Below are 43,331 nucleotides of genomic sequence, written 5' to 3'. Positions count from 1 at the left end.
AACATATTCGGTCTAACTCTTCTCATTAATTATGATGCAACGTTATCAAAATAACCTTCTAATGCTTCAATTTGCAGCGGAGCTGCTTCGATAGCATTGAAGGCACGGCGAAATTCACTTGCTTGTTCGTGTTCCTTTAGATACCACCCGACATGCTTACGTGCAATTCGAGGGCCCAAATACTCTCCATAAAAATCATGTAGAGCGTCCACATGGCCAAGCAGTATGTCTTTCACTTCCTCATGCGGAAGATCAGGCATAGTGGTACCGTTTTCCAAAAAGTGTTGGATTTCCTGAAAAATCCATGGGCGACCCTGGGCGGGACGACCAATCATTAAAGCATCAGCGCCAGTGTACTCCAGCACAAACTTAGCTTTTTGAGGGCTATCAATATCACCGTTAGCGATGACGGGTATTGAGACAGCTTGTTTTGCTGCTTTAATGTGTTCATATTCGGCCTCGCCTTTGTACATACAAGCTCGAGTTCTCCCATGGAGCGCCAGTGCTTGAATGCCGCAGCCTTCGGCTAATTGTGCTATTTGGACACAGTTACGATTCTCTGTATCCCAGCCAGTACGGGTTTTTAGTGTTACAGGTACATCTACTGCATTGACCACCGCGGTTAGAATCTCTTTAATGAGCTCTGGACGCTGTAGCAAAGCAGAACCGGCTAGCTTTTTGTTTACTTTCTTAGCTGGACAACCCATGTTGATATCGATGATTTGCGCACCGTTTTCAACATTAAATTGTGCAGCTTCTGCCATAAGCTGTGGATCTGCTCCCGCAATTTGTACAGAACGAATGCCCGACTCGCCTTCGTGTACCATGCGTTGCATTGATTTCGACGTTTTCCATAGTTTTGGGTTTGAGGACATCATTTCGCTGACCGCCATTCCCGCACCATAGCGAAGACATAACTCTCGAAAGGGTCTATCCGTAACTCCAGCCATAGGAGCGACGATTAGATTGTTCTTAAGTTGATGATTTCCAATTTTCAAAACGTCTTCACAGTATTACAGCAGTAAGGGCGCGCATTTTACGCATTTTTTTGCTGTGTGAAAAGACTAATATTTGAGCATTTACAATTTGTTTGTGTAAATTGCATTAAATTCAGCCAATTAGTCTCGAAAAGTCTTATTTAATCGTGCTTTGCGCCTGAAATTCGGCACCATTCGCTCTGCTCTTTGATAGGGTCTAGCTGAAATTGGTCGCGATAATAGTTAGCTACGTCTTCTGCTTGGGTGTCCAGCACGCCAGACATCGCTAGAACACCTTCTGGTTTTACTAAGTCTTTAATGATTGAAGAGAGCTCACGAAGTGGCCCTGCCAGTATGTTGGCGACGACCACATCTGCCAATAAATCTTCCGGTTGATCCTGTGGAAGAAACACTTCTAGCTGGTCAGCAACGCCATTGCGCTGGGCATTATCTTTTGAAGCAAGCAGGGCTTGAGGATCGATATCGATACCAATCACTTTTTTCGCACCTAACTTAATCGCTGCAATGGCTAAAATGCCAGAACCGCAGCCAAAGTCGATGACGGTTTTGCCTGACAGAGCTAACCCTTCTAACCACTCTAAACACAACGCCGTTGTCGGGTGTGTACCGGTTCCAAACGCTAGGCCTGGGTCAAGCATCACATTCACCGCATCAGGCTCAGGAACGTCACGCCAGCTTGGACAAATCCATAGTCGCTCACCAAATTTCATTGGGTGGAAGTTATCCATCCATTCGCGCACCCAATCTTTATCCTCGAGCTGCTCCACTTTGTAAGCAAAATCAGTTTCTAATAAATCGCTTTGCTTCATTTGCTTGAGAATAAATGACGTGTCCGCTTCTGCATCGTACAGAGCAAGAACGTCCGTATCACCCCATAATCGGGTTTCACCAGGCAAAGGCTCAAATACAGGTGTGTCGTGAGCATCTAAGAAGGTGACAGACAGTGCACCTGTTTCTTCCATCAGCATGTCACCAATTTGTTCCGCATTGGCATTGGTGGCGTTGAGTTTGATTTGAATCCAAGGCATGGGTATGTGCTCTACAAGGGTTATAAATAGATTGGCGCTGAGTTTAGCAGATATCCGACGACTTTATAGGCAAAAACAAAAATGCTCACCGAAGTGAGCATTTAGAGTCAATGTTGTGCTTTTAGAGCTGAATCTTATTGGAGACCAAGTTTCTTCTCAAGGTAGTGGATGTTCGCACCACCGTGTTGGAAGTTTTCGTCATTCATGATCGATTCTTGCAGAGTCACGTTCACTTTAATGCCTTCAATGATCATCTCACTCAGAGCATTTTTCATGCGTGCAATCGCCACATCACGGTTCTCACCAAAGGTAATAAGCTTACCGATCATAGAGTCGTAATGAGGAGGCACTGTATAACCTGTGTAGATGTGTGATTCCCAACGTACACCCATACCACCAGGAGCATGGAAACGTGTCACTTTACCTGGTGAAGGAAGGAAACGCTCTGGATCTTCCGCATTGATACGACACTCAATGGCATGGCCACTTAGTTTGATATCATCTTGAGTGAAAGACAACGGTTGACCTGCAGCAACACGAAGCTGCTCTTTGATCAGATCGACGCCTGTTACCATTTCTGTCACAGGGTGCTCTACCTGAATACGGGTGTTCATTTCAATGAAGTAGAACTCACCGTTTTCATATAGGAACTCAAACGTACCCGCGCCGCGGTAGCCGATCTCAAGACAAGCTCGAGTACAGCGCTCACCAATGTACTTACGCATTTCTTCCGTAATACCTGGTGCTGGAGCCTCTTCCACCACTTTTTGGTGACGACGCTGCATAGAACAGTCACGCTCACCAAGGTGAATTGCACCACCTTGACCATCCGCAATGACTTGTACTTCAACGTGACGTGGGTTTTCTAGGAATTTCTCCATGTAAACGACGTCGTTGTTGAAACAGGCTTTTGCTTCTGCGCGGGTCATGGCGATCGCTTCAACTAGATCCGCTTCGCTGCGTACAACACGCATACCACGACCACCGCCGCCGCCAGAGGCTTTGATGATTACTGGGAAACCAATGCGTTTCGCGTGTGCTTTGTTTTTCGCTTCGTCATCATCCAGTGGGCCGTCAGAGCCGGGAACACAAGGAACGCCTGCTTTTTTCATTGAGGTAATTGCAGAGACTTTGTCACCCATGATGCGGATGGTTTCCGCTTTAGGGCCGACAAAGATGAACCCACTGCGCTCAACTTGTTCAGCAAAGTCGGCATTCTCTGATAAGAAACCGTAACCTGGGTGAATGGCAACGGCGCCAGTCACTTCAGCGGCTGAGATGATACGAGGAATATTTAGGTAGCTATCGATACCGCGAGCAGGACCGATACATACTGTTTCGTCTGCAAGAAGCACGTGCTTAAGATCGCGGTCAGCTGTTGAGTGAACAGCGACAGTCTTAATGCCTAGCTCTTTACATGCGCGAAGAATACGAAGTGCAATTTCACCTCGGTTCGCGATGACTAATTTATCTAACATGAGAGACTGCCTCTATTATTCGATAACAACGAGTGGTTGGTCGAACTCAACAGGGTTACCGTCTTCAACTAGGATAGCGGTAACAACGCCTGCTTTATCAGCTTCGATCTGGTTCATCATCTTCATGGCTTCAACGATACAGATCGTGTCACCTGCATTGACTTGCTGACCCACTTTAACGAATGGTTTTGCATCTGGGCTTGGTGCACCGTAGAACGTACCCACCATTGGAGAAAGAACTTGGTGACCAGAAACAACTTCCGGAGCCGCTTCTACTGATGCCGCTGGAGCAGCAGGCGCCGCTGGAGCTGGAGCAGCAGGTGCCGAAACCGGAGCTGCTGCGTATTGAACTGGTGCCGCAGCCGGTGCAGCGCCATAGCGACTGATTCGTACTGATTCTTCACCTTCAGCGATCTCTAGTTCAGCAATGCCAGATTCTTCAACTAATTCAATTAGCTTTTTGATTTTGCGGATATCCATTTTTCTTTCTCTTTATCTTGTGAATAAGACAGCTCAATGAAAGCTGTAGAGTGTTTGTTTACCGTATAAGTAATCTTGTTACTTTGATTGCGTAGTCATTATTTAGATTGCAAGTGCTTAATGGCAGCCATCAAAGCGAATTCATAACCTTGCGCGCCTAAACCACAGATCACACCTTCAGCCTTATCTGACAGATATGAGTGGTGACGGAAAGGTTCTCGTGCATGTATGTTAGATAAATGCACTTCAATAAATGGGATGTTCACACCGAGTAAGGCATCACGAAGAGCAACGCTGGTGTGTGTAAAAGCTGCGGGATTTATGATAATAAAATCCACTTTACCAAAGGCATCATGAATGGTTTCAAGCAGCTCATATTCTCGATTCGACTGTAGATGTTGTAACTCAACCTGAGCGTTTGAGGCTTGTTGGGTTAACGTGTCAATGATCTGAGCTAGTGTTTGAGAGCCGTAATGAGCGGGTTCTCGTAACCCCAAAAGGTTAATGTTTGGGCCATTTAGGACTAGAATGCGTGATTTTGCAGTCATTGTGTTGCCATCTTCCATTATCGTGTGACGAATCTTAATATTCCCACATTATCAAAGAATCCGTATGCGATTTATGTCAAAAAATCACGGTTCTTTGAAATTAGACCAAGATTATAGCTAATTCAGCGCAAATCGCAGCAATTTACTGGTCTAATCACCTAGTTGTAACGACGGAATCTGTAACCAAGTTAACAAAATTACCCATTTCGACCCGTATGGGGATGTTAAATTATGAGGTTATTCCCATAAAAAAACCGCCACATAGGTGACGGTTTGATTGCGAGTGTGTTTTAAACGTATTGCTTTTTGCTCTTATATAGCTCGACTTTATGCAATACGAAGACTAAATGATACCCTAAGCAAGTTCAGCTTTTTCGGCAATAAGCTTATCAACCACACTTGGGTCAGCCAAAGTGGAAGTGTCACCTAGGTTACTGGTATCACCGGTGGCAATTTTACGAAGTATACGACGCATGATTTTGCCTGAGCGTGTTTTTGGTAATGAATCTGTCCAGTGTAGAACGTCTGGTGTCGCGATTGGGCCTATCTCTTTACGTACCCAATCTTTGACTTCTTTATGCAGTTCAGCGCTTGGGAACTCACCATCGTTGAGCGTGATGTACGCGTAGATAGCTTGCCCTTTGATGTCATGAGGAATGCCAACAATAGCAGCTTCAGCGATTTTGCTGTGAGCAACCAGTGCTGATTCAACTTCTGCTGTACCCATTCGGTGACCCGACACGTTGAGTACATCATCGACACGACCTGTGATCCAGTAGTAACCATCTTCGTCACGACGAGCACCATCACTGGTGAAGTACATGCCTTTAAAGGTTGAGAAGTACGTTTGCTCGAATCGTTCATGATCGCCATATACGGTACGCATTTGACCAGGCCAAGAATCGAGAATGACAAGGTTACCTTCTGCGGCCGTCTCTTCGATGATGTTACCCATATTATCAACCAGAGCAGGCTGAACACCAAAGAATGGGCGTGTTGCTGAACCTGGTTTTAGGTCTGTTGCGCCTGGTAGTGGCGCAATCAAGATACCACCGGTTTCTGTTTGCCACCAAGTATCAACGATTGGTGATTGCTCGTTACCAATGGTTTTGTAGTACCACTCCCATGCTTCTGGGTTGATGGGTTCACCGACTGACCCCATCACACGAAGGCTAGATCGTGACGTACCATCTACTGCTTCGGTTCCTTTCGCCATAAGAGCACGAATCGCAGTTGGTGCTGTATAGAGAATATTAACTTGATGCTTGTCGACCACTTCGCTCATGCGGCTCGTGTTTGGATAATTCGGCACGCCTTCAAAGAGAATGGTTTTTGCACCGTTCGCTAGCGGACCGTAGATAAGGTAGGTATGACCCGTAATCCAACCCACGTCGGCTGTACACCAGAAAGTTTCCCCTTCTTGGTAATCGAATACGTATTTGAATGTCATCGTTGCGTAGACAAGGTAACCACCCGTTGTGTGCAGTACGCCTTTTGGTTTACCCGTTGAGCCCGATGTGTACAGGATGAATAGGGGATCTTCGGCTTTCATCTCTTCTGGTGGGCAATCAGCAGAAACTTTTGAGGTTGCTTCGTGCCACCAAACGTCGCGGTGATCGTGCCAATCAATGTCGCCACCCGTGCGTTTAAAGACAACGACTTTTTCAATGTTTTTAACGTCTGGATTTGTCAGCGCTTCATCCACATTCTTTTTCAGCGGTACTGCGCGGCCACCACGTACCCCTTCATCGGCGGTAATCACGACTTTAGCGTCAGAGTCAATGATTCGACCAGAAAGGGCTTCTGGAGAGAAACCACCGAATACCACAGTGTGAACAGCGCCAATACGAGTACAAGCCAGCATCGCAACGGCAGCTTCAGGTACCATTGGCATGTATAAACAAACCACATCACCTTTGCGCACGCCTTGCTCTTTTAGTGCGTTGGAGAATAGACACACTTCTTTGTGCAGTTCATTAAACGTTAGTGTCTTATCATCGGCAGGATCATCACCTTCCCATATGATTGCGACTTCGTCACCACGGTCTGCCAGGTGGCGATCGATACAGTTTGCCGATACGTTCAGTGTGCCGTCTTCAAACCAGCGAATATCGACATGGCCAGTATCAAATGAGGTGCTTTTGACTTGAGTGAATGGCTTAATCCAGTCAACGATTTTACCATGTTCAGCCCAAAAGCCTTCAGGGTTAGAGACCGACTGTTGGTACATGGCTAAGTAAGTGTCATTATCCGCATGCGTATTTGCTTTGATGTTTTCTTTTACCGGATAAATATGGGCTTCACTCATTGCTTCTCTCCTTGCGCCTTTAAAGTTGTTAGCAGAACAAATTTCCGTTTTGTTATCGATAGGTTGAGTTTGATTGGAAAGTTTGTATGACTCTCACTTTCCGCCACCTTATGTTTTTCTACAATTAGACTTTAGGATGAGAGGCAGCTTTTTGCTTAGCTTAGAAGTACTTAAGTTGACAAATTGAGACGTCAGTCGAGAGTTTATCGGTGTGAGTAAGGGGTAGAGAGTGAAGGCAGATCACCTTTTGTTAGCCGAACAAAAACCAGTGCGGCAGAAATCGCATCTTGAAGGGCGTCATGCTTACCTTGCAATGGAAGATCGAGATGCTTACAAATCGCGCTGAGGCTAAGATCGAAATAGGCATTGGGTAGATGTCGCTCAAGTTGATCATGATAGATTTGGCTGACTTCTATGAGCGGGTTAGGAAGGGGAAAACCAAGGTGTTTTTGGCAGGCGAGATCCAATATCTTTTTATCATAGCGAATGTGGTAGCCAACCAGTGGGCGATTGCCTATGAATTCTAATAATTGAATCAAAGCCTGTTTTTCAGTAATGCCGTCTACCAGGTCCTGGTGTCGGATTTTGTGTATGGTGACAGACCCTGAATCCAGCGATTGTGGGGCTCGCAAGTGTACTTCGAAAGGCTTGCTGGTGATGATGCGATTGTCGATGATTTTTGTTGCGGCGATGGTCACAAGCTCAGCACGTTTAGGGTCCAAGCTCGTAGTCTCACAATCAAGGGAGACGAACTCCCCTTTTTGAGGCGTGCAAAAGAGAGATTGATAGGGAGAGCCCTTCAGTCGGTAGTGCCAATATTGCCTCATTAGCCAATTCATCATATGCCTCTTTTTAACTTTTTAACTTTTTAACTTTTTAACTGTTCTTCGTTAGCGCTAGTCTCTAATTTGGTAGTGGTAGCTTAGGAACTGTTTGAATTTTTTCACGACATGTAGGCTGTGGCGAAGTAGATCTCGCTCGGTTCGTTCAAGTTGCTTAAGCTCAATTCGGTTAGAGCTATGATGTAAGGATAGTTGCTGTGAGAGGCGAAGCTTGAAAAATAGCTTCAGGGCTTCGCTTAAGTTATCCGCGGTTTCAGGCTCCAGAATTTTTTGAGTTTGTAGTGCTTCGATCCGATCGAAGGTGTTCTTTTCTGCGATACCATATTCCAGAGAAAGGGCTCGGATGCCGTGAACGATAGGGAAAATCCCGCCTTGTTTAATCTCAAGCCCTTCTTTATTTTTTTTCACGTTACCAAATAGCGTCAGTGGAATGGAGAACTGAAGTGCTGGACGAGTAAATTCTTGCAGCACGAGCATCTTATTCTTCATCAGGCTTTGCATATGCTCACTGACATTCCCAAGGAGATCGTGATTGCCTGCCACTGCGTGAGCATCCGCTAAGATGGCCAGATCCATCACATGTTCAGGTTTCGCACCTTGAATCCAGCGACTGATCGTCTCTTTCCATTGCTGCTGCGTTTTTACCCACTTAGGGTTGTTAACCATGACGCCGCCAGGGCAGAGGGGATAACCAAGTTGCTGTAATGTATGGGTGAGTTGGTCCATCGCGCTCTGACAATTGTGCCACTCCAGTCCATCTTTGATGATGAGTGCATTGTCTTGATCGGTTTTTAGAATTTGCTCTCCCCGCCCTTCGGATCCGAGTACAATAAGACAGCAGTGATCATGGAGCGCGGGTGGTACTACGAGCCTAAAGGCTTTCTCAATGATTTGTTCGTTGACGGCTGATATAAGCTCCATGATGAATCGGGTTCGAATGCCATTTTTAAGCAGGCTTTCCACTAACTGTCTTTGCTTGTTTGACGCGAGCGCGAGTTCTTCCACACTGGTTGCTCTTGCGATACTGAGCGTCAGTACATGAGAATGAGTCGAAAAAGCACTGAGAATTTGGGTCATATCGAGCATGCCCACGGCTTCTTTACCATCACAGACCATCAGACGCTTCATTTTATTTCGGGTCATGGTGATCATGGCGTTGAATAGGAAGTCACCATCATCGATGTGCAAAACAGGGAAGGTTGCGATGGTGCCCACATCGGCGTCAACGGGGTGCTTGTCGAGCATAACCGCATGCAACATATTGGTTCGAGTCACGATACCGTAGGGGTGACTCGTCGGATAATCGTTGAGGCGAGGATCGTCTTCGTTAAGCTTCACTAAAGCGGCATCAACACCATTCTCTTTGAGTAACTGTGTCACTTCATTTAAGGGCTGATTGGGCTTTAGGAACATGGGTGGGTGATAGATCGATTTATCGACTTTAGTCAGGATAAATTCTGCAAGATTTTGCTGCTGCTCAGCGGCGTCAATGAGCGCTTGTCTACGCTTGAGGTTGTTATCGAAATAGGCGGCGAACTGTCCATTGGCTTCATAAAGTTCGAGAAAGACGGCTTTTGGAAGCAGGTAAGAAAGCGTATCTTCTAACGCTACATATTGATGACGCGCAGTGCCTTCAAAGAGGGCTCTGACATCAAACATGTCGTCATTGGCGTAGTGCGCGTAGATCTCTGAGTTATCTTCTTCACGCTCTTCAACTGCCCCTTTGATGAGTATATTGAGATGGTTACAAGGTTGGTTGGCTTGCAGAACGATTTCTTTGCCACGGTAGTAGGCGACATCGAGCGAGGAGCGCAATTGATGTTGCTGCGCTGGCGTCAGGCGGTCAAAAGGTGGAGACTGCATATTAAATTTATCGGGCATGACCTTTCCTATAGCGTAAATATCCTCATAGTCAGTGTGACAAATTTCACCATTACCTCCAGACGACTTTGGTCTAATGTAAATGGATAAAAAGGATGCAAAAAGCATGGCTAAAGCGGAAAACCTGTAAAACGTATTCTTCCCTTTTTTATCTGGCTATCAAGGCCCATAATAGGCGCGCTTGCACTTTTGCCATGTTTTAGGAGCACACGATGCTAACGCCATCTCCCTATGGTTGGATATCTCAGTATTTCCTCGGTTTTTTCTTTGCCTACGGTGTTTATTTACCGTTTTGGGCGCTTTGGTTTGAAGAACAAGGTATCTCAGCCACCGATATTGGTGTGTTGGTGGGTATTGGTTTTGCCACGCGTTGTGTTGCAAACCTAGTGATCACACCTCGAATTCATAAAGCAGAGCATTTGCTGCCTGCTCTTCGCTGGCTAAGTTTAGCGGCGCTGTTGTTTATTGCTTTTCACTTCTTCACCGGTGGAAGTTTCTGGTTAATGGCGCTCGCGACGGTATTGTTCAACCTTTGTTGTGGCCCGATTGTTCCGCTGTCAGATGCGTTAGCGAACTACTACTCACGCTTAAAAATGCTTGATTACGGCCGAACACGCCTTTGGGGTTCGATTGCCTTTATTGGTGGCTCGACCGTTGTAGGCTACCTTGTGTCGTTGTATGGCAGTGACATGATTCTGTATACGGCCTTGGCTGGGGTGCTGTTCTCGCTTGTTATTTCAATGAGAAGCATCAGTACGATGCCAGTGACCCAAAGTACTCAGTCAGTTGAGCGCCCCAAGGTTTCAGAGCTATTGCGGGAATGGCCGGTCATCAAATTTCTTACGCTTATTGCGCTTATCCAAGGCAGTCACGCCGCCTACTACAGCTTTAGCGCGATTCACTGGCGTGGTGCGGGATATTCTGCCGATATTATTGGTTACTTGTGGAGCTTGGGCGTGGTTGCCGAGGTCATGGTATTTGCGTTCAGTAAGCGCTTCTTTTCTGGGTGGACACTGCGTGCTCTCTTTCTAACGGCTTCTGTCGGTGTCATGGTGCGCTGGGGAATGACGGCCTCCACAACTGAACTGTACGCACTCGTTATGATTCAATTGCTTCATGGTGTGACGTTTGCAGTCGCTCATATCGCTGCTATTCAGTACATACAACAAGAGGAAGAGCACAAGATGGTGGCACTGCAGGCGTTGTACAATGCCATTCCATTGGGTGCCGTGATTGCGCTTGTGACCACATTGAGTGGTTGGGGTTACGATAACTGGGGAGCAAATGTCTTCTGGGCAATGGCGTTGATGGGGCTCTTGTCTCTCTTCGTTAAAGTTGACCCACAAGGCTCGTCGACGATTGATATGAATAAAGCTGAGGCGAAAGCACAGAATTAGCTTCAAGTGATTGAGCTTAATGGTTATCCCTAGTTAAATGAAACCTCTCCAATTGGAGAGGTTTTTTGTTGGGATAGAAAATATTAGAAAGGAACTCTAATGCAAGGATGGATAGTCATACCGGTGTCGCTCGCGTATCTCGGCATTTTGTTTTTGATTGCATGGTATGGCGATCGTCAAACCAATTGGCTTGCGAAGTGGCGGCCTTGGATCTACAGCTTATCGATTGCGGTGTATTGTACCTCGTGGACTTTCTATGGAACGGTCGGGCAGGCGAGCAGTAACCCTTGGTCATTCCTTCCGATTTATGTCGCCCCTATATTAGTCTTTACCCTTGGTTGGCGCGTGCTTGCTCGACTCGTACTTACCGCTAAGCGTGAACACATCACCTCGATTGCCGACTTTATTGCGGCTCGTTACGGCAAATCACAAGGTCTTGCTGTGGCGGTCACTCTCATCGCCGTCGCCGGAATATTGCCCTACATTGCTCTCCAATTACGTGGGATTACCATGGGGCTGGACATTGTCGCCCCCAATCTCGCGAGTGATTTAGGCTACCAAGATCGTTATGTCTCTTGGTTTGTCGTAGGCGCGTTAGCCATGTTTACCATGCTGTTTGGTACTCGGCATATTGATAATACCGAGCACCACCGCGGCATGATGATGGCGATCGCATTTGAGTCTGTGATTAAGCTGGTGGCTTTCTTGACCGTTGGCTTTTTCATTATTTACTTGGCGTGGAATCAAGAGCAAGTCGATCTCATTTCTGTGGCGAAGCAAACTTATCAGTCGCCCAATATTCCCACTTTACTGATTCATACCTTGCTGACCATGGTCGCGATTGTCTGTCTGCCTCGGCAGTTCCATACGATGGTGGTGGAGAATGAACGTGCCCAAGACCTTCATACTGCTCGTTGGTTGTTCCCACTTTATTTGATACTGATGGGGATTTTTGTCTTACCTATCGCGTGGGTAGGGCAAAGCTTATTGTCAGGTAGCCCAGCAGACACGTTTGTTATCAGTGTTCCTATGTCGGTTGGGGCGAATAATCTCGCGTTACTGGCCTTCTTAGGTGGCACGTCTGCGGCAAGTGGTATGGTCATTGTCTCGACCATTGCTCTGGCGATTATGGTATCTAATGACCTTGTGATGCCGTTGTTACTTAGACGGATGCGAATTACTGACCGTAACTATCGTCACTTTTCCGGTTTGTTGCTGATCATCCGTCGAGCATTGATTCTACTGCTTCTCATCGGGGCGTGGGGTTTCTATCAGGCGCTTGATACGATTCATTCTCTATCTGCGATTGGCTTTCTTTCATTTGCTGCGATCACCCAGTTCGCTCCTGCCTTAATCGGTGGAATGTACTGGCGCAAAGGAAACCGAAAGGGGGTCTACGTTGGTTTGGCCGTCGGCTTCAGCATTTGGCTTATCACGCTTATGAGCCAAACTGGGATACTGGCGGGTGATGCGAGTAATAACGCCCTCATCTGGATCATTACCCCGCCTGATCTTCTTGCTGACTGGGGAATAAAAAGCTCGGATTGGGGGATGCTGTTGAGTGTCGTCACTAACACTGTGTGTTACATCTTGATCTCTATGGTGACCCGAGCAAGCCTAAGTGAGCGCTTACAGTCAGCATCGTTTATTGGCACGCCAATGCCAGAGAGTGAGAACCAGAGCCTGTATCAAAGCCGTGTCACCGTCGCTGAGCTTGAGATGCTGGCCTCTCGATTCGTGGGTCGAACGCGAGTTCGCAGTGCGTTCAATCAATACTGGGCCCAACAGCATGAAACGTTATTGCCCAATCAACAAGCCCCTTCATCATTGATTCGCCATACCGAGCGCGTTCTTGCGGGTGTGTTCGGTGCGTCATCTGCTAAGTTAGTGCTTACTTCTGCATTGCAGGGTAAGAACATGCAGCTTGAAGAAGTCGCAACGATTGTCGATGAGGCCTCTGAGCTCTATGACTTCAGCCGCGGGTTATTGCAAGGTGCCATTGAGCATATCGGCCAAGGCATTGCTGTCGTCGACAGGCAATTGAGGCTGGTGGCATGGAATCAACGTTACTTAGAACTTTTTGAATTCCCCGCTGGGCTGATTCAGGTCGGGCGACCGATTGCTGACGTCATTCGTCATAATGCCGAAAATGGCCTTTGTGGTCCTGGTGATCCTGAGGGTCATGTTCGCCGAAGAGTTCAGCACTTAGAGCAAGGTACGCGGCACACTTCATCGAGAATCCGCCCTGATGGGCGAGTGATTGAGGTGCAGGGTAACCCGATGCCAAGCGGCGGGTTTGTGATGAGCTTTACCGATATTACCGTATTTAGAGACGCTGAGCAGGCGCTCAAAGAGGCCAATGAAACGCTGGAAGTGAGAGTGTTAAAGCGAACGCAAGAACTGGAACGTTTGAATAAACAATTGGTGAGTGCAACGCAGCGCTCTGAGCATGAGTCTCAATCGAAGTCTCGCTTCTTAGCTGCGGTGAGTCATGATCTGATGCAACCTCTCAATGCCGCTCGGCTGTTTGCTTCCTCGCTTTCTGAAGTCGCAAAAGACAATGAAGTCAAAGGGCTGTCAACGCATATCGAAAGTGCTCTTGAAGCAGCAGAAGATTTGATCGGAGATTTGCTGGACATATCTCGCTTAGAGTCCGGTAAGTTAGAGGTCAACATTCATAGCTTTGCTGTGAATGATGTTCTGTCCAATCTAGATGCGGAATTTAGCGCGCTCGCTAAGCAGCAAAACTTGTCGTTTAAGATGGTTCCGTCGTCATTGATTGTACAGTCTGACCCGAAACTGCTTCGGAGAGTGGTGCAAAACTTCTTAACCAATGCATTTCGTTACAGCCCCAATGGCAAGATTTGCCTAGGTGTTCGCCGTGTTGGAGGCCAGGTACGTATCGATGTTTGGGATAACGGTATTGGTATTGACGAAGACAAGCAGCAAGAGATCTTCGATGAATTTACTCGAGGAAGTCAGATTCGTTCTGATCAAGGGCTTGGGCTTGGGTTGGCAATATCTAAAGGGATAGCCCATGTTTTAGGCCATCAAATTTCATTGCGCTCGTGGCCTCAGCAGGGCAGTGTTTTCTCGATTACATTGAGCCGAGCTCAGAGTGATCAGATCGTACCTATCATCCAAGCGTCAACGCCGGTTTCAGATTTGTCGCACTTGAAGGTTCTTTGTGTAGATAATGAGCCTGAGATATTGGTCGGCATGGAAAATCTTCTCGCTCGATGGGGGTGTGAAATTAAAACCGCAGAAGATTTGGTCCAAAGCATGCGATCGCTTGAAGGTGGCTGGGTGCCCGATGTCATCTTTTCTGACTACAGGCTCGATAACGGCCGAACCGGTTTAGAAGTCTTGCAGCAATGTCGATTGCGCTTAGGTAATACTTTTGAAGGTGTGATCATCAGTGCAGACAGAACAGAAGAGATGCTTGAGGGGATTGAATCGAATGGATTTAGCTTTATTCCGAAACCAGTTAAGCCTTTGAAACTTCGTGCAATCCTCAATCGAGTGCTCTAGCTAGCATTAAAACTCTAATAGGATTAAGGCCTCGATGTGAGGCCTTAATCCATCGTGACTGGATTGGTTAGTTGGCAATCCCACCTAAGGTCAATGCCTTAGGATCAAGAAGTCGGGTAAGCTCTTCGCGAGGAAGCTCCGTTTCTCGTTCTGCCACATCAAGAATGGGTAAACCTTCTTTGTAGGCTTTCTTGGCAATGTCCGCTGCTTTTAAATAGCCAATCACTGGGTTGAGGGCGGTCACTAAAATGGGGTTCTTGGAGAGAGCAAGATCTAAGTTGTCTTGTCGCACGGTGAAGCTCGCAATGGCTTTGTCGGCTAGAGCCGTAGAACTGTTTGCGAGTAACTCTATGCTCTCCAAAATGTTATGAGCGATAACAGGAAGCATCACATTGAGCTGAAAGTTGCCCGACTGACCCGCAATGGTGATCGTTGTATCGTTACCGATGACTTGTGCCGCCGCCATTGCCGCCGCTTCTGGTATCACCGGGTTAACCTTGCCCGGCATGATGGAAGAGCCAGGTTGTAAGGCTTGCAGTTCTATCTCACCCAGTCCTGCTAACGGGCCTGAGTTCATCCAACGTAGATCGTTTGAGATCTTCATGATCGCGGTCGCAGCCGTTTTCAATTGTCCTGATAGAGAAACGATCGCGTCTTGGCTACTTAGGTTGAAGAAGAAATTGTCACTCGCGGTAAAGGATTGCTTGGTCGATTGAGATAGGTTGTCGGCAAACTTCTTAGCAAAGCGGGGATCGGCGTTGATCCCTGTTCCAACTGCGGTGCCACCCTGAGCCAATGCGCTAACCGAGATTAGGCTATTCTCGATGGCTGCTTTGGCGTGTTCTATTTGATGTTTCCAGCCGCCGAGCTCTTGCGCAAAGGTCACAGGCATAGCATCCATCAAATGCGTTCGACCTGTTTTGACGACATTAGCGAGTTCTGCTTGTTTGTTCTCGATGACCTTCGTGAGATGCGCAAGGGCGGGCAGTAGATGAGACTGTGCTGCTATTGTCACACTGACTTGAATCGCTGTCGGGACGACATCATTACTGCTTTGTCCCATGTTGACGTGATCATTTGGGCTGACATCTCCGCCTAAGATCCGTGAAGCAATAGTCGCAATGACCTCGTTAGCGTTCATATTCGAGCTGGTGCCCGATCCCGTTTGAAAAACATCAATTGGAAACTGATCGGTATGTTTCCCATCAATGATCTCTTGGCTTGCTTCATTAATAACGCTCGCGATATCGCCTTCGAGTAGCCCTAGCTGAGCGTTGCTGTCTGCAGCAGCTTGTTTTATGTAAGCCAGTGCTTGGATAAATCGATAGGGCATTTTGTGTGCACTAAAGGTGAAGTTATCCACTGCGCGCTGTGTTTGTGCCTGGTAAAGCGCATCTTGTGGGACGTTCACTTCCCCCATGCTGTCTTTTTCAATTCTGTAGGTCTGGGTCATGTTCTATCCTTCTGTCCTTTACCCAAAAGGGGCTTGGACGTGTTGTAGTTTTTGTTGCAAGGCTGAGAAGCGTGGCCTGCCGCCCACTTGCTGATAGTAGTGTCGTTTTAGATTAAAGAGCGGCGAATATATTGAATTTAGGCAAACCTGACGAAAGGTTAGGCTCCGATGTGGTGACTCAATCGCATCGATTAAGTGGAAAAAGATCTGACGAAGATAGAGCTCACACAGCAACAGGTTCTCATTATTCGCATTCGCCTCATGATGGGACGCTAGAGATATTCCCCAATGGATATAGTCTTGAATAATGTCAGGTTCAAAACCAGAAGGAGCTTTTTGCTCTAAAAAGCGATCCTGTGCTTTGTAAAACTGTGAGTAGAGTAGTTGTTGCTCTTGCATGAGATTTCGTCCATTTAATTGCTAATGATAATTATTATCAATTAAAAATATAAAAACAACTCTTTTAAAACAGAAATGGGAGGGAAGAAAAGATGGTTAAATTTGTAGAGAGCGCGAAAGAAAAAAGCTGCAATCAATGATTACAGCTTTCTAGGCGTTAGGTTGTCTATTCTGCTTTATCAAGCAACGTCTCGTAGGTGACGAATACGGTTTGCGTATCACCATAATATAAGGTGTCTTCTGATTGAATAGCGACTCTAAGCCAGCTTTCATCAGAATTAGGTGCTGGTAGATGAATGCTCCAGTTAAGCTCACTGTCATCAAGAGGCTGCATACTGACGGGTGTCCCTGTCTCTTCTATATTATCAACGAGTGAAAGTTTGATGCCTTGCAGTGGGAGCTTTGAAGTCAAACTAAGATGAAGTTGAGTATCTGTAATGCTCTCTGAACGAAATTGAACCTTAAACTCACCATTCTGCATGTCGCATAATCCACTGGTGTAACGGCAGTTAGATTTGCTCAGCAGCTTATAGGCTTCGCCTTTTTTCGCAGCGTGTGGCTTTTCACTTAATGCCATATCAGTGCCAACGTAAGCAAGAATTGAGAGAACAGGCGTGATGAGCATAGCAACGACGAGGTGCTTGTTTTTGAACATAGAGGCTTCCTTGCAGCTAAAGACGCTTAAATTGGTTAACTATTTGTAATTATAAATAAAGTACAGGATTGAGCAGATTAAAAAAGCCCCCGAAGGGGCTTTTGTGGTTTAGGTTAGATTTTAGTGATCAACCGCATCACCTGCACCAGCTGGTACGCGTACGTGTTCAACTAAGTCTTTCACTTCTTGTGGCGTTTCAGCTGTTACACGAGATACAGCGAAGGCTACAATGAAGTTACATAGTGCACCAATTGCACCAAATGCATTAGGTTCAATACCAAAGAACCAGTTGCTTCCCCAGCTTTCTAAGTATTTCCAATCAGCAACGAATAGGATGCCTTTGTGCTGGAACACGTAGAACAGAGTGATACTGATACCCGTGATCATACCTGCGATAGCACCTTCTTTGTTGATGGTTTTGCTGAAGATACCCATCATCAGTGCCGGGAAGATTGAGGAAGCGGCTAGACCAAAGGCTAGTGCTACCGTACCGGCGGCAAATCCAGGCGGATTCAGTCCCAAATACCCCGCGACGGCAATGGCGACTGCCATCGATATCCGGCTGGCGAGCAGCTCTTTCTTCTCGGAAATATTCGGGTTAATGACCCCTTTGATTAAGTCATGCGATATGGACGAGGAGATAGCCAACAATAGGCCCGCTGCCGTCGATAGTGCCGCTGCTAGACCACCTGCCGCAACCAAAGCGATGACCCAGTTTGGCAGTTTTGCAATTTCAGGGTTAGCAAGAACCATGATGTCACGGTCTACTTTTAGCTCGTTTGTTTCTGCGCTAGACGTGTAGTTGATGTTGCCATCACCATTTATGTCATCAAAGCCTAACAGACCTGTTTTTTCCCAGTTCTTAAACCAGTCAGGACGTTCGTCGTAAGCCAGGTATTCACCCGCGCTTGGATTCACGGTTTCCATTAGGTTTAGACGCGCCATTGCTGATACCGCTGGAGCTGTCGTGTATAGGATAGCAATGAAGAATAACGCCCAACCTGCTGATGTACGCGCATCACGTACCTTAGGTACTGTGAAGAAACGAATGATTACGTGAGGTAGACCTGCAGTACCGATCATCAGTGACATTGTGTAAACAAACATGTTCAAGGTATCGCCACGAACTTGAGTTGTGTATTCGGTAAACCCGAGTTCGGTGACCACCTGATCGAGCCGGTCGAGTAGATAGACATCGGTTCCGACCATGGTACTCCCGAGACCAATCTGAGGCAGAGGGTGACCCGTTAGTTGCAGAGAGATAAAGATTGCAGGAATAGTGTAAGCTAAAATGAGGACGCAATATTGAGCAATCTGCGTATACGTAATACCTTTCATGCCACCCATTACGGCGTACATAAATACGATACACATACCGATAAGAAGACCAGTGTCATAATCCACTTCTAGGAAACGACCGAAGGCAACACCTACCCCTTTCATTTGACCGATTACGTAAGTGACGGAAGCAATGATAAGACATACTACGGCTACGATACGAGCGGTGTTCGAGTAGAAACGCTCACCAACGAATTCCGGTACCGTGAACTTACCAAACTTACGTAGATAAGGTGCGAGTAGTAGGGCAAGGAGTACATAACCACCCGTCCAACCCATTAAGAATACGGAGCCGCCGTAACCCATGAAGGCAATTAAGCCAGCCATTGATATGAATGATGCAGCCGACATCCAGTCAGCAGCGGTCGCCATACCGTTTGCAATTGGGTTTACACCGCCACCAGCGACATAAAACTCTTTCGTTGAACCAGCACGTGCCCAAATGGCAATACCAATATAGAGCACAAATGTGGCACCTACTACGAGATAGGTGATAGTTTTCAAGTCCATCTGAGGTGTTCCTTATTCGTCTACGTTAAATTCGCGATCAAGCTGTCTCATTTTCCACGCGTAGTAGAAAATAATCCCTAGAAATGCATAAATTGACCCTTGTTGAGCAAACCAGAATCCAAGCTTGTAACCACCTATTTGGAATTGGTTTAGAACATCAACAAAAAGAATGCCGCAGCCGAACGAAACAACAAACCATACGATCATCAGTTTGATCATGATTTTGACGTTTTTGTCCCAATACGCTTTGGCGTCATCTTTATTTTCAAATGCCATCGTCGTCTCCTTACGATGTATTGTTGTTAATGAAATGTTTCACTTTGTACAATAGCAAGGCGAAGGCAAGGATTCTTTTCAACTTTAGTCGTGACCAATAAAGTAAAAAACGCCTAAAAATAAGGGTTTGAGAATAGAAGTGTGATGTTAATGTGATGTTAATTTAGCCAAAGGTCTAATACGGATATGGTTTTGAGTTCATATCTGGTGTAATAAAAAGAACAGTGAGGTTGTAAGTCGCGAAAAAATCAGTCAACTGAGGTAAGTTGCTGATAACTATTTAACAATTGAACGCTGTTTTTTGTTATATTATAACATTCGAAAAAGCATTTTTTAGGAGGATGAATTGGACGTAAATACCATCAATAGCTTGTTTCTCACTGGGGCGACATTAATTGCGATCAGTGTGCTTATCAGTCGAGCATCTTCAAAACTTGGTGTGCCCATTCTCCTGGTCTTTTTGTTCGTTGGAATGATGGCGGGTGAAGATGGCCCTGGTGGTATCAAATTTGATGACTACTCGCTCACTTACCTAGTGAGCAACCTTGCGCTAGCGATCATTCTCCTCGATGGTGGTATGCGAACTAAGGTATCGAGCTTTAAGGTGGCTTTTTGGCCATCACTCTCTTTGGCGACAATCGGTGTTGCGTGTACGGCAACGATCACCGGCCTAATGGCGTCGTGGCTTTTCGACTTAACGCTGTTGCAAGGGATTCTCGTTGGCGCAATTGTTGGTTCAACCGATGCGGCTGCCGTATTCTCACTGCTGAAAGGAAAAAGCCTCAATGAGCGTGTTGGTGCAACCCTAGAGATTGAGTCTGGCACCAATGATCCTATGGCCGTTTTTCTGACGGTTACTCTGATTGCTATCCTATCAAGCCCTGAAATGGACATGGGAATGGGATTCCTAGCAACGAGTTTTGCCATGCAATTTGGAATAGGAGCCTTGGTTGGTTTTGCTGGTGGCTGGTTATTGTGGTCGCTCGTCAATCGTATTCTGCTGCCTGAAGGTATGTACTCGATCTTGGTGCTAAGTGGCGGTATCGCGCTCTTTGCTCTATCGACGATTTTGGGCGGGAGCGGAATTTTAACAATCTATCTTGTTGGATTGCTCATTGGCAATAAGCCAACCTGTTCTCGTCATTCCATTCTTAGCGTCCTTGATGGTATGACGTGGCTCAGCCAGATTGTGATGTTCTTGGTTTTGGGTTTGTTGGTCACACCGTCTACGTTAATTGACATTATGCTCCCTGCTTTAGCATTGGCTTTCGGCATGATTTTGATTGCGCGCCCAATATCCGTTTGGTTAGGCCTAGCACCCTTTAGAAGCTTTAATACCAAAGAACGCTGGTTTGTTTCCTGGGTTGGGTTGCGAGGCGCTGTGCCAATCATTCTCGCGGTGTTCCCTATGATGGCAGGGCTACCAAACGCTCAGCTTTATTTCAATATCGCGTTCTTCGTGGTCATGGTCTCTTTGATTGTTCAAGGTGGAACCTTAATGAAAGCGGCTTCTATGGCGAACGTTTCCCTGCCACCTAAGCCAAGCCCAATTTATCGAAGTGGCATTGAAATCTTCCCAACCAGTGAGTGGGAAATGTTTGTCTACAAACTGAAAGCCGAAAAATGGTGTATCGGAGAGCCCCTTAAGCGCCTCAGCATGCCTGAGGGAACGAGAATCACGGCCTTGTTTAGAAACAACACACTGTATCACCCATCAGGCAGTACCGTTCTTGAAGCGAACGATACCTTATGTGTGCTTGGGCAAGATAAGGACCTTGATGCGCTGAGTCAGCTTTTCAGTGAAGCGCCAGTTGAACAAGAAGACACGGCTCGTTTCTATGGAGACTTCTTTCTGGATGCGACCACATCAATCGAAAGCGTGGTGGCGTTTTATGGCATTACCGTTTCTTTAGAAGATCAGAGCATGACGCTCAAACAAATAGCGCAAGAGCAGATTGGGCAATATCCAGTGCTTGGTGATAGCTTTGATTGGGAAGGATTGCATTGGGTGGTGGCTGAAGTGCAGGATCACGAAGTGATTAAAATTGGTCTCTGCTTACCTGAAGAAGCTGCCTAAACAGCTTCACTCTGGTCAGTCTGGTTTCTAGTTGTGTTGATCTTGCAGCAGAATAACCGCTTGAGTTCGGTTCTTAACGCCTAATTTTCGGAAGATAGCCGTCATATGTGCTTTGATGGTGGCTTCTGACACATTCAATTCATACGCAATTTGCTTATTCAATAAACCGTCAGACAGCATGCCTAACACCTTATATTGTTGCGGTGTTAGCGCTGCAATTTTCTCAGCTAAATCACTGCACGCCGCGTTATTGGTGATCAGCCCTTCTGGGAAGAATGGGTCACCGTTCAGAACTTGGTTAAGCGCACTGATCAGTTCACGCATATCACTCGATTTTGGAATGAACCCAAAGGCACCGTGACTTTTCACCTGGCTGACAACCGATGCTTCTTCACTGGCTGAGACCACGACGATCGGTAAATCTGGGTACTCTGCACGAAGGTGAATTAAGCCCGACATGCCATTAGCGCCTGGCATTTTGAGATCAAGCAGTAAGAGGTCTGGTTCTTCTTCCTTTTTCAATAGGCTAAGAAGTGCGTCTAGAGAGTCCGCTTCCAGTAGGTTTGCGCCACTAACGGCCATGTGAACGGATTGAAATAGTGCATTACGGAATAACGGGTGGTCATCGGCAATGATTATCGAATAGGTTGGTTCCATACAGTTATGCACTTATTAGGAAAAAGTTAATTTTAGTATTACCACTTGGGGCGTGCGTGACAACCAATACACGCTTATTGCCTGATTTTTCTTCCTAAAATGTGAAAGAGTTGGGTAATCATCACCCAACTCTTTTGTTGATTACAGGTTATTCATTTAGCGCGAGCAGTGCATTGATATGCTCTAAAAATGGTTCGGCTTGCATGAATCCGGTTAATCTTGCTGCATCAACTTTTCCGCCGTCTGCTTCCCAAAACTCAATGGTTGGCAAACCAAGTACTTTGAGGTGCTTTAAGAGTTCAATGTCTTCCGGTCTATTTCTTGTGACGTCCGCTTGCAGCAAAGTGAAGTTTTGCAACTGCGCTTCTACGTCAGGGTGGTGGAAGGTGTATTTTTCAAACTCTTTACACGCGACGCACCAGTCAGCATAGAAGTCGAGCATGACGGGTTTGTTATTTTGCTTAGCTATAGCGAGTTGCGCCTCAAGCTCAGCGACATTGTTGATTTGAATAAACTCAACGGTCTTTTGCTGAGATTCATGACTCGGATTAAAGTAGTAATTGAGTGCAGGTTGCGCGGAAGCAAATAAACCAAGAACCGCGACGATGCCTACCGCGCTTTGTTTCCAACCGCCAAATGGAAGTCGATTCTTGAGGTGATACAGCCAGCCGAAGGCAACCAAGCCAAGTAGTGACCATAGAATCGTCGTCCAGAGCGATGGCAATATGCGTTCTAACAGGAAGATTGGCGCAGCAAGGAGCACAAAACCAAACAGTGTTTTCACTACGTCCATCCACGCGCCTGCTTTTGGCAGAAGCTTATTACCAAAGACCGCCGCGAGCATTAATGGAATTCCCATCCCCATCGCTAACGCATACAACGCAATCCCGCCAGTGAGCAGATCGCCACTTTGCGCGACGTAGAGTAGGGCGCCAGACAATGGTGCGGTGGTACAAGGTGAACACACCAAGCCGGAGATTGCGCCCATCGCAAATACGCCAACACTGCTGCCACCCTTTTGTTGGTTGCTGAGGTTATTGAGCCAAGTTTGTAGGCTATTTGGCAGTTGCAGGCTGTATAAGCCAAACATCGAAGCGGCGAGAGCGATAAACAGTGCACTGAGCCCAATCAACACATAAGGGTGCTGCATTGCGGCTTGAAATTGCATACCAGCTGATGCGACGACTAAGCCGAGTAATGTATAAGTGAGTGCCATTCCCTGCACATAGACAAACGACAGGCCTAATGCGCGAGTTTGGCTCAATTTACCACTGCCTAAAACGATGCTGGTTAAGATCGGGTACATAGGCAAGACACAAGGCGTAAAGGCAAGGCCCACACCGAGTGCTAGAAACAGTAAAGGCGTCCACCAGTTTTCAGCGATCGTATTCGCGAGGTCACTGTCTTGAGAGGTTTGCAGATTCGCTTGAGATGGGTTTGCCTCTGTGCTCAATGGTTCAATGCTTAATGGTTCACTGCTTGCCAGTGTTTTTGGAGTAGATTCCACCTTGTTTTCGCTTGAGAATTCAAAGGGGGCAATGTCGATAACACGAGTCTCTGGCGGGTAGCAGAACCCTGCTTTTGCACACCCCTGGTATTGGACAATTACGCGTGCTTTATCTTGGTAGTCGCTCAGCGATAGATTGATCAGCAAGGGTTCTGTGTAGATGTTTACCTTGCCAAAAAACTCATCCTCGTAAGGCTTGCCTTGGCGCATTTCAATGTCGCCCAAGGTGAGGTTTTCACCACTGATGGTGATTCGATCTTGATAGAGGTAATACTCGTCTTTCACTTGCCAGTCGAGAAAGAGGCGATCGCCTTGTTGGTAAAAATTGAACGGGAACGCTTGGTCGACAGGTACGAAGGTATTGTTATCTGCCTGGGAGAATAATGAATCCGAACTGTTTGAAAAGAGTGCGTGAGCAGGCAGAGCACTGAACGCAAAAACGAGAGCGAAAACAAGAGAAAATAAGCGCATACGAACCGTCTATTTATTTTAGGATGAGTTATCTTAACTCAATCAGACAGGTTTGAGGGCGAATAAGTTTCATCTGAAATAAAAAGGGCCTGAATAATCAGACCCATACCGTAAAGATTCGTTAGCGAACGGTCATGATTAGATAAATAGGCTACCGAAGGTAAAGCCCAGTGCTACCGCTGTGGTAATCGTTGCAACACCCGGAATGAAGAATGGGTGGTTGAACACGTAATTACCAATGCGAGTTGAACCAGTATCATCCATTTCAACTGCAGCAAGCAGTGTCGGGTAGGTTGGCAGTACGAATAGGGCACTTACTGCAGCAAAAGACGCAACTGCGGTAAGTGGCGCGACACCGATAGCCAATGCAGCAGGCATAAGCGCTACCGTCGTTGCACCCTGAGAGTAAAGCAGCATAGACGCAAAGAATAGAACCAGTGCCAGCATCCATGGGTAATCAGACAGCAAAGCACCTGCGACATCTTTAATACCATCAACGTGAGCATTAACGAACGTAGAGCCTAACCACGCCACACCGAGTACACACACACAGGCTGTCATACCTGAACGGAATGTCGCCGCGGCCGGGATCTTAGAGGCATCAATCTTAGTAAACAGAACGATAGCGGCAGCGGCGGCTAACATGAAGGTCATGATCGCTTCGTTTCGACCTAGCGTTGGGTTTTCAATTAGCCCAACAGAGCCTGAAATAGCCGCGGCGTAACACACGACAAAGCCAATTGCAGCAAGGAAGATAAAGGTCGCACGTTTTGCGGTTGGCAGGATTTCTCTCTGCTGGCTACTCGATTGCTTGATAAGTCCTTTCTCTAAACGTTCTTGATAGACAGGATCGTCTTTTAGCTCACAGCCCATGAAGTTAGCCACGAATGCACCGACCATACACGCTAGGAATGTGGTTGGAATACAGATAGCTAACAGGGTGAGGTAATCAACACCAAACGGTGCCAACATAGCGGCAAAGGCGACTACGGCCGCTGATATTGGCGATGCGGTAATGGCAATTTGAGAAGCTACAACAGCAATCGATAGCGGGCGAGAAGGGCGAACACCTTGACCTTTCGCCACCTCTGCAATCACTGGCAGGGTAGAGAAAGCGGTGTGACCGGTACCCGCCATTAATGTCATGAAGAAAGTCACGATCGGAGCGTAAAAGGTAATGCGCTCAGGGTGCTTTCGTAGAAAGTTTTCCGCAATCTGCACCAGCCAGTCCATACCACCGGCGACCTGCATTGCTGCAATAGCCGTGATGACAGACATGATGATGAGGATGACATCGACGGGAATAAACGACTGGCTCGTTGGTACACCAAGAATGAGAGACAGCGCGATAACACCCGCACCGCCAGCAAACCCAATGCCAATGCCACCAATTCTGGCTCCGATGAAAATAAAGAATAGAACCACAAATAGTTCAACTGCGATCATGTGATCACCTCTTTTTTATTGTTAAATTAAATAAGATAAATGGTTAATATGAGTTACTCAGACGTATTTGTAATTTTGATTTATTGTCAATGAGTCTAAAAAAGGGCCCCATTTGGGACCCTAAAATCAGAGGTTACTCGTAACGCTTGCCTTTATACTGAGGTCTCATTAGGTTTTCAACTGAGAAAATGTCATCGAGCTCCTCTTCTGTCAGTAAGCCACGCTCAAGTACGACTTCTCTTACGCTGCGACCGGTCTCGGCACAAATCTTACCGACAATGTCCCCTTCGTGATGGCCAATGTACGGATTAAGGTAGGTGACGATACCAATCGAGTTAAACACGTAACCTTCACACACTTCTTTGTTCACGGTGATGCCGTCAATACATTTGTCGCGTAGATTCACGCAGGCATTGGTTAAAATGTCGAGTGACTCAAACATACTTTGAGCGATAACCGGTTCCATCACGTTCAGTTGCAGCTGTCCGCCTTCCGCCGCAAACGAGATAGTGTTGTCGTTACCCAATACTTTAAAGCACACTTGGTTGACGACTTCCGGTACCACTGGGTTTACTTTTGCAGGCATGATTGATGAGCCAGCTTGCAGTTCTGGAAGGTTAAGCTCGTTAAGACCAGTACGTGGGCCAGAAGAGAGTAAACGAAGGTCGTTACAAATCTTGGATAGCTTAACGGCCAAGCGCTTAAGAGCACCGTGCGCCATCACATAGGCACCACAATCCGAAGTCGCTTCAATTAAATCTTCCGCTTGTACACAGTCGTGACCAGTCACTTCTGCAAGGTGTTTGACCGCCGCTTCTTGGTATCCATCCACCGCGTTTAGACCGGTACCGATAGCCGTCGCGCCAAGGTTTACTTCTAGCAGTAATTTAGAGGTGAATTGCAGTGCTCGAATTTCTTCATTGAGTGTGACTGACCAAGCATGGAATTCTTGTCCAACCGTCATTGGCACCGCATCTTGAAGTTGAGTACGACCCATTTTCAGTGTGTTTTCAAACTCTTTGCTCTTAAGGTCAAAGGCACCTTTAAGATATTCAATCGCATCGATCAGCTTACGCACACTGTTGAAAACGGAGATACGAAAGCCTGTTGGGTACGCACAGTTGGTGGATTGGCTCTTGTTTACATGATCATTGGGGTTGATGAATTCGTATTGACCTTTCTCTTTCCCCATTAATTCTAAAGCAACGTTCGCGATTACTTCGTTGGTATTCATATTAACCGAGGTGCCCGCACCACCTTGGAATACATCTGATGGGAATTGATCCATGCACTTGCCGGTTTCAAGAATAAGGTCACAGGCTTGAATGATATGGTTCGCTACATCTTTTGGTAGCACGCCGAGTTCTCTATTTGCGAGCGCCGCTGCTTTTTTAGTCATCACCATGCCACGTACAAATTCAGGTACGTCAGAGATGGTTGAATTCGAGATGTTGAAGTTCTCTATTGCGCGCAAAGTGTGGATGCCGTAGTAAGCATCGGCCGGGACATGACGTTGACCTAAAAGATCTTCTTCGATTCGAGTGGCTGGATTGGCTGTAGCGATAGCATTAGATGGGGTAGCCATAACGGGATCCTTAGAGAATTATTATTGGAAAATTAATAAAATATTCCCCAACTCTGCGTAATAGAATCCCTTCTTCAGAATTGTGGGCTAGGAAATCTTTCCTAACATCTGTTGCACATGATACTGAACTTGATACATAAAAATAGTAACTGGATCACTATTCTTAAACTATTCAACGAATAAAAATAGGGTTATTCATAACCTTGATTTATTAGTCATTAATGTGGTGGTTGGCTTTTCAATGATTGGTAGGAATCGTTAGAGATACAGTTTTTTACACGATTCATTTGAGCTCCTGATGTGTTTACGCGTACACTGGATTCAACAAAGGAGTGCGTGTGTTTCCTATCTTACTATTACTGTTTATTTTTGTACCGATCATAGAGATTGGTCTGTTCATCCAAGTGGGTGACTATCTTGGACTTTGGCCAACGATCAGCTTGGTTCTAGTGACGGCTTTTGTCGGTGCCTCACTGGTTCGTAGCCAAGGCCTACAGACATTAAAGTCGGTGCAAGGGCGTTTAAATCAAGGCGAGCTGCCCGCGCAACAAATCTTCGAAGGCGTGATGTTGGCTGTGTCTGGAGTTCTACTGTTAACACCGGGCTTTATGACCGATGCGTTTGGTATGCTGGTTTTATTGCCAGCCCCTCGAGCGGCTATCGCGAAATATCTAATGGGTAAAATGGTGGTCAAATCGGCAGGAGGTGCTGGTTTTGGTGCGCATCAATTTGGTCAAAGCCCATTTGAGCAAGACCCTTTTCATCGTGGCCCATTCAACTCTGACTCAAGTGGCAGTACATTTGAAGGCGAGTACGAGAAGAAAGACGATCAAGACAGAGATAAATTGAACTAACACTTTGATTTATTTTGCAGAATAAGAAAGGCAGCCGATGGGCTGCCTTTCTTTTTATGTTTCTTTTTTCACGATTCTTGTTATTGACGCTTCTTCTTCGGCTCTTATAAAGCGCCGTCGAAACCCATTTGTCGCCACGCTTCAAACGCAATAATCGCAACGGCATTCGACAGATTTAAACTGCGGGCGTCTGGCATCATAGGAATACGGATCCGCTGTTCCATTGGCAAACTCTCGATGACGTCAGCAGGAAGCCCGCGCGTCTCTGGGCCAAACATCAGTACATCACCCTGTGCAAACTTTGCATCAACATGATGTCCGGTTGTTTTGGTGGTACAGGCAAAAATTCGAAAATCGCCTTCGCGTTCATTGTCTAAATAAGCAAGAAAGGCTTCGAGGTTTGCATGACGTTTTACGCGTGCAAGATCATGATAATCCAAACCTGCACGTCGTACTTTTTTCTCTTCGAGATCGAAACCGAGTGGCTCTATGAGGTGTAAGTTCGCTCCGCAATTAGCGCAAAGTCGAATGATGTTTCCCGTGTTAGGGGCGATTTCTGGTTCGTAGAGAGCAATATCAAACATGCTGGATTATCTGTTGTTGAGAGTTTGGAACGAGTATAAGGCGGCTTTTGAGTGCCGCCAAGTATCATTATGGAATGGGGTATCAATGAATTATGAATTTGCGGCTCTTGCTGTCGCATAATTCTCGCTGACGGCGTCCCAGTCGACGACATTCCACCACGCATCGATATAGTCAGGGCGTCTATTCTGATAGCTAATGTAGTAAGCGTGTTCCCAGACATCAAGCGCAAGTATTGGCTCGCCGCGATCGGCAACCGCATCCATCAATGGGTTATCTTGATTGCTTGTTGATGTAATTTTCAGTTCACCGTTTTGAACGATAAGCCAAGCAAAGCCAGAACCAAACGTATTGATTGCGGCTTGAGTGAATTGCTCTTTGAAGGCATCAAAACTACCAAAAGTGGCAATGATCGCTTCAGCAACAGCGCCAGAAGGTTGACTTTGGCCTTTTTCGGTCATGCAATTCCAATAAAGGATGTGGTTATAGTAGCCCCCGCCGTTGTTTCTTACGGCTGGTGAGTGCTGAGAAATGGAGCTAAAAATATCCTCTAGCGCGGTTGATTCGAGTTCAGTCCCTTTTATCGCCGCAACAAACTTGTCGTAGTAAGCCCTGTGGTGCTTGCTGTAGTGCACTTCCATGGTCTTGGCATCAATATAAGGTTCAAGAGCATCGTAGGCGTAAGGCAGTTCTGGAAATTGGTGGCGCATGGTAAATCCTCCTTAATAGAAGGATTTACCTTAATGATAATAAATATCATTATCAACTGCATATTGTGTGTGGTTATTTGCTTTGTCGAGAAACGTCGTTGTGTAAAGGCAGTTGAATCGACACTTTCAGGCCACCGAGCGGACTTCGACTCGCATTGATGGTGCCGCTGTGTTGGCGAACCGCTGACTCAGTGATGGCTAACCCGAGCCCTGTACCACCAGAGTTACGGTCTCGCGCTGTTGAGACTCGATAGAATGGTCGGAAAATCTCGTTAATCTCGTTTTCAGGCACGCCATCGCCGTTGTCTTCGACATCAATGAATAAAGTGTCATCCTTTACGATCATCGTGACCTGAACCTGATCTTTACCGTAGTAAATGGCGTTGCGGGTAATGTTTTCTACCGCGCTCATGAGCAGCTTAGGGCTGCCTGATATTGTTCGCTGTGGAATGTCGGTGTACACCAAGTTTTTATCGATTTGTTCGGCTTCAAACTGGGCGTCCTTCAGCAGTTCTTCCCATAAACTGCTGAGCGGTTGCTCCTCTCGGTTGAGGTGGCTATCCGCTTGCATGCGAGAAAGTTCTAACAGTTCGGATATCATTTGCTCGAGTCGCTGTGCTTCGGTATCAATTCGAGTCAGCTCTGAGCTCTCTCCTTGCTTTCGTGTGGCCAGTGCGCTTGCCATTCTTAATCGAGTTAATGGTGAGCGAAGCTCGTGAGAAATGTCAGACAGCAAACGTTGCTGGCCAGAGAGCATATTATTCACCGCTTCCACCATCTGGTTGAAACTCGCTCCAGCTTGACGAAATTCAGATGTCCCTTTTTCAAGCTGTGGATCAACAATGAACTCACCGCTCGCGACACGTCTTGCCGCCCGTTCTAATTTGCGTGCAGGTTGGCTCAGAGCCCACGCTAACCACAGCAGTAATGGGGTGCTGACGAGCATGACAGCAAACAGCAGCTGGAAAGGTCGATCAAAGAGACGCAGTAAGAAAGGGGAGGGTTTATCCCACCTGACACCCACGTACAGGTACAAATCTCGTTGGGCCAATGTGATTGGCAAAGGGCCGGCAACCATGTATTGGCCGTAAAGTTTTTGCTTAGGGGATTCGGTAGAATCAAGGCTGGTAATGAAGTTTTTCAGCGCTCTTATCTTGAAGTCGTGGTGTTTCTTTGTTGTTAACACATTGCCTTCGAGATCAGAAATAAAGATACGAGGCTTTGAATTTCTCGGCATATGCTTTTGATCTTCAAGATTGAAGATCACTCGCCCAAGGTCGGTGTCGTTTTTGTGGCGAGCTTCAATGCTCTGCTTGATCTTAATGAGTTTTTGGAGGTGATCAGCTGGAATGTCGCGTGTTTTCCGAGGATCGAGATGCGGCAATGAGAGTACGGCCAGCAATACTAGCAGCATGGTGAACCAAAATATGGCGAAGATACGGCCATATAGGCTGGTGATTTTTGGCAAGCGCATTAGTCTTCCTCAATCAATAGGTAACCACGCCCTCTAAGGGTTTTGATCCTTGATTTTCCAGATTCTGGATCTGGCAGCTTTTTACGTAGGTTAGAAACATGCATATCAATCGCTCGATCAAAGGCAGCGAGGCGCTTGCCTAACACGTCTAAGCTTAGGGTTTCTTTCGTTAAGGTGACACCTGGGTGCTGGATGAAGTGGGTCAGTAACGCAAACTCAGTGGTGGTCAGGTCCAACAATTGCTCTTGGCAGTAGGCCTCTTGTTTGCCTGGGTAAACTTTAATATCAAGGTACTCCACGCAGTCGACGGTTTTGGGTGAGGATTGCGTTTGGGTTCGTCGAAGAATGGCCTTCATTCGAGCCAGTAACTCTCTATCACTGAATGGTTTTGGTAAGTAGTCGTCAGCCCCGAGTTCAAGCCCAATTACGCGATCAATCTCTTCGCCTTTTGCTGTAAGCATCAATACTGGTGTGCTCCAGCTTTCGCGCAGCTTCTTAAGTGTTTCCATACCGTTGAGCTTAGGCATCATCACATCCAAAAGAATAAGATCTATCTTGTCGCTGACCTCAGCAAGCCCTGACTCTCCGTCATTCGTTTCTGTGACGGTAAACCCTTCGTAGCTTAATACTTCTTTGAGTAAGCCTGTGAGTTCTGTGTCGTCATCGATAAGTAGGATATGTGCCATTACAAGGTGCCTCGGTAGTATTACTGTCTTATTTCTCTTCTTTATATTACTTCGAAAATGACTAAGCGAAGAGTTTAATTTTCTCTCTTTACGAACCTTTACGCTTACTAAACGCACGTTTACATGTGGCGGCGTATTCTAAACTCATGCGCTGCAACGGCAGTGATTAACAATAAAAATGTTTGAAATTACTGAGGGTACAATTATGAATACAACGAAAAAATTAGTTTTAGCAGCGGCAATCATTCCTCTTACGTTTGCAACAGCCAGTGCTTTTGCATTTGGTGGTAAGTCAGACCACGACCGCGGACACGGTAAATGTTCAGGTGGGTTTGACCGCGGTGTTATGCGTCAACTTGATTTGACGGATGAGCAAAAAGACCAAATGACAGAGCTGCGTGAAACGAATAAAGCAAGCAAGAAAGCCAATGCTCAAGAGAACTTTGCAGAGAAGCTTGCCGCTAAACAAGCGCATCAGAAAGAGATTCAATCTTTAGTGTTAGCCGATACATTCGACCAAGCAGCAGCGACTGAACTGGCTTCACAGATGGTAGAGAAGCAAACTGAGCGTCGTGTGAATGCATTAGAAAAGCAGCAACAGATGCTGAGCATTCTGACTGACGAGCAAAAGACAAAGTTTGTTGAGCTTCAACAAGAAAAAATGCAAAAGTGCAGCGACAAGATGCAAGAGCGCGTGCAAGAGTCATAAAGACTGATTCCATAAATGAAGAGGGCAGCCCATGTGGCTGCCTTTTGTTTGATATTTTTTTGTCCAATGACAGGTTATACTTAGATCATATTCGTTAAGTTATTAGTGCTATATGAAACCTGAATACGCTCGTTTAGTGACCATGGCGGCTTGGACAGCAACCGCTGTTGCGACCCTTTTGCTCATTGTGAAAGTGTTCGCTTGGTGGACAACAGGCTCCGTCAGCTTACTTGCTTCATTGATTGACTCGTTACTCGATATTGCCGCCTCAGTGGTCAACCTCATTGTCATTCGCTACGCCCTTCAACCCGCCGATAAAGAGCATACTTTTGGTCATGGTAAGGCCGAATCCTTAGCTGCGCTTGCGCAAGCGATGTTTATTTCAGGGTCGGCTTGTTTCCTTATTCTAAATGGTGTCGACCGCTTTTTCCGTCCGCATGAACTTCACTCACCAGAGCTGGGTGTGTATGTGAGCATGTTTGCCATGGTCGTGACGTTTGGTTTAGTGCGCTTTCAGAAGTACGTTGTGGAGAAAACGGGAAGCCAGGCGATTGCGGCTGATTCCTTGCACTATCAAAGCGATCTTTACATGAATGCGGCAATCATGTTGGCTTTAGGCTTAAGCTGGTTTGGTGTTACTCAGGCTGATGCGGTGTTTGCGGTGGCGATTGGTGGTTACATCCTTTATAGCGCCTTTAGAATGGTGACAGAGGCCATTCAAACCTTACTGGATCGGAAGCTTCCTGATGAAGAACTCGAGCAGATCCGTCAATCTTGTTTGGATATAGAGGGTGTACTTGGTGTTCACCAGTTGAGAACAAGAATGGCGGGGCCTACTCGATTTATTCAACTTCACTTGGAGCTTGATGACAATATCGTGCTGATTGAAGCGCACCGTATCTCAGACAATGTTGAAGCCCGATTAATGAGTGAGTTCCCAGGCGCGGATGTATTGATTCACCAAGACCCATACTCGGTGGTTTTAAATGGTGAGAAGTCTCAGCTAGAAGAGGATTGGTAGCGATAGCGCCATTGGTCATAGAATATTAATCAAAACAGCAAGACAAATGACAGGCGATTCGATATCTTTTGAGCTATAAAAGAAAGAGCATGATTCTGACATGAATCAACGAAGTGTATTCTGATAAAAGTAATACTACGGCATAACTGTTTTAGTGACGTAGAGCCTGGCAAATAAAAGGTAGTATTCCTTTATTGTAAAGGTAACATACGGCATAGCATTGAAAGGATTTCACTGGTGGCACACTTTGGCTGCTGGTACTAAATTTTAGTTTAATTACAAAATTCGAGGGTGAGCATGATTAAGAAGATCGGTGTTTTAACAAGTGGCGGAGACGCACCTGGTATGAACGCAGCGGTTCGAGGCGTGGTACGTACTGCGTTATCGGCGGGTATTGAAGTTTACGGTATTTACGATGGCTACCAAGGCCTTGTTGAAGATCGCATTGAAAAGCTTGATCGTTCTAGTGTATCTGATGTTATCAACCGTGGTGGTACGTTCTTAGGTTCAGCGCGTTTTCCTGAGTTTAAAAATGTAGAAGTTCGCCAAAAAGGTATCGAAAACCTTAAGAAACACGGCATCGAAGCATTGGTTGTTGTGGGTGGTGATGGTTCTTACATGGGTGCTAAGAAGCTGACTGAAATGGGTTACCCATGTGTTGGCCTACCAGGTACGATCGATAACGACATTGCGGGTACAGATTACACCATCGGTTACTTGACGGCACTGAACACGGTTATTGATGCCATTGACCGTCTACGTGATACTTCTTCTTCTCACCAACGTATCTCTATTGTTGAGATCATGGGTCGTCACTGTGGTGATTTAACCCTTATGTCTGCGATTGCGGGTGGGTGTGAGTACATCATTACTCCAGAAACGGGTCTCGATAAAGATCAGTTGATTGCTAACATTCAAGATGGCATTGCTAAGGGTAAGAAGCACGCAATTATTGCGCTAACTGAGCTAATGATGGACGCGAACGAGCTGGCTAAGTCAATTGAAGACGCAACGGGTCGTGAGACGCGTGCAACGGTACTTGGCCACATCCAACGTGGTGGTCGCCCGACAGCGTTTGACCGTGTATTGGCATCACGCATGGGTAACTACGCGGTTCATCTTCTTATGGAAGGTCACGGTGGTCGCTGTGTGGGTATTCAAAAAGAAGAGCTTGTTCACCATGACATCATCGATGCCATTGAGAATCTGAAACGTCCAGTTCGTAACGATCTGTTCAAGGTTGCAGAAGAGTTGTTCTAAAATGATTGGTTAAAGGCTTACCTGTAATAGGCTTTTGCTCATTGTTAAAAAAATCCAGTTGGGAAACCAACTGGATTTTTTTGTATCTAGTATTTACGTCAGTCAATCATCAGTTTATGGCCATCGAGATGAGATAGCCGACGATCGTGGCGGTTACGACGCCGATGAAACCAGGAATTAAGAAGCTGTGGTTCAGTACGTACTTACCAATCTGAGTGGTCCCTGAGCGGTCAAATGTGATCGCAGCAAGATCGCTTGGATAGAATGGAAAGAAGAAATACGCATAACAAGCCGGAAGCACACCAATCAATACCGGCGCTGGTATGCCCATGGCAAACCCAAGTGGCAGCATAATGGTCAGAACCGCCGCTTGGCTCTTCAAAAAGACAGAAACCACAAACATGGCGATTGCAAATGTCCATGGATGCGCGGCCACTAAATCACTCACTAGGCTAATAAGGTACGGCTTGTGGTGACCAATGATAGTGTCACTCATCCAGGCGATACCGAAGATGATGATGACCGCCGTCATACCCGCAATAAACACATTACTGTGAACGATCTTTTTAGGATCAACTTTAGTCGTGAGCAATATCACCGCACCGACAGACAGCATTAAGAACTGAATGGCCACCGACATGTTTACGCCATCGGGCAGTAACGCTAAGTCTTTACCAAACATCGCCACAAAGATCACTGTTGCGATACCTGCCAAGAAAATTCCTAGTCCTTTTTTGGCTTGAGCGTCACCATTGTGATCGTCAGAGGTCTCTTCGGTGAGATCAATGAGTTGAGCTTTGAACTCTGGATCTTTACAACGCTCAATAAAGTCTTGGTCAGCTTCTAGGTCTTTACCGCGTTTCAGGCTCCATGTACAACCGGCTAGCAAGCCAATGAGTGTTGCTGGAATCGTCACCATGAGAACATTGACCAAGCTGATGTCGAGGTTGTTGTCAGCGGCAGTTGCCATAACAACGGCCGCAGCTGCTGCGATTGGGCTGGCTGTAATCCCCATCTGAGAGGCAACCGTGGCCATAGCCATTGGGCGCTCTGGGCGAATGCCTTTCTTGTAAGCCACATCGTAGATGACAGGAAGTAGAGGATAGACTGAGTGGCCAGTGCCCACTAACACGGTGAGAGAGTAAGTACACAGTGGCCCTAAGAATACGATTTGGTTCGGGTGCTTACGAAGCAGCTTTTCTGCAAATTTGACTAAGAGCTTTAAACCACCAGTCGCCTCTAAGGTAGCCGAAGCCGCAACAACGGCAAGGATGATGAGCATTACGCTGATTGGCGGTGTACCTGGGGTGATTCCGAAAACAAAGGCCAGTATTGAAACCCCTAGCCCCCCAAGCAAACCAAATGCGATGCCCCCATGGCGAATACCGATGAAAATGACCGACAGTAACAGCAGCATGTGTATATAGAACATGTATCTACCTCAATCCATTAATTATGTAAGCTCGTATCCTATACAAAAGTAGTAGATTCCGATGTGAGCCAATATGCGTAGTTGAATCGCATATTTCATGATCGAAGCTTTCATTGTTTTTCATCAAAAAAACGTGCTGCAAGAAGCGAAATTGAAGAGATTCTATGTACAAGTCACACTATTCCACTAGGGGGTAGTGCCCTTAAAGTTATTGAAACATAAGATTATTCAAGATGAAGATCGAGCGGCGTTTTACTTTTTTGCCCCGCGATCTCTCGAGTTAAGGTGGGTACCAGATAGCCTGACACTTGTTCAACTAACCCCGCCATGATTGCTTTGGCTTCGTCATCTGATATATAGAAATGTGCCGCGCCTTGAACCTTGTCCAAAACATGCAGGTAGTAGGGCAGAATGCCTGCAGTAAAGAGTGCTTCACTGAGTTTCGTTTGCGCTGAGACACTGTCGTTGATCCCTTTTAGCAGGACGCCTTGATTGAGCATCGTGACATTGGCTGACTTGAGTTTCGTGATGGCATTCGTCAGCTCATCATCAATTTCATTCGCGTGATTGATGTGCGTGACAAAGATGACCTGTAAACGAGTCTCTGAAAGTAGCTGCTGCAGCTCATCCGTTACGCGAGCGGGGATCACAACGGGTAATCGAGAGTGGATTCTCAAGCGCTTGATGTGTTGGATATCAGCGACGGCGTTGATGAGCCATTCAAGCTCATGATCCTTGGCCATGAGCGGATCACCGCCCGATAAGATAACCTCATTAATTTCTGGATGCGCTTTAAGGTAATCAAGCCCCTGCTGCCAAACGGATTTGCTGCCCTTATTCTCATTATATGGAAAATGTCTTCGGAAGCAGTATCGGCAATTAATTGCGCAGCCACCCTTAACGATGAAAAGCGCTCGATTCTTATACTTGTGCAGCAACCCAGGCACTTGGTTGTTTTGTTCGCCAAGAGGGTCGGCCGAATAGCCGTCTTGAACTTCAAACTCTTCGCTTAAAGGCAATACTTGCCTGAGCAGGGGATCATGCGGATTGCCTTTTTCCATTCGATTGACAAAACTTAGGGGAACTCGTTGTGCAAATAACGTTTTCGCTTTGAAGCCGGACTCCCACTCTGACGCATCGATATTCAACGTCTCAAGCAGTTTTACAGGGTCTGAGATCGCATTCGCTAGCTGTTTGAGCCAGTTTTGCTCAACAGATGGGGCAATTCGGGTTATGATGTGCGGCATTAAATTAAACTCGAAAATGGTAAGAGGAAAAAATGGCTACTGTTAGCACGAATGAATTTAAAGGCGGTCTCAAACTTATGCTTGATAGCGAGCCGTGTGTCATTCTCGAAAATGAGTTAGTGAAACCGGGCAAAGGTCAAGCGTTCAACCGCGTCAAAATCCGTAAATTGCTTTCAGGTAAAGTACTAGAGAAAACCTTTAAGTCAGGTGAGTCGGTAGAAGTTGCTGACGTAATGGATATCGATCTAGATTACCTGTACAACGATGGTGAATTCTACCACTTTATGAACAGCGAGTCTTTCGAGCAAATTGCAGCAGAAGCTAAAGCCGTTGGTGATAACGCTAAATGGCTAGTCGAAAACGACACTTGTATGATCACGCTTTGGAATGGTAACCCTATCGTTGTTACGCCACCAAACTTTGTTGAGATTGAAGTGACTGAAACGGATCCTGGCCTTAAAGGTGATACACAAGGTACTGGCGGTAAACCAGCGACGCTAGCAACAGGCGCTGTGGTTCGTGTACCACTATTCATTTCTATTGGTGAAGTGATCAAGGTTGATACTCGTACTGCGGAATACGTTGGTCGTGTAAAATAATCGCATCAATTTGAATTCAAATTTGATGAAATAAAGGTCACTTCGGTGGCCTTTTTTAGTTTTTGCTTGATAGAAGTGGTTGTGACACAATCTGAAAATAATGAGCGTAAATGAATAATACAATGAAGCAATCATTCCAAATTTGGTTAGATGCCGCTAGGCCCAAAACTCTTCCGCTGGCGTTAGTTTCTATTCTTACTGGTAGCGTTTTGGCGTACTCGATAGGGCATTTTTCTCTCGCAATTTCTGTCCTAGCATTCGTCACGGCTACGTTATTGCAGATTCTATCTAATCTGGCGAACGATTATGGTGATGCGGTCAAGGGCACCGATAATGATGAACGGCTTGGCCCAGTTCGTGCCATTCAGTCTGGTGCTGTGTCGTTAAAAACAATGAAGCAAGCGATGGTGATCAACATTGCTCTCACCATGGCCTCTGGTCTTTGTTTGGTTTTTTATGCTCTTGATAGTGTGCAAAGTATTATCGCTTTTATTGGGCTAGGCGTACTCGCGATTGTCGCTGCGATTGCGTATACGGTAGGAAATAAGCCATACGGGTATGTCGGCCTTGGTGATATCTCTGTATTCATCTTTTTCGGGTTATTAGGGGTTGCTGGCACGTTCTTCCTACATACTGGGTACGTAGACAGCGCTTTGGTTTTACCTGCAATGGGTTGTGGCCTTTTTGCGGTAGCGGTGCTGAATGTGAATAATATGCGTGATATCGAAAACGATCAGGCATGTGGCAAGAAAACGGTAGCTGTGCGCTTGGGTCAGCTAAAGTCAAAGCAATATCATACGTTGCTCTTAGTGAGCGCCCTAGTGATGTTTGCAAGCTATCTACTGCTTCAGCCTGCGCCTCTTTGGCTGACACTTCCCTTCCTATTCAGTTTAGTGATTGTTTTTAAACATGGGCAAGCGGTGTGGAAGGCGACACAACCCGCTCAAATTGCACCTATGATGCCGATTGTGGTTAAGTGTGCTTTGCTTACCAATCTACTGTTTACGGGCATTGTCATTGCTCAAACTCTAATCAGTTAATTGCGCCTTATCATTGCAATGACTTATTGAGCCGATATACTCGATAGAGATGACTATCAGTATGGAAAAATACTATGGAATACAATACTTCAGCTCTTTGCGATATTTACTTAGATCAGGTTGACGTCGTTGAGCCACTTTTTAGCAATTTTGGTGGCAGTGCTTCGTTTGCTGGACAAGTGACAACGATTAAATGTTTTGAAGACAACGGGTTAATTCGTGATTGTCTTGAGCAAGACGGAGTTGGTCGAGTATTACTCATTGACGGTGGTGGGTCCTTACGCCGCGCACTGATTGATGCTGAATTAGCGGCATTAGCGGAAGAAAATGAGTGGGAAGGTATTGTTGTTTATGGCTGTGTTCGAGAAGTTGATGAACTCGAAGACATGAGCATTGGTATTCAGGCATTAGCATCGATTCCTGTTGGCGCGGTCGCTAATGATATTGGTGAAATTGATGTCGCGGTTAACTTTGGCAGCGTGACCTTCATGCCTGAAGATTTCCTTTATGCTGATAATACAGGCATTATCATCTCTCAAGAGCCGTTAGATATAGAGCTTGAGATTGATGACGAAGAGGCGATTGCGGAATAGATAGAAATATCTGGTTAAGACTTTCGCCACTAAAATACTATTTAAGAAGAAATTCAAAAAGCCGATGCTCGAATAGAGCGTCGGCTTTTTATGTTCTTTGGCATAGAGAAATAGCTTTAAGTGCATGAAAGGGGGGAATCAATAGTTGAAAAAGTGTCGCCCAGCTTAACGTTTCTCTTAGATACAATGTACACGGCGCAGTCTAAGCGCATAAAGATAGCTCAATACACCACTTAAAATATTCCCTATGGCGATACCAAAGAACAGCCCCTCGACGCCATAAAACCAGTTACCGATCCAAGCGATAGGTAAGGTCAAAAGAAATAACCTAATCACACCCCATTGAAAGGCGAGTACGGGTTTGTGAAGTGCATTCAACCCTGCAATTAACATCATGGTTACACCCTGAAAACCATAACTGAAAGGCACCACCAACAAATAATGCCATAACAAGTCTTGAACCTGCTGCTCTTGAGAAAAAAGACGAGCAATAGGCATGCTTAGCGGCACCATCATAATGAATATGATCAGTTGGAACACAATCGCAAAACGCATACTCACAAACAAGGCTGAAAAACTTCGCCCTGGATTTTTAGCCCCAAGGTTCTGCGCCATAAAAGGTGTTAAAGCCGAGGTAAGCGCCATGAGAACCAGAATTAGCAAGGACTCGACTCGTTGGGCGGCGCCAAATGCTGCCACCGCTACCGTGCCATGTGAAGCGAGTAGCATCATCAGAATCGCGCCTGAAAATGGAATCATCGCATTAGACAGAGCGGCAGGGGTGCCAATTCTCAATATTTGTCGCCAATCTTCCAACAGGTTCGAGATTTTTGGAAAGGCGAGTAACTTTTCACGCTTGATGAGTATATAGAGTGAGCAAACTAAGGCACCAAACCAACTTAAGGCGCTAGAGATTGCCGCACCTTGTATTCCTAATTCAGGGAAAGGGCCAAGGCCAAAGATCAACAGGGGATCGAGAACGCCATTTATCAGCCCTGCCAGCATCATGATTTTTGCTGGGGTTTTAGTATCGCCCGTTGCACGGATAGCACTGTTTCCCGCCATAGGTATCACCAGAAGTGGTATCGAAAAATACCAAACAGCCATGTATTGATTAATCAATGGGAGTAGGTGAGTCTCTGCACCGAGTAAGGTAAAAAGCGGTTCAATCGTGAGTAAACCAATCAATGATGCGATTGAGACAAGCAATAAAGCGAGTATCAATCCGTGCGTTGAAAAGTAGGCGGCCTGTTTGGCCTGACCTTGACCGAGTAACCGGGCCAAACTGGTGGAGATCCCAATACCGATGCCCATGGTGATGCAGTTTATTGCAAAGGTAACAGGAAAAGTAAAACTGATTGCGGCAAGGGCTTGAGTGCCAAGAAGAGAAATGAAAAAGGTATCGACCACATTGAACATTAAAATGGCAACCATACCAAAGGTCATTGGGATAGCCATCTGACGTAGCACAGTGGAAATTGGCGCTGTTAATAAGCCGTGTTTATCGTGCATCGTCCATACGCTGAAATATCAAAACGCTAGGATACAAGAATATTGAATGAGGCACTAGCATCGCCCGTTATCTTCGCGTGCGTTGGCTTATCGCAGATACTAATAAGGCCAGCAATCGCTGGCCTTATTGTCTAACTAGATAAGAAATCTAATTATGCTTTCGCTTCTGCTGCTGCCTTAGCGATAGCTGCAAAGCCTACTGCGTCAAGCGCAGCGCCGCCAACTAGAGCACCGTCGATGTCTGGCTGAGCGAAGTAAGATGCTGCGTTTTCTGGTTTAACAGAACCGCCGTATTGGATGACAACTTTGCTTGCTACGTCTGCAGACTTCTTAGCGATGTGTGCACGGATAGAAGCGTGGATGCGCTGTGCATCTTCAGCTGTTGCTGCTTTACCAGTACCGATAGCCCAGATTGGTTCGTAAGCGATGATCGCGCCTTCAAGAGCTTCAACACCAGAAGTATTGATCACTGCGTCGATTTGACGAGCACATACTGCTTCAGTTTCACCAGCTTCGTTTTGAGCTTCAGATTCACCGATACAGAAAACAGGCGTTAGGCCATTTTCTTTTAGGAATGCGAATTTTTGAGCGATGAATTCGTCAGATTCGTTGTGGTACTGACGACGCTCTGAGTGACCGATGATGATGTGAGATGCACCAAATTCTTTTAGCATCTCTGGAGACATGTCGCCTGTGAAAGCACCTTTGTTGTTTACATCACTGTTTTGAGCACCAAGAATGATTGCGCTACCAGCATCAGTCAGAGTGCGCTCAGTTAGGTCGATGTAAAGTGCAGGTGGAGCCACTGCTACATCAACGCCAGTCACGCCTTCAAGTTCCTTGTTTAGACCGTTTAATAGGTCTGTAACCATTTCTTTGCTGCCGTTAAGCTTCCAGTTGCCCATAACTACAGGATGACGCATAGGTAAATCTCCAATATTTTGAGGTTTAAAATTATTCGATATAAAAAATAAACGCGTTCGCGCAATAATACAATAGATTAATCACATCAGTTAGTGATTAGGGTCATGACATTATTCGATCGTGCCGCTCTTCGAAGTGATCCAGCAAACAGAATAGCAGTGATTGTCTCGGCATTTGCTTCGTTACTTGGTATTAGTGTTGAGAATTCGCTTCGATAAATACTGACAGTAGATCTAAAGTCAAAAAGGAAAAGCAATGCCAAACCTCGTTATGGAATATTCAAACTCGATCGATCAGCGCGTAAACGTACAAGGGCTTTTGGAAGATTTACATGATGTCGCCCTAAAAAGCAGCTTGTTTGATCCTGATTCAGTTAAATCGAGGGCACTGCGTTGCCATCATTGGTTAGTGGGTGAGCAAGGTGACAGTGTTGACTTTATTCATGTTGGTTTCGAATTGCTAGACGGGCGGACAGAAGAGCAGAAAAGAGAATTATCTCGTCAATTGATGACCGTGCTGCAAGAGCAAGCTAGCCAAGTACGAAGTCTAACCGTTAACATTCGAGACATGGATCGTTCGTGTTTTCAAAAAACCTTAAATGGTTGATTTATAATACTGTTCATAGTTAGAAATTTTTGTTTGTTTTTTTAGGGTAAGTTAAATGCAGTTAAAACCACTATTATTTTCATTTGAAGGAAGAGTCGGTAGGAAGACCTATTGGGTTTGGAACGTAATCTACTACGCGGCGATTATGGGCTTTGCCACGGGCTCCAACGTCTTGTTTCCCGCGATGGCTCACATCATCTTACCTGTTTTCCTATTATTGGTGCTTGTTCCAGATTTAGCGATCACCGCTAAGCGATGGCATGATCGAGGGAAGTCGAGTTGGTGGCTATTACTCAATGTGCCCCTCGTATTTGGTCGTATGGCGGTGCCAATGGGCGATCCAAGTGCGGTCGCACAAACCAGTGCGCTTGAAATGGTGACGTCCATTGCAGCATTAATTTGCGGTGCTTGGATTCTGGTAGAGTGTGGTTTTATGAAAGGTGAAGAGAAAACGAACCAATATGGAGCGGAGCTAAAGTAGCGTATTTGGTCAGACTTCTTTGATTGTTCGGCAATATGATTGAAACTATGTTGCCGATCTTTTGAATACTGAATTTGCACCTCAATACTCGTTTTCATTAAGAGACAGATTATTTACGTAGCATGACCTTTTCAACAGCGTGGTCTTGCCCTTTTTTGAGAATCAACTGAGCGCGATCTTTTGTCGGCAGGATATTTTCAGCAAGGTTTTGCCCATTGATGGACTGCCAGATGTTTTTGGCTTTATCGACCGCTTCTGATTCACTTAACAAGGTGTAATGGCTGAAATAGGAGCCCGGCTTCATAAATGCCCCTTGGCGAAACTCCAAGAAACGCTCTACATACCATTTTTCTATCACATCACTTTCCGCATCGACATAGATAGAGAAATCTAAGAAATCAGAAATGAAGGTGCTGGCTGGCTTATTTGGGTAATCTAACCCACTTTGCAGCACGTTTAACCCTTCAATAATGATCACGTCTGGTTTATCAATCTTTTTTACTTCGTCGGTAATGTCGTAAGTGATGTGCGAATAAACCGGCACTTCAACATTCCCTTTTCCTGCTTTTACGTCAGTCAAGAAATTAACTAGGCGCTTGGTGTCATAAGATTCAGGAAACCCTTTCCGGTGCATAATACCGCGCTTATCTAATTCACTTTTAGAAAACAAAAAGCCATCAGTCGTCACCAAGTCGACCTTAGGGTGGTTTTCCCATCGAGATAAGAGAGTACGAAT

At 46.0% G+C, this 43,331-nt stretch carries 38 protein-coding genes; 12 read left to right on the top strand and 26 right to left on the bottom strand.

Annotated elements, in window-relative coordinates:
- Positions 1-29: 29 nt before the first annotated feature.
- The 8 genes from dusB to BCU12_RS18900 form a co-directional block, all read right to left on the bottom strand.
- Complete coding sequence (gene dusB / locus BCU12_RS18935; protein ID WP_102405808.1) at positions 30-998, bottom strand: tRNA dihydrouridine synthase DusB; 969 nt, start codon at positions 996-998, stop codon at positions 30-32.
- A gap of 140 nt (positions 999-1,138) precedes the next feature.
- Positions 1,139-2,026, bottom strand: coding sequence for a 50S ribosomal protein L11 methyltransferase (gene prmA, locus BCU12_RS18930; protein WP_102405807.1), 888 nt, complete (start codon positions 2,024-2,026; stop codon positions 1,139-1,141).
- 134 nt (positions 2,027-2,160) lie between these two features.
- Positions 2,161-3,504: an acetyl-CoA carboxylase biotin carboxylase subunit gene (accC, locus tag BCU12_RS18925; RefSeq protein ID WP_102405806.1), complete on the bottom strand. Its 1,344-nt coding sequence runs from the start codon at positions 3,502-3,504 to the stop codon at positions 2,161-2,163.
- Positions 3,505-3,519: 15 nt separating this feature from the next.
- On the bottom strand, positions 3,520-3,984 hold the full coding sequence (accB, locus tag BCU12_RS18920) for an acetyl-CoA carboxylase biotin carboxyl carrier protein (protein WP_102405805.1): 465 nt from the start codon (positions 3,982-3,984) through the stop codon (positions 3,520-3,522).
- Positions 3,985-4,082: 98 nt separating this feature from the next.
- Positions 4,083-4,532, bottom strand: coding sequence for a type II 3-dehydroquinate dehydratase (gene aroQ, locus BCU12_RS18915; RefSeq protein ID WP_102405811.1), 450 nt, complete (start codon positions 4,530-4,532; stop codon positions 4,083-4,085).
- A gap of 355 nt (positions 4,533-4,887) precedes the next feature.
- Positions 4,888-6,840: an acetate--CoA ligase gene (gene acs, locus BCU12_RS18910; RefSeq protein WP_102405804.1), complete on the bottom strand. Its 1,953-nt coding sequence runs from the start codon at positions 6,838-6,840 to the stop codon at positions 4,888-4,890.
- Between the two features lie 203 nt (positions 6,841-7,043).
- The gene (locus tag BCU12_RS18905; protein ID WP_102405803.1) at positions 7,044-7,679 is read right to left on the bottom strand and encodes a 3'-5' exonuclease; all 636 of its coding nucleotides are present in this window, start codon (positions 7,677-7,679) and stop codon (positions 7,044-7,046) included.
- Between the two features lie 57 nt (positions 7,680-7,736).
- A complete protein-coding gene (locus tag BCU12_RS18900) occupies positions 7,737-9,563 on the bottom strand; it encodes a DUF294 nucleotidyltransferase-like domain-containing protein (protein ID WP_102405802.1) in 1,827 nt (608 codons plus the stop codon).
- A 212-nt stretch (positions 9,564-9,775) separates the two neighbouring features.
- Between BCU12_RS18900 and BCU12_RS18895 the strand changes: the two genes are divergently transcribed.
- Both BCU12_RS18895 and BCU12_RS18890 read left to right on the top strand, forming a co-directional pair.
- Positions 9,776-10,960, top strand: a complete 1,185-nt coding sequence (locus BCU12_RS18895; protein ID WP_102405801.1) for a 3-phenylpropionate MFS transporter — start codon at positions 9,776-9,778, stop codon at positions 10,958-10,960.
- Positions 10,961-11,059: 99 nt separating this feature from the next.
- On the top strand, positions 11,060-14,491 hold the full coding sequence (locus BCU12_RS18890) for a hybrid sensor histidine kinase/response regulator (RefSeq protein ID WP_102405800.1): 3,432 nt from the start codon (positions 11,060-11,062) through the stop codon (positions 14,489-14,491).
- Positions 14,492-14,558: 67 nt separating this feature from the next.
- On the opposite strand, the gene BCU12_RS18885 is transcribed toward BCU12_RS18890, so the two are convergent.
- From BCU12_RS18885 to BCU12_RS18865, 5 genes are all read right to left on the bottom strand, one after another.
- Positions 14,559-15,944 carry a class II fumarate hydratase gene (locus BCU12_RS18885; RefSeq protein ID WP_102405799.1) on the bottom strand — a complete coding sequence of 462 codons (1,386 nt, stop codon included), beginning with the start codon at positions 15,942-15,944 and terminating at the stop codon, positions 14,559-14,561.
- 18 nt (positions 15,945-15,962) lie between these two features.
- Positions 15,963-16,343 (bottom strand): hypothetical protein, encoded by a 381-nt coding sequence (locus BCU12_RS18880; protein WP_102405798.1) that lies wholly within the window; start codon positions 16,341-16,343, stop codon positions 15,963-15,965.
- Between the two features lie 166 nt (positions 16,344-16,509).
- A complete protein-coding gene (locus BCU12_RS18875; protein ID WP_102405797.1) occupies positions 16,510-16,998 on the bottom strand; it encodes a hypothetical protein in 489 nt (162 codons plus the stop codon).
- 120 nt (positions 16,999-17,118) lie between these two features.
- Positions 17,119-18,846 carry a sodium:solute symporter family protein gene (locus BCU12_RS18870; RefSeq protein WP_102405796.1) on the bottom strand — a complete coding sequence of 576 codons (1,728 nt, stop codon included), beginning with the start codon at positions 18,844-18,846 and terminating at the stop codon, positions 17,119-17,121.
- A gap of 12 nt (positions 18,847-18,858) precedes the next feature.
- The gene (locus tag BCU12_RS18865; RefSeq protein WP_102405795.1) at positions 18,859-19,122 is read right to left on the bottom strand and encodes a DUF4212 domain-containing protein; all 264 of its coding nucleotides are present in this window, start codon (positions 19,120-19,122) and stop codon (positions 18,859-18,861) included.
- A 346-nt stretch (positions 19,123-19,468) separates the two neighbouring features.
- On the opposite strand from BCU12_RS18865, the gene BCU12_RS18860 reads away from it, so the two are divergent.
- Positions 19,469-21,199, top strand: a complete 1,731-nt coding sequence (locus BCU12_RS18860) for a potassium/proton antiporter (RefSeq protein WP_102405794.1) — start codon at positions 19,469-19,471, stop codon at positions 21,197-21,199.
- Positions 21,200-21,226: 27 nt separating this feature from the next.
- Here the strand turns inward: BCU12_RS18860 and BCU12_RS18855 are convergent, their stop codons facing one another.
- The 4 genes from BCU12_RS18855 to aspA form a co-directional block, all read right to left on the bottom strand.
- Positions 21,227-21,856, bottom strand: a complete 630-nt coding sequence (locus BCU12_RS18855; RefSeq protein ID WP_102405793.1) for a response regulator transcription factor — start codon at positions 21,854-21,856, stop codon at positions 21,227-21,229.
- A 148-nt stretch (positions 21,857-22,004) separates the two neighbouring features.
- A complete protein-coding gene (locus BCU12_RS18850) occupies positions 22,005-23,834 on the bottom strand; it encodes a protein-disulfide reductase DsbD (protein WP_102405792.1) in 1,830 nt (609 codons plus the stop codon).
- A gap of 138 nt (positions 23,835-23,972) precedes the next feature.
- Positions 23,973-25,280, bottom strand: a complete 1,308-nt coding sequence (locus BCU12_RS18845; protein WP_102405791.1) for an anaerobic C4-dicarboxylate transporter — start codon at positions 25,278-25,280, stop codon at positions 23,973-23,975.
- A 133-nt stretch (positions 25,281-25,413) separates the two neighbouring features.
- A complete protein-coding gene (gene aspA, locus BCU12_RS18840; RefSeq protein ID WP_102405790.1) occupies positions 25,414-26,865 on the bottom strand; it encodes an aspartate ammonia-lyase in 1,452 nt (483 codons plus the stop codon).
- A 338-nt stretch (positions 26,866-27,203) separates the two neighbouring features.
- Here aspA and BCU12_RS18835 point away from each other — a divergent pair, with 338 nt between their 5' ends.
- A complete protein-coding gene (locus tag BCU12_RS18835; protein ID WP_102405789.1) occupies positions 27,204-27,719 on the top strand; it encodes an FxsA family protein in 516 nt (171 codons plus the stop codon).
- Positions 27,720-27,823: 104 nt separating this feature from the next.
- On the opposite strand, the gene BCU12_RS18830 is transcribed toward BCU12_RS18835, so the two are convergent.
- The 4 genes from BCU12_RS18830 to BCU12_RS18815 form a co-directional block, all read right to left on the bottom strand.
- Entirely contained in the window at positions 27,824-28,303 is a 480-nt protein-coding gene (locus BCU12_RS18830; protein WP_102405788.1) for a tRNA (cytidine(34)-2'-O)-methyltransferase, read from the bottom strand.
- Between the two features lie 90 nt (positions 28,304-28,393).
- On the bottom strand, positions 28,394-29,011 hold the full coding sequence (locus tag BCU12_RS18825) for a superoxide dismutase (protein WP_102405787.1): 618 nt from the start codon (positions 29,009-29,011) through the stop codon (positions 28,394-28,396).
- Between the two features lie 73 nt (positions 29,012-29,084).
- Positions 29,085-30,485 (bottom strand): envelope stress sensor histidine kinase CpxA, encoded by a 1,401-nt coding sequence (gene cpxA / locus BCU12_RS18820; protein WP_102405786.1) that lies wholly within the window; start codon positions 30,483-30,485, stop codon positions 29,085-29,087.
- A complete protein-coding gene (locus BCU12_RS18815) occupies positions 30,485-31,171 on the bottom strand; it encodes a response regulator (RefSeq protein WP_102405785.1) in 687 nt (228 codons plus the stop codon). The genes cpxA and BCU12_RS18815 overlap by 1 nt, the downstream gene beginning before the upstream one ends.
- 205 nt (positions 31,172-31,376) lie before the next feature.
- On the opposite strand from BCU12_RS18815, the gene BCU12_RS18810 reads away from it, so the two are divergent.
- The 3 genes from BCU12_RS18810 to pfkA all read left to right on the top strand — a co-directional run bounded on the left by BCU12_RS18810 (position 31,377) and on the right by pfkA (position 34,161).
- Positions 31,377-31,880 (top strand): CpxP family protein, encoded by a 504-nt coding sequence (locus BCU12_RS18810; RefSeq protein ID WP_102405810.1) that lies wholly within the window; start codon positions 31,377-31,379, stop codon positions 31,878-31,880.
- 112 nt (positions 31,881-31,992) lie between these two features.
- The gene (gene fieF / locus BCU12_RS18805) at positions 31,993-32,901 is read left to right on the top strand and encodes a CDF family cation-efflux transporter FieF (RefSeq protein WP_102405784.1); all 909 of its coding nucleotides are present in this window, start codon (positions 31,993-31,995) and stop codon (positions 32,899-32,901) included.
- Between the two features lie 297 nt (positions 32,902-33,198).
- On the top strand, positions 33,199-34,161 hold the full coding sequence (pfkA, locus tag BCU12_RS18800) for a 6-phosphofructokinase (RefSeq protein ID WP_102405783.1): 963 nt from the start codon (positions 33,199-33,201) through the stop codon (positions 34,159-34,161).
- 109 nt (positions 34,162-34,270) lie between these two features.
- On the opposite strand, the gene BCU12_RS18795 is transcribed toward pfkA, so the two are convergent.
- A complete protein-coding gene (locus tag BCU12_RS18795) occupies positions 34,271-35,593 on the bottom strand; it encodes an anaerobic C4-dicarboxylate transporter (protein WP_102405782.1) in 1,323 nt (440 codons plus the stop codon).
- A 224-nt stretch (positions 35,594-35,817) separates the two neighbouring features.
- Positions 35,818-36,840 carry an EF-P beta-lysylation protein EpmB gene (gene epmB, locus BCU12_RS18790; RefSeq protein ID WP_102405781.1) on the bottom strand — a complete coding sequence of 341 codons (1,023 nt, stop codon included), beginning with the start codon at positions 36,838-36,840 and terminating at the stop codon, positions 35,818-35,820.
- Between the two features lie 32 nt (positions 36,841-36,872).
- Here epmB and efp point away from each other — a divergent pair, with 32 nt between their 5' ends.
- From efp to rraA, 3 genes are all read left to right on the top strand, one after another.
- Positions 36,873-37,439, top strand: coding sequence for an elongation factor P (gene efp / locus BCU12_RS18785; protein ID WP_102405780.1), 567 nt, complete (start codon positions 36,873-36,875; stop codon positions 37,437-37,439).
- 122 nt (positions 37,440-37,561) lie between these two features.
- Positions 37,562-38,479: a 1,4-dihydroxy-2-naphthoate polyprenyltransferase gene (locus tag BCU12_RS18780; RefSeq protein WP_102405809.1), complete on the top strand. Its 918-nt coding sequence runs from the start codon at positions 37,562-37,564 to the stop codon at positions 38,477-38,479.
- Positions 38,480-38,553: 74 nt separating this feature from the next.
- A complete protein-coding gene (gene rraA / locus BCU12_RS18775; protein ID WP_102405779.1) occupies positions 38,554-39,072 on the top strand; it encodes a ribonuclease E activity regulator RraA in 519 nt (172 codons plus the stop codon).
- 177 nt (positions 39,073-39,249) lie between these two features.
- Here the strand turns inward: rraA and BCU12_RS18770 are convergent, their stop codons facing one another.
- Together BCU12_RS18770 and tpiA are read right to left on the bottom strand one after the other, a co-directional pair.
- Complete coding sequence (locus BCU12_RS18770; RefSeq protein ID WP_102405778.1) at positions 39,250-40,584, bottom strand: MATE family efflux transporter; 1,335 nt, start codon at positions 40,582-40,584, stop codon at positions 39,250-39,252.
- A gap of 152 nt (positions 40,585-40,736) precedes the next feature.
- The gene (gene tpiA, locus BCU12_RS18765) at positions 40,737-41,507 is read right to left on the bottom strand and encodes a triose-phosphate isomerase (protein ID WP_102405777.1); all 771 of its coding nucleotides are present in this window, start codon (positions 41,505-41,507) and stop codon (positions 40,737-40,739) included.
- Positions 41,508-41,763: 256 nt separating this feature from the next.
- Here tpiA and BCU12_RS18760 point away from each other — a divergent pair, with 256 nt between their 5' ends.
- Positions 41,764-42,114: a 5-carboxymethyl-2-hydroxymuconate Delta-isomerase gene (locus BCU12_RS18760; protein WP_102405776.1), complete on the top strand. Its 351-nt coding sequence runs from the start codon at positions 41,764-41,766 to the stop codon at positions 42,112-42,114.
- A 55-nt stretch (positions 42,115-42,169) separates the two neighbouring features.
- Positions 42,170-42,595: a DUF805 domain-containing protein gene (locus BCU12_RS18755; protein WP_102405775.1), complete on the top strand. Its 426-nt coding sequence runs from the start codon at positions 42,170-42,172 to the stop codon at positions 42,593-42,595.
- Positions 42,596-42,704: 109 nt separating this feature from the next.
- Here the strand turns inward: BCU12_RS18755 and coaA are convergent.
- A partial coding sequence (gene coaA, locus BCU12_RS18750) for a type I pantothenate kinase (protein WP_102405774.1) occupies positions 42,705-43,331 on the bottom strand: 627 nt, incomplete at its 5' end.

Origin of the sequence: Vibrio sp. 10N.261.55.A7 (assembly GCF_002877365.1) — a bacterium.
GTDB lineage: Bacteria > Pseudomonadota > Gammaproteobacteria > Enterobacterales > Vibrionaceae > Vibrio.
This window is presented reverse-complemented; position numbering and strand designations above follow the sequence as displayed.

Bases quoted from the DNA above. Each gene is read 5' to 3' on its own strand.
- BCU12_RS18850 (WP_102405792.1), bottom strand. From the start codon at position 23,834: ATGCGCTTATTTTCTCTTGTTTTCGCTCTCGTTTTTGCGTTCAGTGCT.
- BCU12_RS18895 (WP_102405801.1), top strand. From the start codon at position 9,776: ATGCTAACGCCATCTCCCTATGGTTGGATATCTCAGTATTTCCTCGGT.
- BCU12_RS18870 (WP_102405796.1), bottom strand. From the start codon at position 18,846: ATGGACTTGAAAACTATCACCTATCTCGTAGTAGGTGCCACATTTGTG.
- prmA (WP_102405807.1), bottom strand. From the start codon at position 2,026: ATGCCTTGGATTCAAATCAAACTCAACGCCACCAATGCCAATGCGGAA.
- cpxA (WP_102405786.1), bottom strand. From the start codon at position 30,485: ATGCGCTTGCCAAAAATCACCAGCCTATATGGCCGTATCTTCGCCATA.
- BCU12_RS18755 (WP_102405775.1), top strand. From the start codon at position 42,170: ATGCAGTTAAAACCACTATTATTTTCATTTGAAGGAAGAGTCGGTAGG.
- BCU12_RS18855 (WP_102405793.1), bottom strand. From the start codon at position 21,856: ATGGAACCAACCTATTCGATAATCATTGCCGATGACCACCCGTTATTC.
- accB (WP_102405805.1), bottom strand. From the start codon at position 3,984: ATGGATATCCGCAAAATCAAAAAGCTAATTGAATTAGTTGAAGAATCT.
- BCU12_RS18825 (WP_102405787.1), bottom strand. From the start codon at position 29,011: ATGCGCCACCAATTTCCAGAACTGCCTTACGCCTACGATGCTCTTGAA.
- BCU12_RS18780 (WP_102405809.1), top strand. From the start codon at position 37,562: ATGAAGCAATCATTCCAAATTTGGTTAGATGCCGCTAGGCCCAAAACT.
- BCU12_RS18845 (WP_102405791.1), bottom strand. From the start codon at position 25,280: ATGATCGCAGTTGAACTATTTGTGGTTCTATTCTTTATTTTCATCGGA.
- aroQ (WP_102405811.1), bottom strand. From the start codon at position 4,532: ATGACTGCAAAATCACGCATTCTAGTCCTAAATGGCCCAAACATTAAC.
- pfkA (WP_102405783.1), top strand. From the start codon at position 33,199: ATGATTAAGAAGATCGGTGTTTTAACAAGTGGCGGAGACGCACCTGGT.
- BCU12_RS18810 (WP_102405810.1), top strand. From the start codon at position 31,377: ATGAATACAACGAAAAAATTAGTTTTAGCAGCGGCAATCATTCCTCTT.
- efp (WP_102405780.1), top strand. From the start codon at position 36,873: ATGGCTACTGTTAGCACGAATGAATTTAAAGGCGGTCTCAAACTTATG.
- BCU12_RS18875 (WP_102405797.1), bottom strand. From the start codon at position 16,998: ATGTTCAAAAACAAGCACCTCGTCGTTGCTATGCTCATCACGCCTGTT.
- aspA (WP_102405790.1), bottom strand. From the start codon at position 26,865: ATGGCTACCCCATCTAATGCTATCGCTACAGCCAATCCAGCCACTCGA.
- tpiA (WP_102405777.1), bottom strand. From the start codon at position 41,507: ATGCGTCATCCTGTAGTTATGGGCAACTGGAAGCTTAACGGCAGCAAA.
- BCU12_RS18880 (WP_102405798.1), bottom strand. From the start codon at position 16,343: ATGCAAGAGCAACAACTACTCTACTCACAGTTTTACAAAGCACAGGAT.
- BCU12_RS18760 (WP_102405776.1), top strand. From the start codon at position 41,764: ATGCCAAACCTCGTTATGGAATATTCAAACTCGATCGATCAGCGCGTA.
- BCU12_RS18900 (WP_102405802.1), bottom strand. From the start codon at position 9,563: ATGCCCGATAAATTTAATATGCAGTCTCCACCTTTTGACCGCCTGACG.
- BCU12_RS18830 (WP_102405788.1), bottom strand. From the start codon at position 28,303: ATGTTTGATATTGCTCTCTACGAACCAGAAATCGCCCCTAACACGGGA.
- fieF (WP_102405784.1), top strand. From the start codon at position 31,993: ATGAAACCTGAATACGCTCGTTTAGTGACCATGGCGGCTTGGACAGCA.
- BCU12_RS18865 (WP_102405795.1), bottom strand. From the start codon at position 19,122: ATGGCATTTGAAAATAAAGATGACGCCAAAGCGTATTGGGACAAAAAC.
- rraA (WP_102405779.1), top strand. From the start codon at position 38,554: ATGGAATACAATACTTCAGCTCTTTGCGATATTTACTTAGATCAGGTT.
- BCU12_RS18885 (WP_102405799.1), bottom strand. From the start codon at position 15,944: ATGACCCAGACCTACAGAATTGAAAAAGACAGCATGGGGGAAGTGAAC.
- epmB (WP_102405781.1), bottom strand. From the start codon at position 36,840: ATGCCGCACATCATAACCCGAATTGCCCCATCTGTTGAGCAAAACTGG.
- BCU12_RS18770 (WP_102405778.1), bottom strand. From the start codon at position 40,584: ATGCACGATAAACACGGCTTATTAACAGCGCCAATTTCCACTGTGCTA.
- BCU12_RS18815 (WP_102405785.1), bottom strand. From the start codon at position 31,171: ATGGCACATATCCTACTTATCGATGACGACACAGAACTCACAGGCTTA.
- acs (WP_102405804.1), bottom strand. From the start codon at position 6,840: ATGAGTGAAGCCCATATTTATCCGGTAAAAGAAAACATCAAAGCAAAT.
- BCU12_RS18890 (WP_102405800.1), top strand. From the start codon at position 11,060: ATGCAAGGATGGATAGTCATACCGGTGTCGCTCGCGTATCTCGGCATT.
- BCU12_RS18905 (WP_102405803.1), bottom strand. From the start codon at position 7,679: ATGAATTGGCTAATGAGGCAATATTGGCACTACCGACTGAAGGGCTCT.
- accC (WP_102405806.1), bottom strand. From the start codon at position 3,504: ATGTTAGATAAATTAGTCATCGCGAACCGAGGTGAAATTGCACTTCGT.
- BCU12_RS18795 (WP_102405782.1), bottom strand. From the start codon at position 35,593: ATGTTCTATATACACATGCTGCTGTTACTGTCGGTCATTTTCATCGGT.